General features: G+C 60.3%; 53 protein-coding genes, 1 tRNA gene and 1 pseudogene (2 of these 55 cut by a window edge). 28 read left to right on the top strand and 27 right to left on the bottom strand.

What is annotated here, in order from left to right; genetic code table 11:
* From N2A98_RS19740 to N2A98_RS19715, 6 genes are all read left to right on the top strand, one after another.
* On the top strand, positions 1-81 hold the end of the coding sequence (locus N2A98_RS19740; protein WP_044275142.1) for an START domain-containing protein. 525 nt of this gene lie to the left of the window's left edge; only the last 81 of its 606 coding nucleotides appear in the window; the start codon falls outside the window, past its left edge; it ends in the stop codon at positions 79-81.
* A 103-nt stretch (positions 82-184) separates the two neighbouring features.
* On the top strand, positions 185-421 hold the full coding sequence (locus N2A98_RS19735) for a hypothetical protein (protein ID WP_047711587.1): 237 nt from the start codon (positions 185-187) through the stop codon (positions 419-421).
* Positions 422-634: 213 nt separating this feature from the next.
* On the top strand, positions 635-976 hold the full coding sequence (locus tag N2A98_RS19730) for a ribonuclease E inhibitor RraB (RefSeq protein WP_003193463.1): 342 nt from the start codon (positions 635-637) through the stop codon (positions 974-976).
* Between the two features lie 444 nt (positions 977-1420).
* On the top strand, positions 1421-2830 hold the full coding sequence (locus N2A98_RS19725) for a circularly permuted type 2 ATP-grasp protein (protein ID WP_044275137.1): 1410 nt from the start codon (positions 1421-1423) through the stop codon (positions 2828-2830).
* Between the two features lie 4 nt (positions 2831-2834).
* The gene (locus N2A98_RS19720; RefSeq protein ID WP_060765933.1) at positions 2835-3785 is read left to right on the top strand and encodes an alpha-E domain-containing protein; all 951 of its coding nucleotides are present in this window, start codon (positions 2835-2837) and stop codon (positions 3783-3785) included.
* Entirely contained in the window at positions 3782-4564 is a 783-nt protein-coding gene (locus N2A98_RS19715) for a transglutaminase family protein (RefSeq protein ID WP_003193457.1), read from the top strand. The genes N2A98_RS19720 and N2A98_RS19715 overlap by 4 nt, the downstream gene beginning before the upstream one ends.
* Before the next feature lie 131 nt (positions 4565-4695).
* Here N2A98_RS19715 and N2A98_RS19710 read toward each other — a convergent pair whose 3' ends face one another.
* Positions 4696-5496, bottom strand: a complete 801-nt coding sequence (locus N2A98_RS19710) for a cytochrome c (protein ID WP_275622538.1) — start codon at positions 5494-5496, stop codon at positions 4696-4698.
* Positions 5497-6149: 653 nt separating this feature from the next.
* Here N2A98_RS19710 and N2A98_RS19705 point away from each other — a divergent pair.
* The 3 genes from N2A98_RS19705 to N2A98_RS19695 all read left to right on the top strand — a co-directional run bounded on the left by N2A98_RS19705 (position 6150) and on the right by N2A98_RS19695 (position 10447).
* Positions 6150-7355, top strand: coding sequence for an acetyl-CoA C-acetyltransferase (locus N2A98_RS19705; RefSeq protein ID WP_044275134.1), 1206 nt, complete (start codon positions 6150-6152; stop codon positions 7353-7355).
* Between the two features lie 16 nt (positions 7356-7371).
* Positions 7372-9516 (top strand): 3-hydroxyacyl-CoA dehydrogenase NAD-binding domain-containing protein, encoded by a 2145-nt coding sequence (locus tag N2A98_RS19700; RefSeq protein ID WP_275622537.1) that lies wholly within the window; start codon positions 7372-7374, stop codon positions 9514-9516.
* Positions 9517-9721: 205 nt separating this feature from the next.
* The gene (locus tag N2A98_RS19695; protein ID WP_275622536.1) at positions 9722-10447 is read left to right on the top strand and encodes an amidotransferase; all 726 of its coding nucleotides are present in this window, start codon (positions 9722-9724) and stop codon (positions 10445-10447) included.
* On the opposite strand, the gene N2A98_RS19690 is transcribed toward N2A98_RS19695, so the two are convergent.
* From N2A98_RS19690 to N2A98_RS19680, 3 genes are all read right to left on the bottom strand, one after another.
* The gene (locus tag N2A98_RS19690) at positions 10444-11415 is read right to left on the bottom strand and encodes a magnesium and cobalt transport protein CorA (protein WP_003193449.1); all 972 of its coding nucleotides are present in this window, start codon (positions 11413-11415) and stop codon (positions 10444-10446) included. The genes N2A98_RS19695 and N2A98_RS19690 overlap by 4 nt on opposite strands.
* Before the next feature lie 158 nt (positions 11416-11573).
* Positions 11574-12317: a 1-acylglycerol-3-phosphate O-acyltransferase gene (locus N2A98_RS19685; protein ID WP_069557576.1), complete on the bottom strand. Its 744-nt coding sequence runs from the start codon at positions 12315-12317 to the stop codon at positions 11574-11576.
* A 212-nt stretch (positions 12318-12529) separates the two neighbouring features.
* Complete coding sequence (locus N2A98_RS19680; RefSeq protein WP_003193445.1) at positions 12530-13222, bottom strand: crotonase/enoyl-CoA hydratase family protein; 693 nt, start codon at positions 13220-13222, stop codon at positions 12530-12532.
* A gap of 321 nt (positions 13223-13543) precedes the next feature.
* On the opposite strand from N2A98_RS19680, the gene N2A98_RS19675 reads away from it, so the two are divergent.
* Positions 13544-13633: transfer RNA gene (locus N2A98_RS19675), tRNA-Ser, on the top strand.
* Positions 13634-13780: 147 nt separating this feature from the next.
* Here N2A98_RS19675 and N2A98_RS19670 read toward each other — a convergent pair.
* From N2A98_RS19670 to N2A98_RS19650, 5 genes and pseudogenes are all read right to left on the bottom strand, one after another.
* Entirely contained in the window at positions 13781-14821 is a 1041-nt protein-coding gene (locus N2A98_RS19670) for a DMT family transporter (RefSeq protein WP_275622535.1), read from the bottom strand.
* 68 nt (positions 14822-14889) lie between these two features.
* The gene (locus tag N2A98_RS19665) at positions 14890-15225 is read right to left on the bottom strand and encodes a hypothetical protein (RefSeq protein ID WP_032895768.1); all 336 of its coding nucleotides are present in this window, start codon (positions 15223-15225) and stop codon (positions 14890-14892) included.
* 225 nt (positions 15226-15450) lie between these two features.
* Complete coding sequence (locus N2A98_RS19660) at positions 15451-15816, bottom strand: DUF2784 domain-containing protein (protein WP_044275129.1); 366 nt, start codon at positions 15814-15816, stop codon at positions 15451-15453.
* Positions 15817-15866: 50 nt separating this feature from the next.
* Complete coding sequence (locus N2A98_RS19655; protein ID WP_032895771.1) at positions 15867-16193, bottom strand: helix-turn-helix transcriptional regulator; 327 nt, start codon at positions 16191-16193, stop codon at positions 15867-15869.
* Positions 16177-16315 (bottom strand): annotated as a pseudogene (locus N2A98_RS19650) (type II toxin-antitoxin system RelE/ParE family toxin); the annotation flags it as partial. The gene N2A98_RS19655 and the pseudogene N2A98_RS19650, both read right to left, overlap by 17 nt.
* 159 nt (positions 16316-16474) lie before the next feature.
* Between N2A98_RS19650 and N2A98_RS19645 the strand changes: the two are divergent.
* Positions 16475-17161, top strand: coding sequence for an HAD-IA family hydrolase (locus tag N2A98_RS19645; protein WP_275622534.1), 687 nt, complete (start codon positions 16475-16477; stop codon positions 17159-17161).
* Positions 17162-17292: 131 nt separating this feature from the next.
* Here N2A98_RS19645 and N2A98_RS19640 read toward each other — a convergent pair whose 3' ends face one another.
* Positions 17293-18039, bottom strand: coding sequence for a 3-oxoacyl-ACP reductase family protein (locus tag N2A98_RS19640; protein WP_003193340.1), 747 nt, complete (start codon positions 18037-18039; stop codon positions 17293-17295).
* A gap of 107 nt (positions 18040-18146) precedes the next feature.
* Here N2A98_RS19640 and N2A98_RS19635 point away from each other — a divergent pair, with 107 nt between their 5' ends.
* Positions 18147-19070: a LysR family transcriptional regulator gene (locus N2A98_RS19635; protein ID WP_275622533.1), complete on the top strand. Its 924-nt coding sequence runs from the start codon at positions 18147-18149 to the stop codon at positions 19068-19070.
* A 105-nt stretch (positions 19071-19175) separates the two neighbouring features.
* Here N2A98_RS19635 and N2A98_RS19630 read toward each other — a convergent pair whose 3' ends face one another.
* From N2A98_RS19630 to N2A98_RS19620, 3 genes are all read right to left on the bottom strand, one after another.
* Positions 19176-19904: an aspartate/glutamate racemase family protein gene (locus N2A98_RS19630; RefSeq protein ID WP_044275124.1), complete on the bottom strand. Its 729-nt coding sequence runs from the start codon at positions 19902-19904 to the stop codon at positions 19176-19178.
* Between the two features lie 13 nt (positions 19905-19917).
* Positions 19918-21447 carry an NCS1 family nucleobase:cation symporter-1 gene (locus N2A98_RS19625; RefSeq protein ID WP_275622532.1) on the bottom strand — a complete coding sequence of 510 codons (1530 nt, stop codon included), beginning with the start codon at positions 21445-21447 and terminating at the stop codon, positions 19918-19920.
* Positions 21448-21940: 493 nt separating this feature from the next.
* Positions 21941-22675 (bottom strand): phosphoadenylyl-sulfate reductase, encoded by a 735-nt coding sequence (locus N2A98_RS19620; protein WP_275622531.1) that lies wholly within the window; start codon positions 22673-22675, stop codon positions 21941-21943.
* 151 nt (positions 22676-22826) lie between these two features.
* Here N2A98_RS19620 and thrH point away from each other — a divergent pair, with 151 nt between their 5' ends.
* A complete protein-coding gene (thrH, locus tag N2A98_RS19615; protein WP_069557570.1) occupies positions 22827-23444 on the top strand; it encodes a bifunctional phosphoserine phosphatase/homoserine phosphotransferase ThrH in 618 nt (205 codons plus the stop codon).
* 110 nt (positions 23445-23554) lie between these two features.
* Here the strand turns inward: thrH and pabB are convergent, their stop codons facing one another.
* The 4 genes from pabB to N2A98_RS19595 all read right to left on the bottom strand — a co-directional run bounded on the left by pabB (position 23555) and on the right by N2A98_RS19595 (position 28059).
* On the bottom strand, positions 23555-24898 hold the full coding sequence (gene pabB / locus N2A98_RS19610) for an aminodeoxychorismate synthase component I (RefSeq protein WP_275622530.1): 1344 nt from the start codon (positions 24896-24898) through the stop codon (positions 23555-23557).
* A gap of 99 nt (positions 24899-24997) precedes the next feature.
* The gene (locus N2A98_RS19605; RefSeq protein ID WP_003193326.1) at positions 24998-25984 is read right to left on the bottom strand and encodes an alpha-L-glutamate ligase-like protein; all 987 of its coding nucleotides are present in this window, start codon (positions 25982-25984) and stop codon (positions 24998-25000) included.
* On the bottom strand, positions 25984-27516 hold the full coding sequence (locus N2A98_RS19600) for an inactive transglutaminase family protein (protein WP_003193324.1): 1533 nt from the start codon (positions 27514-27516) through the stop codon (positions 25984-25986). Before N2A98_RS19600 ends, N2A98_RS19605 begins: the two co-directional genes overlap by 1 nt.
* A gap of 18 nt (positions 27517-27534) precedes the next feature.
* Entirely contained in the window at positions 27535-28059 is a 525-nt protein-coding gene (locus N2A98_RS19595) for an ATP-dependent zinc protease (RefSeq protein WP_014719501.1), read from the bottom strand.
* A 270-nt stretch (positions 28060-28329) separates the two neighbouring features.
* Here N2A98_RS19595 and N2A98_RS19590 point away from each other — a divergent pair, with 270 nt between their 5' ends.
* The 6 genes from N2A98_RS19590 to prpD all read left to right on the top strand — a co-directional run bounded on the left by N2A98_RS19590 (position 28330) and on the right by prpD (position 36773).
* On the top strand, positions 28330-29043 hold the full coding sequence (locus N2A98_RS19590) for a GntR family transcriptional regulator (RefSeq protein ID WP_003193321.1): 714 nt from the start codon (positions 28330-28332) through the stop codon (positions 29041-29043).
* Entirely contained in the window at positions 29040-29933 is an 894-nt protein-coding gene (gene prpB / locus N2A98_RS19585; protein ID WP_003193320.1) for a methylisocitrate lyase, read from the top strand. Before N2A98_RS19590 ends, prpB begins: the two co-directional genes overlap by 4 nt.
* 42 nt (positions 29934-29975) lie before the next feature.
* On the top strand, positions 29976-31103 hold the full coding sequence (gene prpC / locus N2A98_RS19580; RefSeq protein WP_003193317.1) for a 2-methylcitrate synthase: 1128 nt from the start codon (positions 29976-29978) through the stop codon (positions 31101-31103).
* A gap of 188 nt (positions 31104-31291) precedes the next feature.
* Positions 31292-33886: a Fe/S-dependent 2-methylisocitrate dehydratase AcnD gene (gene acnD, locus N2A98_RS19575; RefSeq protein ID WP_275622529.1), complete on the top strand. Its 2595-nt coding sequence runs from the start codon at positions 31292-31294 to the stop codon at positions 33884-33886.
* A gap of 11 nt (positions 33887-33897) precedes the next feature.
* A complete protein-coding gene (prpF, locus tag N2A98_RS19570) occupies positions 33898-35088 on the top strand; it encodes a 2-methylaconitate cis-trans isomerase PrpF (protein ID WP_047711575.1) in 1191 nt (396 codons plus the stop codon).
* 200 nt (positions 35089-35288) lie between these two features.
* The gene (gene prpD, locus N2A98_RS19565) at positions 35289-36773 is read left to right on the top strand and encodes a 2-methylcitrate dehydratase (protein ID WP_275622528.1); all 1485 of its coding nucleotides are present in this window, start codon (positions 35289-35291) and stop codon (positions 36771-36773) included.
* 129 nt (positions 36774-36902) lie between these two features.
* Here the strand turns inward: prpD and N2A98_RS19560 are convergent, their stop codons facing one another.
* The 5 genes from N2A98_RS19560 to N2A98_RS19540 are packed head-to-tail and all read right to left on the bottom strand — an operon-like array spanning position 36903 to position 42425.
* Complete coding sequence (locus N2A98_RS19560) at positions 36903-37631, bottom strand: alanyl-tRNA editing protein (protein WP_044275114.1); 729 nt, start codon at positions 37629-37631, stop codon at positions 36903-36905.
* A 2-nt stretch (positions 37632-37633) separates the two neighbouring features.
* Positions 37634-38626: a serine O-acetyltransferase gene (locus N2A98_RS19555; RefSeq protein WP_044275112.1), complete on the bottom strand. Its 993-nt coding sequence runs from the start codon at positions 38624-38626 to the stop codon at positions 37634-37636.
* A 37-nt stretch (positions 38627-38663) separates the two neighbouring features.
* A complete protein-coding gene (locus tag N2A98_RS19550; RefSeq protein WP_032895794.1) occupies positions 38664-39578 on the bottom strand; it encodes a cysteine synthase family protein in 915 nt (304 codons plus the stop codon).
* Between the two features lie 16 nt (positions 39579-39594).
* Complete coding sequence (moeB, locus tag N2A98_RS19545) at positions 39595-41457, bottom strand: molybdopterin-synthase adenylyltransferase MoeB (protein WP_275622527.1); 1863 nt, start codon at positions 41455-41457, stop codon at positions 39595-39597.
* Between the two features lie 23 nt (positions 41458-41480).
* The gene (locus N2A98_RS19540; protein ID WP_032897827.1) at positions 41481-42425 is read right to left on the bottom strand and encodes an EamA family transporter; all 945 of its coding nucleotides are present in this window, start codon (positions 42423-42425) and stop codon (positions 41481-41483) included.
* Positions 42426-42534: 109 nt separating this feature from the next.
* On the opposite strand from N2A98_RS19540, the gene N2A98_RS19535 reads away from it, so the two are divergent.
* Positions 42535-43959, top strand: a complete 1425-nt coding sequence (locus N2A98_RS19535) for a PLP-dependent aminotransferase family protein (RefSeq protein ID WP_003193301.1) — start codon at positions 42535-42537, stop codon at positions 43957-43959.
* 121 nt (positions 43960-44080) lie between these two features.
* Here N2A98_RS19535 and N2A98_RS19530 read toward each other — a convergent pair whose 3' ends face one another.
* Positions 44081-44899: a pyruvate, water dikinase regulatory protein gene (locus N2A98_RS19530; protein ID WP_003193298.1), complete on the bottom strand. Its 819-nt coding sequence runs from the start codon at positions 44897-44899 to the stop codon at positions 44081-44083.
* 178 nt (positions 44900-45077) lie between these two features.
* On the opposite strand from N2A98_RS19530, the gene ppsA reads away from it, so the two are divergent.
* The 8 genes from ppsA (at position 45078) to N2A98_RS19490 (ending at position 53216) form a co-directional block, all read left to right on the top strand.
* Positions 45078-47453, top strand: coding sequence for a phosphoenolpyruvate synthase (gene ppsA / locus N2A98_RS19525; protein WP_032895796.1), 2376 nt, complete (start codon positions 45078-45080; stop codon positions 47451-47453).
* Between the two features lie 106 nt (positions 47454-47559).
* Positions 47560-48549: an alpha/beta fold hydrolase gene (locus tag N2A98_RS19520; protein WP_078466670.1), complete on the top strand. Its 990-nt coding sequence runs from the start codon at positions 47560-47562 to the stop codon at positions 48547-48549.
* Between the two features lie 229 nt (positions 48550-48778).
* Positions 48779-49270 (top strand): ribonuclease E activity regulator RraA, encoded by a 492-nt coding sequence (gene rraA, locus N2A98_RS19515; protein WP_153474586.1) that lies wholly within the window; start codon positions 48779-48781, stop codon positions 49268-49270.
* Between the two features lie 25 nt (positions 49271-49295).
* A complete protein-coding gene (locus N2A98_RS19510; RefSeq protein ID WP_014719487.1) occupies positions 49296-50291 on the top strand; it encodes a zinc transporter ZntB in 996 nt (331 codons plus the stop codon).
* A gap of 86 nt (positions 50292-50377) precedes the next feature.
* Complete coding sequence (locus tag N2A98_RS19505) at positions 50378-50623, top strand: hypothetical protein (protein WP_003193290.1); 246 nt, start codon at positions 50378-50380, stop codon at positions 50621-50623.
* A gap of 2 nt (positions 50624-50625) precedes the next feature.
* On the top strand, positions 50626-51450 hold the full coding sequence (locus tag N2A98_RS19500; protein ID WP_003193288.1) for a mechanosensitive ion channel domain-containing protein: 825 nt from the start codon (positions 50626-50628) through the stop codon (positions 51448-51450).
* Positions 51451-51537: 87 nt separating this feature from the next.
* Positions 51538-52128 carry an RNA polymerase sigma factor SigX gene (gene sigX, locus N2A98_RS19495; protein ID WP_275622526.1) on the top strand — a complete coding sequence of 197 codons (591 nt, stop codon included), beginning with the start codon at positions 51538-51540 and terminating at the stop codon, positions 52126-52128.
* Positions 52129-52235: 107 nt separating this feature from the next.
* On the top strand, positions 52236-53216 hold the full coding sequence (locus N2A98_RS19490) for an OmpA family protein (protein ID WP_275622525.1): 981 nt from the start codon (positions 52236-52238) through the stop codon (positions 53214-53216).
* Between the two features lie 57 nt (positions 53217-53273).
* Here N2A98_RS19490 and cobA read toward each other — a convergent pair whose 3' ends face one another.
* The 4 genes in view from cobA to nirB are tightly spaced (at most 10 nt apart) and all read right to left on the bottom strand, a layout consistent with a single transcriptional unit that may run on beyond the window.
* Positions 53274-54017 (bottom strand): uroporphyrinogen-III C-methyltransferase, encoded by a 744-nt coding sequence (cobA, locus tag N2A98_RS19485; protein WP_047711569.1) that lies wholly within the window; start codon positions 54015-54017, stop codon positions 53274-53276.
* Positions 54018-54027: 10 nt separating this feature from the next.
* Positions 54028-56736 (bottom strand): nitrate reductase, encoded by a 2709-nt coding sequence (locus N2A98_RS19480; RefSeq protein WP_275622524.1) that lies wholly within the window; start codon positions 56734-56736, stop codon positions 54028-54030.
* Positions 56736-57053, bottom strand: a complete 318-nt coding sequence (gene nirD / locus N2A98_RS19475; protein ID WP_003193279.1) for a nitrite reductase small subunit NirD — start codon at positions 57051-57053, stop codon at positions 56736-56738. Before nirD ends, N2A98_RS19480 begins: the two co-directional genes overlap by 1 nt.
* Positions 57050-57671, bottom strand: the 3' end of a protein-coding gene (nirB, locus tag N2A98_RS19470; RefSeq protein WP_044275100.1) for a nitrite reductase large subunit NirB. The gene runs 1832 nt beyond the window's last position; the window shows 622 of its 2454 coding nt (coding positions 1833-2454); the start codon falls outside the window, past its right edge; it ends in the stop codon at positions 57050-57052. The genes nirD and nirB overlap by 4 nt, the downstream gene beginning before the upstream one ends.

Here is a 57671-nt window from a genome sequence, read left to right as displayed (position 1 = left end):
CCTTCGTGGTTGGCCAACAAGTTCGTGGTGGACGCGCCGTTCAACACCTTGAAAGCCTTGAAAGAACACGCTGAAAAATAAGTGCAGTTGATCCGGTGCCTCCGGGCTTGAGCGGAACGTTTTGCGCGCCGCCAAGGTCCAGATACTTGTAAGCCCACCTATGGGTTTTATCGAGGAGGCACCGATGCAAACGTGGCAAATTACCTTCGTTGATGATCACGGTGAAAAGTCCGTGCAGCAGTTCACCTGCGAACAAAAGCCCAGCCTCGAAGACGCTGCGCATATGATTCGTGCGAAGCTGGTGCCGATTGCTGCCGAACTCGATCTCAATGACCTGGAAGGCCGTAAACCCGAGCCGACGGTCAAGATTCTCAAAGACCAGAACAGTATCCAGATTCTCGATATTTCCCCCGCCGTCTAAACATTTTTCACACGCCACACGAGCACCTCTGGTGGAGGTGATAGCTTCGCGCTACTCTGCAATCGAGATCAGCGAATGAATCGCTAAGGTCTGGTCTTGTCAGCTACATGCTTGTTTTCCTGCGGCGTTGTTATGCCGTGGTGCCCGCGCCAGCAGGGCGCGGGGCTTCAGGAAGCACGGAAAGTCTATCCATCGGTTTGAGGAGGACGTTTCATGAGCACAGCCTATCAAGAAGACATCAGCACCAACGTACTGCGCCGCATGAAAGAAGGCGGCTTTGATTTCTCGCGTTTTCACCCCATCGAGTTCTACGCCATTTTCCCGGATGAGGAACGGGCGCGCAGGGCTGCGGGTCGATTTCGTGGGGAGTCCCTCAATGCCCAGGTCAGCGCGCGCGACGATGGCGCCTGGTACCTGGAACTGAGCAAAATCATGTTCGCAACCTACGACGGCATAGGAGATTTCGAGCAAGACTTTGAGGCAGTGGTGGAGCCCCTGGGTGGGATTATCGAGGGATGGGGCGTCAAGCAGGAGGTGCGTGGGTTACCCATGTAGTTGGTATTTATGAGCAGCACAGCGTATCGGCTGACCTTTGGGTCGGCCGATTTTGTTTGGGCGGCCGCCGCATCGTGAACGGCCGTTTTACGCGCAAAAAAAGCCACCCGGATAGGGTGGCGGAAAGGGAAGACTGAGGAGTCATCAGTACACGAATTAACACGTTACTGAATGTGCAAAGGGTTTGGCTGTAGGACGTGTCCTGTTCAACCGATGTGAGCGATTATCCGTATGTGCAGGCGGGCAGTGAAATCAACTCTGACTATGCTGTTGATAGCCAAAGACCGCATTGCAATGAAGCGCACGGTCTGCCCCAGGCAATTGCGCGCACCAGGACGGTGCAGTGCTTCCGCTGGGATTATTCAACTGATTGATTATTAAGTGTTTATGCCGCTGGCACGGGCCTTGCGAAGGTTCTTGCGTCCGGGTGACAAGGAGTACGGCATGATCCGCACTTATTACGATGAAATGTACGATGGGGCAGGGCAGGTTCGCCCCCATTACCGCGAGTTTGCCCGTTGGCTGGCCGACACCCCTGCCGAACTGCTGGCCCAGCGCCGGCGTGAAGCCGATTTGCTGTTCCACCGCGCCGGCATTACCTTCACCCTCTATGGGGACGAACAAGGCACCGAGCGCCTGATCCCCTTCGACACCATCCCCCGCAGCATTCCGGCGAGTGAATGGCGGATTGTCGAGCGCGGCTGCATCCAGCGGGTCAAGGCGCTGAACCTGTTCCTCGCCGACCTGTACCACGACCAACGCATCATCAAGGCCGGCATCATTCCTGCCGAACAGGTACTGGCCAACGAGCAATACCAACTGGCAATGCAGGGCCTGGATTTGCACCGCGATATCTATTCGCACATCTCCGGAGTAGACCTCGTACGCGATGGCGACGGCACGTACTACGTACTTGAAGACAACCTGCGCACGCCCAGCGGTGTCAGCTACATGCTTGAAGACCGCAAAATGATGATGCGTCTGTTCCCCGAGCTGTTCGCGGCCCAGCGCATCGCACCCATCGACCATTACCCCAACTTGCTGCTCGATACCCTCAAAAGCGCCAGCCCTCTGGATAACCCCAGTGTGGTGGTGCTGACGCCCGGGCGTTTCAACAGCGCGTTCTTCGAACATGCCTTTCTGGCCCGGGAAATGGGCGTGGAGTTGGTGGAGGGCGCGGATTTGTTCGTGCGCGATGACCGTGTATTCATGCGCACCACCGACGGGCCCAAGGCTGTCGATGTGATCTACCGTCGCCTCGATGATGCATTTCTCGACCCCTTGGCATTCAACCCCGACTCGATGCTCGGTGTGCCCGGCCTGCTCGCCGCCTATCGCTGCGGCAATGTGGTGCTGGCCAATGCCATTGGCACCGGGGTTGCGGACGATAAATCGGTTTACCCGTTCGTCACTGAGATGATCCGGTTCTATCTGGATGAAGAACCGATCCTGCAGAACGTTCCGACCTTCCAATGCCGTAAGCCTGACGAGTTGTCCCACGTACTGGCCAACCTGCCCGATCTGGTAGTTAAGGAAACTCAAGGCTCAGGCGGCTACGGCATGTTGGTTGGCCCGGCGTCTACAATCGCGGAAATCGAAGCGTTCCGGGCGCGTATCAAGGCCAAGCCACACGCCTATATCGCGCAGCCAACCCTGTGTTTATCCACGTGCCCGACCTTTGTCGAAAACGGCATCGCCCCACGCCACATAGACCTGCGCCCCTTCGTGTTGTCCGGCAAGGAGACCCGTGTGGTACCGGGTGGCCTGACCCGCGTGGCGCTGCGCGAAGGCTCGCTGGTGGTCAACTCGTCCCAGGGCGGCGGAACCAAAGACACCTGGGTGGTCGAGGACTGATGCCATGTTGAGTAGAACTGCCTCGGATTTGTACTGGATGTCGCGCTACCTGGAACGCGCCGAAAACCTCGCGCGCATGCTCGATGTCAGTTATTCGCTGTCGCTGATGCCCCAGGATGGGCGCGGTGATGGCCTGCACGAATTGGCCATGCCGCTGTTGATCACCGGCACCCTGGAGGATTACCACGCGCGCCATGGCCCCTTGCACGCTGAACGCTTGCTGCACTTTTTTGCCCTGGACGCGGCCAACCCGGCGAGCATCTATAGCTGCCTGGGCGCGGCGCGGGCCAGCGCCCATGCGGTGCGTGGGCGCATCACCGCCGACATGTGGGAAAACATCAACGCCACCTGGCTGGACATTCGCGATATCGCCCAGCAGGGGCTGAGCCACTACGGCATGAGCCGGTTTTGTGAGTGGGTCAAGGAGCGTTCCCACCTGTTCCGCGGGGCCACTTACGGCACCATCATGCGCAACGATGCCTTCCGCTTTATTCGCTTGGGCACCTTCATTGAGCGCGCCGATAACACCCTGCGCCTGCTGGATGCCCGCTACGAAATGGCCGGCGAACAGGCTGAGGCGGTCAGCGATGGCACGGCTCACGCGTATTACCAATGGAGTGCGTTGCTGCGCGCCCTGTCGTCATTCGAGGCGTACACCGAGATTTATCGCGATGCACCAGGGGCTCGGCAAGTGGCCGAGCTGCTGCTGTTACGCGCCGATGTGCCGCGTTCGCTGCGCGCTTGCAGTGAAGAGATCGACCAGATCCTCGCCAGCCTGCCCGGCATCAACGGCCGCCCGGCCCAGCGCCTGGCCGCCGAGATGGATGCGCGCCTGCGCTTTACCGCCATCGACGAAATCCTCGAGGAAGGCCTGCATGCCTGGCTGACCGACTTTATCCCTTTGGTCCGCCAGTTGGGCGACGCCATCTACAGTTCCTACCTGGAGGCGGCATGAGACTCTCCATCAGCCACGACACCACCTACCACTACGAAGACCAGGTGCGCGCCAGCATCCAATACCTGCGCCTGACGCCCCATGACAGCGAGCGCCAGCACGTACTGAGCTGGCAACTCGACCTGCCGCGCCCGGTGCGGGCGCAGGTGGACCCCTTCGGCAACATCTTGCATGTGCTCACGCTGGATGAACCCCACGACGCCATCATCATCGGCGCCCGGGGCGTGGTGGAGATCGATGAATTGCGCGAGGCCGAACACGAAAGCCAGTCTGCCTTTCCGTTCCTGCGCTCTACGCGCCTCACCGAGCCCGACGACGCCCTGCGCGGGTTTGCCGAGCAACACTGCCATCAGCGCCGCGACCGCACGGCGCTTATCGACTTGATGCAGGCGCTTAACCACACCATGGTTTACACCCCCGGCGCGACCGACGTCGATACCTGCGCCGCCCAGGCCTTCGCAGGTGCCGCTGGGGTGTGCCAGGACCACACTCATGCGTTCCTGGCCTGCGCACGCAGCCTGGGGATCCCGGCGCGGTATGTGTCGGGGTATCTGTACACCGAAGACAGCACGCACCTGGCCAGCCATGCCTGGGCCGAAGCCTGGCTGGATGACGCCTGGTACAGCTTTGACGTGACCAACCAACTGGCGCGGCCGGAGCGGCACTTGAAGCTGGCCGTGGGCCTGGACTACCTCGACGCCTGCCCGGTACGCGGCATGCGCCGTGGCGGTGGGCATGAGCAGATGCATGCCAAGGTATTCGTGGCGCCGCAGCAATGATCGTTCCCGCGCTCTGCGTGGGAATGATCGATAACTGTAGGAGCGAGCTTGCTCGCGAAAAACGTTAACGATAACGCAGCGCCATCAGGTGACCCGCGTCGCTTATACGTTTTTCGCGAGCAAGCTCGCTCCTACAACTTGCGGCCTGCCATGTGCCGCAGATACCCCACCAGCAAATCCAACTCATTGTCTGGCAATACACTGGCTGTAAACGCCGGCATCTTCGCCTGTGGCCAATGCCTCAGGCTTTGCGGATCGCGGATGTAACGCTTGAGGAAATCTCCGCTGAAATACTCGGTGGGGTTGTAGGGCACATTCAGGTCCGGACCCATCTGGGCATCACCGCCGCCATTGAGGCGATGGCACGCCAGGCAGTTCTTCTGGAACAACGCAAAGCCCTGGTTGATCGGGTCGTTCGCCGCCAGCTTCGGGTCGGGCAATAACGCCGGGAAACGCTCGCCAACCGTCTGCGACTGCTTGAATTTCGATACCTGGAACGGCCACTGTTCGGGGCTGATATGCCCGGCTTGAGGGTGGGTCCAGACCAGATAGAACGGCCCGGCGCTGGGCTTGCCCTGTGCCAGCGGTGGCCATGGATGGGCCGGGTCTTCCACGGCCAGCCAGGCGCGGGCGCCGTTTTTTTCCAGTAACGGCGCGGCGGCAAGTTCGGCGGCAAAACCATCAAGGGCAACGGCTTGCAGGTGGTTCGCAGCTTTAAGGCCCGGTAAGAGCACCGCGAGGGGCACCGCGCGATAGGTCATCGTGCGCTTGTAGGACACATCATCGATGATCTGCACCGTCTGAGCGTCGGGGTGCTTGAGCAACTCGGCGGTCTGCCAGGTCTTTTGGCTGTGGTCCAGCTCGATGGTCAAGGGTGCCGCCGCCGCAGGCAGGCTCAGCAGCAGGGCAAAAAGGGCGAGGATCGGTTTCAAGGCACAGGCCCGTTGCAAGAGAGTAAGGGCGCACACGATAACGGAAAACGGCAGGTAAAAAGACAGCCCCTGCAACAGGCGCGCTAAGCGCAATGTCCTGGCAGGTGCTGCCAAAAGCTGCTGGCCTGGTGCGGTGCGTTCACCACAGGTGGGAGCGCAATCGTCACCCAATAACCTTGGGTAAATTGGGCAAGATCAGAATCAGGGTGGTGGCGAACAGAATAAGTCCCGCCTGACGTACTTTCGAATGTTTGAACATGGCTGACTGCCTTTTCTTTTGTTGTTATTCCTGAGCGTCAAATGCGTGCCGTTGTATCCAGTATCGCGAGGTGACGTTGCACTTTTCTTACAGCTACTCCAGCAAAACCCGGCAGCAGCGTCTTACAGGTTCAACCTTAGAGCGCCCGTTCTTTCTGGCTTAGACCCATTTCATATCAGCTAATAAGCATTTGCGCTAAAAACGGCATGAGGCTTATTGCCATCTTGGCGCCAACCCTAGGGCTAGACCGCTAAAACGATTAATCAGGGTTTTCCCATAGGGACCTACCGTTCGTCCGAGCGAGGGGGTCAAAAGCAATGAGCGCATCCGTCATTGAAACCGTGTCAATCGGGCCTAAGGTAGGGGCACACAGCCACAGCGGTTCGAGGATGTCATGACCCAAGCTTTGATCTTTGATGCGATACGCACGCCCCGGGGTAAAGGCAAGGCCGATGGTGCCCTGCACAGCGTCAAGCCGGTAAACCTGGTGGCGGGCCTGCTTACGGCGCTGGCGCAACGCAGCGACCTCGACACCCGCCAAGTGGATGACATCGTCCTGGGCTGCGTCACACCGGTGGGCGACCAAGGCGCCGATATCGCCAAGACCGCCGCGCTGGTGGCCGACTGGGATGTCTGTGTTGCCGGTGTGCAGGTCAATCGCTTCTGCGCTTCAGGCCTGGAAGCGGTGAACCTGGGGGCAATGAAGGTGCGTTCCGGCTTCGAAGACCTGGTGGTGGTCGGCGGCGTCGAATCCATGTCCCGCGTACCCATGGGCAGCGATGGCGGCGCCTGGGTGCTCGACCCGCAAACCAATATGCACAGCCACTTCACGCCCCAAGGCATTGGCGCCGACCTGATCGCCACCCTGGAAGGCTTCACGCGCCAGGATGTCGACAGTTTTGCCCTACAGTCCCAGCAGAAAGCCGCCAGGGCGCGGGCAGACGGTTCCTTCAATAAGTCGCTGATCGCGGTGCACGACCAGAACGGCATCGTGCTGCTGGACCATGACGAATTTATCCGTGGCGACTCAACCCTCGAGGGCTTGGGTAAGCTCAAGCCCAGCTTCGAAATGATGGGCCAGATGGGCTTCGATGCCACCGCGCTGCGGGTCTACAGCCACGTGGAGCGCATCCACCATGTGCACACGCCGGGCAACAGCTCCGGGATCGTGGACGGCGCCGCGCTGATGTTGATCGGCTCCGAGGCCAAGGGCCGCGAGCTGGGCCTGCAACCACGGGCGCGCATTGTCGCCACGGCGGTGACCAGCACCGACCCGACCATCATGCTCACCGGCCCCGCGCCGGCCACTCGCAAGGCGCTGGCCAAGGCCGGCCTGCGGGTTGAAGACATCGACCTGTTCGAAGTCAACGAAGCCTTTGCTTCGGTGGTGCTCAAGTTCATCAAGGACATGGGCATCGACGCCGCACGGGTCAATGTCAACGGCGGCTCCATCGCCATGGGCCACCCCTTGGGCGCCACTGGCTGCGCGATCCTCGGCACCTTGCTCGACGAGCTGGAGGTGCGCCAGCAACGCTACGGCCTGGCCACCTTGTGTGTCGGCGGTGGCATGGGTATCGCCACCATTATCGAACGCCTCTGAGCCTAAGGAATTTGTCATGACCGATGCCATTCGTTACGAAAAAGGCCAGGACCAGATCGTGGTGCTGACCCTCGACATGCCCGGCCAGAGCGCCAACACCATGAACGCCGCCTACCGTGAAGCCATGGCGGCCACCCTCACGCGCCTGGAAGCGGAAAAGGACGAGATCGCCGGGGTAGTGATCACCTCGGCCAAGAAAACCTTTTTTGCCGGCGGCGACCTCAATGAGCTGATCAAGGTCGACAAAGCCCAGGCCAAGGCGTTCTACGACAGTGTGTTGGTGTTGAAAGCGCAGTTGCGCCGCCTGGAAACCCTCGGCAAACCGGTGGTGGCCGCGATCAATGGCGCGGCCCTGGGCGGTGGGTGGGAGATTTGCCTGGCCTGCCACCACCGGGTCGCGCTGGACGACAAGTCAGTGCAACTGGGTTTACCGGAAGTGACCCTTGGCCTGTTGCCAGGGGGCGGCGGCGTGGTGCGGATGGTGCGCATGCTTGGCCTGGAAAAAGCCTTGCCGTATTTGCTCGAAGGTAAAAAAGTCCGGCCTGCCCAGGCCCTGCAAGCGGGCTTGATTGATGAGGTGGCGGCGGATCGCGAGGCATTGCTGGCACAGGCCCGTGCCTGGGTTCTGGCTAATCCCGAAGTCAGGCAACCTTGGGACAACAAGGGTTACGCGATTCCCGGCGGCACGCCGTCCCACCCTAAAGTCGCGCAGATGCTCGCCATTGCGCCGTCGATTTTGCGCAGCAAGACCCAGGGCTGCTTCCCCGCGCCGGAGAAAATCCTCTGTGCCGCCGTTGAGGGCGCCCAAGTGGACTTCGACACCGCGCACCTGATCGAAACCCGCTACTTCACCGAACTGGTGACCGGGCAAGTGGCAAAAAACATGATCGGCACCTTCTGGTTCCAGCTCAACCAAATCAATGCCGGCAGCTCACGCCCCCAGGGCTATGCGCCCTACGTCACGCGTAAGGTCGGTGTGCTCGGCGCCGGGATGATGGGCGCGGGCATCGCCTATGTCAGTGCCTGTGCGGGTATCGAGGTGGTGCTCAAGGATATCACCCTGGCCGCCGCCGAAAAAGGCAAAGCCCATTCGGCTGCATTGCTGGACAAGAAGGTCAGCCGTGGGCAACTGACCGCCGAACAGCGCGAAACCACCCTGGCGCGCATTCATCCTACTCAGGATGACGCCGACCTGGCCGGCTGCGACCTGATCATCGAGGCCGTGTTCGAAGACCGCGCACTCAAGGCCAAGGTCTCGGCTGCGGCGCAAAACGTGGTGGGGGCCGACGCGGTGATCGCCTCCAACACCTCCACCTTGCCCATCAGCGGCCTGGCCACGGCGGTGCCCGATCAAGCCAAGTTCATCGGCCTGCACTTCTTCAGCCCCGTGGACAAGATGCCCCTGGTGGAAATCATCAAAGGTGCGCGCACCAGCGACGAAACCCTGGCCCGAGGGTTTGACTTCGTACTGCAAATCAAGAAAACCCCGATTGTGGTCAACGACAGTCGCGGCTTTTTCACCTCGCGGGTATTCGGCACCTTTACCAATGAAGGCATCGCCATGCTCGGCGAAGGCGTGGCTGCGCCGATGATCGAGACCGAAGCGCGCAAGGCCGGGATGCCAGTGGGGCCGTTGGCGGTGTCCGATGAAGTGTCCCTGAGTCTGATGAGCCGTATCCGACAGCAAACGGCCAAGGACCTGCAGGCCGAAGGCAAGGCCATGCCGAACCATCCGGCGACGGCAGTGATTGATCTGTTGGTGAACGAATACAAGCGCACGGGCAAGGCGGCCGGCGCTGGTTTTTACGATTATCCCGCTGGCGGCCAGAAGCATCTGTGGCCTGAGCTGAAAACCCGCTTTGAACAGCCCGGTAAGCAAATCTCACCCCAGGACGTGCGTGACCGCTTGCTGTTTATCCAAGCCATCGAAACCGTACGCTGCGTGGAGGAGGGCGTGTTGATGTCCACGGCGGACGCCAACGTTGGTTCCATCTTCGGCATCGGCTTTGCCGCATGGAGTGGCGGCGCGTTGCAGTTTATCAACCAGTACGGGCTGAACGACTTCATCGCCCGCGCCCGCTACCTCGCCGAGGAGTACGGGGAGCGCTTCTCGCCGCCGGCGTTGTTGCTGGAAAAAGCCGCAAAAGGCGCACTGTTTTAGATGTTCCACTGTAGGAGCGAGCTTGCTCGCGAAAAACGCACAGGCAACGCTTTTATCCAGGCTACCTGCGTTATCGTTGACGTTTTTCGCGAGCAAGCTCGCTCCTACAGTGTGTGTGGGTGCCCATTGAGGGCTTGCTTTGGGGGGGTATTTCAGGGCAGGCTCTGGGTGTGCAATATTCCCATCGCCGTGTCAGGTATTTTTTATGTCGCTACGCGTCTGCATCCTGGAAACCGATATTCTGCGTCCCGCTTTGATCGATGAGTACCAAGGCTATGGGCAGATGTTCAAGCGCCTGTTCGCCAAGCAACCGATTGCCGCCGAGTTTGTCGTCTACAACGTGGTGCAGGGCGAATACCCGCCGGATGACGAAGTGTTTGACGCGTACCTGATCACCGGCAGCAAGGCCGACTCGTTCGGTACCGACCCTTGGATCCAGACCCTCAAGACCTACCTGCTCACGCGCTATGAGCGTGGCGACAAGCTGCTGGGTGTGTGCTTCGGCCATCAATTGCTCGCGCTGCTGCTGGGCGGCAAGGCCGAGCGTGCCAGCCAGGGCTGGGGCATGGGCACCCACGCCTACAAACTGGATGCCAAGACGCCATGGATGAGCCCCGAGGTGCCGGAGCTGACGCTATTGATCAGCCACCAGGACCAAGTCACCACCTTGCCGGAAAACGCCACCGTGATCGCCTCCAGCGAATTCTGCCCGTTTGCCGCGTATCACATCGGCGACCAGGTGCTGTGCTTCCAGGGCCATCCGGAGTTTGTTCACGACTATTCCCGCGAGTTGCTGGAAATACTTCAGACAACCCTGGGTGAAAAGGTCTACAGCAACGGCGTGGCCAGCCTGGAACGCGACCACAACGGCGTGACCGTGGCGGAATGGATGATGCGCTTCGTTGCGCATCAGCCTGAAGCCAAGGCTTAAAGCCAGCCCGAACGCTTGAAGCTGGCCCATAAACCGGTACAGCCCAGGGTAATAAACCCGAGCACCGCAAAATAGCCGTAGTGCCATTGCAGCTCGGGCATGTTCTGGAAGTTCATCCCATAAATCCCCGCCACCGCCGTGGGGAACGCCAGGATCGCCGCCCACGCGGCGAACTTGCGCTGCACCACGCTCTGGCGCGAGGCTTCCAGCAGCACACCGATCTCGATGGTCTGGCTGGCGATGTCGCGCAAGGTGGTGAGGTCTTCCATCTGCCGCGTGACATGGATCTGCACGTCACGAAAATACGGGCGCATGTTCTTGTCGATAAACGGGAAGCTGAGCTTCTGCAACTCCTGGCTGATTTCCACCATGGGCGCCACATGCCGCTTGAGCCGCAACACATCGCGGCGCAGGCCGTGGAGGTGCTGGATATCACGCTCGTTGAGTGAACTGCACAGCACGTTACGTTCCAGCTCATCGATCTCGGCGTGGATCGCCTCGCTCACCGGCTGATAGTTTTCGGTGACAAAATCCAGCAGCGCATAGAGTACGAAATCTTCCCCATGCTCCAGCAACAACGGGCGCGCCTCACAACGCTGGCGCACAAAACCGTAGGACGCCGAGTGGCCGTTGCGGGCGGTGATGATGTAGCCGTTGCCGGCAAAGATATGGGTTTCGATAAACTCCAGCTTGCCGTTCTCGCGCACCGGTGAGTAGGTGACGATAAACAGCGCATCGCCGAAGGTTTCCAGCTTCGGACGGCTGTGTTTTTCCATGGCGTCTTCGATCGCCAGCTCGTGCAGGTTGAACTGGCGTTGCAGGTTGTTCAATTCCTGGGCACTGGGCTCTTCCAAGCCGATCCACACAAAATGCCCAGGTTTGGCGGCCCAGGCCGCGCCTTCATCGAGAGTAATATCCGAGACTTTCTTACCGGCGCTGTAAACGGCAGCCGCAACAACTCTACCCATGGTGCTGATCACTTCTTATCAAGAGGACAGATGTTGGGCAGCTTAGCCTGAATGGCGTTCCGTTGTTGCTCACCGACATTGCCCACTCCCCTGCAGGAGCGAGCTTGCTCGCGAAAATCGTCACCGATAACGCAGCGCCATCAGGTGACCCGCGTCGCTTATACGTTTTTCGCGAGCAAGCTCGCTCCTACAAGCTCACGGTCCATCTGCGCGATGCACTCATCCATCTGCGTTTGACACGTCAGCAGCAAATGAGGGATGTCATCCACCGTCAACCCACAGGTAGGAATCGGCGGCAACGAGCGTATCAGCACACTGCCACTGGCCCAACGATTGAGCTTCATCTGCGTCACATAGTTACTGACACACACCTGCACGATAGGCACACCGGCCGCAATCGCCATATGGAACGCGCCTTTCTTGAACGGCAACAACCCTTTGCCCAGATTGCGCGTGCCCTCCGGGAACACCCAGATCGACGTGTCCTCATGCTGCAAGGTATGCGTTGTGGTCAGCATCGCACGCCGCGCCTTGTGTGCATTGCCACGGTCAATCAGCACATTGCCCGCCAGCCAGAACAGCTGGCCGAACAGCGGTACCCATTTCAGGCTTTTCTTGGCGATGCAGACCGTGCGATGCGGCACTACATTGCCGAGCACAAACAGATCGTAGTTGGACTGATGGTTGGCGATCACCACGCAGGTACCGGGCTTGTTGCGCAGCGAGTCGACGTCGGCCTTCACGTTCAAGCCCAGGATCCGCATGGCTGGCAACGCATAGAGGCGAGCGCAGAGACGGCTGTTGTCCGGATTGAACGGCCGGCACACACCGACCAGCACACCCAGCACGCCGGCGATCATAAAATGCAGGCCCATCAACAACATACGCAACAGAAAAAGCATCGACACGGCCCATCGGGACAAAAGGTGGCGCAGTGTACGGATGTGCACTGTATTCGGCAATTGCCCCTACAGACGTAGGAGATAGCCGATGTTTAAGCGCATGTGTCCACATTGGCCGATAACGGCTAACTAGAGCGGTTATGGAGGTTTCACATTTATAGGTAAGAAAAAGCCCGACTCAAGGTCGGGCTCAGGCACGAAAGGTGTAGGACTTAGCTCAGGCTATGGCCCTGATCCTGGATGATTGCATCGTCCAGGGCTTCGAGCAGTGCGCGGCGCACTTTCAACTTGGTGTGCTTGTGCGCGTTCATATTGATCTTCTTCAACTGCCGTGCCGCTTCCAGTGCAGCCGCTTGCAGTTCTTCCGGTGCAACCACCTTGTCGAGGAAACCTGCGTGCAGGGCGCCTTGTGGATCAAACATCTCGGCATTGATCACCGAACGCTGAAACGCCGACTTACGCAGGCGATCGCGCGCCAACTCGATACCGGCGTGGTGCATGGTCATGCCAATCGCCACTTCATTCAGACCAATGCTGAACGGGCCTTCGACGCCAATCCGATAATCGGCCGACAATAACAGGAACGCGCCCTTGGCCACCGCATGGCCTGGGCAGGCCACGATCACCGGGAACGGATGCGCCAACATCCGCCGCGCCAGGGTGGAGCCTGAGGTCACCAGGCTGATTGCCTCTTTAGGGCCGGCGGTCATTACCTTCAAGTCATAACCACCCGACAAAATCCCCGGCGTGCCCGTGATGATCACCACCGCCCGATCCTTCTCGGCCTGATCCAGCGCCGCATTAAACTCACTGACCACCGCCGGAGAAATGGCATTCACCTTGCCGTTGCTCAGGGTCAGGGTCGCGATACCGTCTTCGAAGTGGTAGGCAATCAACTCACTCATGACGCGGTTCCTTGTAGGGCTTGTTATAGAGATAGATGCACAGACGTTACTCACCACGCCCCCGCGGGTAAAGCGCCGTGACTGACTACCCAGTCAGGCTTTTCCCGCGTCCCCATGGGTAGACACCCCGCAGCAGGGCGCAGCAAGCGCTCCAGACGCCTGCCGCCGATGCCCGAGAATGGCACAATCACCACCCCTCGCCGGACGGTGAATGGCATAACCGTCTAACCGCATGAAAATTCTGAAAAAAACCTTTGCCATCAGAAAGGCTTTCGACTACATTAGCGCGCCTCGACAGACTGAACTGGTTTGACGAGATACGGTGAAGTGTCCGAGTGGCTTAAGGAGCACGCCTGGAAAGTGTGTATACAAGAAATTGTATCGAGAGTTCGAATCTCTCCTTCACCGCCAAATTCGATGTAAACAAAACCCCTGGTTTCGAAAGAAACCAGGGGTTTTGTGATTTCTGGGTTTGAAAAGTACAACTTTTATCAGCTCAGTTGTCTGGCCTTTCAGTCTGCGGCCGCATGACGTCACACCCTATGCCTAAGCCCGCCCTCAATGCCTATGCCGATGATGCACATCCGGAAAATGCGCATGGCTATGCCTCATCACCCCATGTGCATGCACATGGCTATGAGGCACCTTCGAGTCCCACTCAAACCCATGCTCATGTTGATGATGCTCATCATGCACATGCCAATGCCCATGTTGCGTTGCCTCATGCAGATGCTCATGGGCATGCCGCTCCGTCAGGTGCAGCCACACGCCCACGGCCATCAGCGCCGAGGCAATCCAGAAGGCCACGGTCACCGACTCGCCAAACACCAGCAACGCCACTGCAGCACCGAGAAAGGGTGCCGTGGAGAAGTAAGCGCCGGTGCGCGCGCTGCCCAGCCCGCGGAGGGCCAGCACGAACATCACCAGGCTGATGCCATAGCCGAGGAAACCTACCAGTAGAATCGGCGCCAGTTGCGCCATGCCGGGAATCTGCGCCCCGAGGTAAAGTGCCAGGCTGCAATTGACCAGCCCCGCAATCAAGCCTTTGGCACCTGCGATAAACAATGCGTCAGACGCGGACACTTTGCGCGTGAGGTTGTTATCGATCCCCCAGCACAAACACGCCAGCGCAACGGCAAGCGGTCCGGTCCAGTCCTGGCGGCTGCCGTCAGCACCGGACCCTGACAACACCACGCCGCCCAGCACAATGGCGAGCATGCCGAGGACGATGCGTCGGTCGGCGTTTTCGCGGAACACGACCCAGGCGATCACGGCGGTCAGTACCGACTCAAGGTTGAGCATTAGCGAGGCGCTAGCGCTGGTGGTGTGGGTCAGGCCGAACATCAATGCAACGGGGCCGAGGATGCCGCCGAAGGCTATGGCGCCGAGTAGCCAGGGCCATTCCGATGGGGTTAGCCCGGTAGGTTTCCAGCCGCGATCACGGATCAAGCGCACACCGGCAAGGCCGATGCCGCTGCCGAGGTAGAACAGGCCGGCGAGCAGGATGGGAGAGAGGCCCAGGCCAAGGCTTTTGGCCAGCGGGGTGCTGGCCCCGAACAGGGCGGCGGCGGCGAGTGCGTAAGCGATACTGAGATTCATGGGCCATCCTCGAAGGTCAGGCCCATGATACGTCGCTTGCCGGGGTCAGCGCCCTGGCAGTTTCACACTTACTGCGCGGTTTTCAGCTTGATCACATCACCGGAGATCTTGGTGGTGTAGCCGTTCAATACCCAGGCCCAGAACCACTTTTCCTGCACTTGGGTGTTGATCAGCGCGTCGCCGCCCTTGGCCTTGATGGCTGCATCCTGGGCGCGCACGAAGCGGTTGTTCTGGCCAATGGGGATGACGCCCAGCAGCATGATGCCGGTGGCGCTGGCTTCGCTGTGGCCGAGCACGGTGTATTGGCTGGCGTCGTATTGCTGGGTTTTCATGGCGGTGCCGGTGCAACCTGCCAGGGTGAAACCAAGTACGGCTGCTGCTACGACTTTACTGAGGTATTTCACTTATAACTCCATAGATTCAAGCTCGAGATTCAATTCTCGGGGGCGACACTTTAAGCGCTCAGATGGCAGATTGAAATCGATCAGCGAGGCTGGGATGCAGATGGCTCAGTCTGGCGCGTGCTCTGCGGTGATCCCATCGCAGCCTCGCTGGGGCTCGACAGCTCCCACATATAGATGCAACCACGACGGATTGAGGTGCGCTGATTCTTCACCAGCGCAGCTGTCTCAAGCCTGTACGTAACGGCGGATAACCCGCCCATACACCGCGAGGTTGATCACCACCACCACGGCTCCCAACAGCAATTGGATATTGGCAGTCAGCCCGGCGGGGTAGATCAGCGTGAGGATGTAGTGCTCGATAAACCCGCCGCCATAACCGTCCTGCCCGGCCAGGTGGCGAAACAGGTTTTCCCAACGGGTGAGCGGGCAGGGCAGGTGCAGCACCTCCACCGCGATGCCCCAGGCAACGGCGGGCAAGTGCAGCCACATTACCCTGGGCCACTTCAGGGTGAGCAGGCCACCGAACAGCACGAACAGGATAAAGGCCAGGTGGAACAGCACGAGGCCGTCGGCGGCTAGGCGGTAGAGCATGTTTGAGCTCGATCTGAGTAAAGGAATACGTGAATTCTTGCCGGGTGACGTTATAGCTCCAGTTGACTGGCATTGATACCGAACGCCTTGGCTATCTTTTCCCGCGTGGTGCGGCGAGGTTTGCTGACCGCCTCCTGCTGGGCAAATGCCGATTGTGAAATACCCAGGCGTTGGGCGACTTCTTCCTGGGTCAAGCTCAGGTGCTCGCGCCACGCGCGGATAGGTGTTGCGCCATCCACCAGGCGGCTGACTACCGCATGGGGGATCAGGTTTGGATCTTTTTGCTGCGCCACATAGTGTTCATAGGGAATCACCACATAGGCTGGCTTGCCCTGCGTATTGTGGATGATCTGTACGGCAGTAGGTTCGCTCGTCACGTTTTTTAACCTCTTGGATGCTGACGACCTGGATGCTGCCGTCCCAGTCGAAAATGCTGATAGTACGAATGCAACCGAAGCAATTGTTTGACGGCTTTTCGCGTCCATTGGATTGAGTTCATGGAGGTTAATAAGTCTTTTATAAGGTTTGCAATCGGTATTTTCAGATCCGTGTCGACGGGTCATGAATCAACGGTCGTGGTCCACGAAGGTTGCTTGCAGGCAACGAGGGCCGTTATTGTGCTGAATCCTTTTAGTCCTCGCCCCAAGGTTGTGTTGTGATGAATGCACCGCGTACCGCTGTCCCGATCAAGGCCGTGATTTTCGATATGGACGGGTTGTTGCTGGATACCGAAGGCATCTACACCGAAGTGACGCAGATCATTGCCGAACGCTATGGCCGTACCTACGACTGGAGCATCAAACAGCACATCATCGGGCGGGGGGCCCAGGATTTGGCCGACTATGTGGTCAAGGCGCTGGACCTGCCGATCACGCCCGCCGAGTTTCTGGAAATTCGTGAACCGCTGATGAGCGAGCGTTTTCCCAAGGCCCTGGGCATGCCCGGCGCCGAGGCGTTGGTGCGGCATTTGAGGGCGCACAATATTCCGATTGCGGTGGGCACCAGTTCATCGCGTAATTCGTTTGGCCACAAGACCACCCTGCACCGTGAATGGTTTGGCCTGTTCGACACCATCGTCACCGCCGACGACCCGGAAGTCGGCGCCGCCAAGCCCGCGCCGGATATCTTCCTCACCGCCGCGCGCCGGTTGGGTGTAGCGCCTGAGGATTGCCTGGTGTTCGAAGACTCGCCGTTTGGCGTGACGGCGGCGAAGGCTGCCAACATGACCGCCATTGCGGTGCCCGATGAGGCGATGACGGACAGCAAGTACCAGCATGCTGACCTGATTATTCGCAAACTCGCCGACTTTGACCTGGCCGCCTACGGCTTGCCTCCCATGGCCTGACCCCGCGCGGTCAAAAATGTGGGAGCGGGCTTGCTCGCGAATGCAGGGTGTCAGTCAGTAGATTTATCAACTGACCCACCGCCTTCGCGAGCAAGCCCGCTCCCACAGTTGGGTTGCGGTTCTGCAAAGAATCAGGCGCTGAACCCACCATCGATGGTTAGGCTGGCGCCCGTGATATAGCCCGCTTCCGGCCCGGCCAGATACGCCACAAAACTGGCGATCTCCTCCACATGCCCATACCGACCTACCGCCATCAACCCGATCAGGCTTTCGGCAAAATCACTGTTCGCCGGGTTCATATCGGTGTCCACCGGGCCAGGCTGCACGTTGTTGATGGTGATGCCCCGTGGCCCCAGGTCCCGTGCCAACCCCTTGGTCAACCCCACCAGCGCCGCCTTGCTCATGGCGTAGGGCCCGCCACCGCCAAAGGGCATGCGTTCGGCGTTGGTGCTGCCGATATTGATCACCCGGCCACCTTCGCCCATATGCTTGGCGGCTTCCTGGGTGGCGATAAATACGCTGCGTACGTTGATCGCCAAGGTCTGGTCGAAGTCTTCCAGCTTGAATTCGTCCAGCGGCGCGATGGCCAGCACGCCAGCGTTATTCACCAGGATATCCAGGCGTCCAAACGCCTCGACTGTAGCGTTGACCGCCGCGCGAATCGCCGTGGCATCGGCGCTGTCGGCCTGTATCGCCAGGGCTTTGCCGCCTTCGCTGATCACTTCGTTCTGCAACGCTTGGGCCTTGGCGGCCGAACTGACGTAGGTAAAGGCAACCGCTGCGCCCTGGGCGGCGAGGCGCTTGACGATGGCGGCGCCGATGCCGCGGGAACCGCCTTGAATCAAGGCGACTTTGCCGGTGAGGTTGTGTGTGGTCATGTCGATCTCCGAGGTAGTTGATGGGGCGAGTATCGACCTCACCCGCGCAGCTCGGTAGCCCGTGGTTGCTATAGTCTGTGTAAACCAAAAGTTTAGAGTGGGGCGATATGGAAAGCTTTGGCAGTATCGAATGCTTTGTGCGCAGCGCCGAGGGTGGCAGCTTTGCCGAGGCTGCACGGCACCTGAGCCTCACTCCCGCAGCGGTGGGTAAAAGCGTCGCCAAGCTGGAGGCGCGCCTCGGTGTGCGGCTGTTTCAGCGCAGCACTCGGCGCCTGGCGCTGACCGAAGCCGGCAAGATGTTCCTGGCGGAAGTCAGCGGCAGCCTCACCACCATCCAGAATGCGGTCGCCAACCTGGCCAGTGCCGAAGGGCGGCCCGTCGGCACGCTCAAGGTCAGCATGGGGCCGGTGTTCGGCAATCGGTATGTGGTGCCTTTGTTGGGCGAATTTATGCGGCGCTTTCCGGATATCAGTCCGGACTGGCACTTCGATAACCGCCAGGTCGACCTGATCGGCCAAGGCTTCGATGCGGCCATCGGCGGCGGGTTCGAGTTGCCCCAAGGTGTGGTGGCGCGCAAGTTGACCCCGGCGCACCGGGTGCTAGTGGCGTCACCGGATTACCTGGCGCGACGCCTGCCAGTACTGGCGCCCGACGACCTGTCGCACTGCCTCGGCATCTTGATTCGCTCGCCGCAGACTGGCCGGGTGCGCTCATGGCAACTGACCCACCGTGAGCGCGAGCACAGCCCTTTAGTGCTGAAACCGGCGATGACCATGAGCGACTCCGAAGCCGCGTGCTGCGCCAGTGCCCAGGGCCTTGGCATCGCGCTGGTGAGCATGCCGATGGCGGTGCCGTTCCTGGACAGCGGTGCGTTGGTGCGAGTGTTACCCGATTGGTATGTGGACGACGGCAATATTTCCATCTACTACGCCGAGCATAAATTGCTGCCGGGCAAGACGCGGGCGTTTGTGGATTTCGTTATTGAGCAGTTTGCCGAGCAGAAACTGGCTCAACGGTTCAGTGCTATCTGAGCAGGGCGGTATATCGAGTTGTGGCCATCGCGGGCAAGCCCGGCTCCCACATTGGGTCGCGATCACTGTGGGAGCCGGGCTTGCCCGCGATGCAGGCGCATCGGTCTACCGCCCGAACTTGCCCGGCCAGCCGATGACCTTCTTTGGTCGCGGCGTGGCGTACGTCCTGACCTTCGACGTCGACAACCCCAACCGCACCAACGACTCGGCCACCATCACCGCTGCCGTCACCCCGTCTACCACTGGCACCCCGGTGCGCTGGCGAATTTGCTCATCCAGCCCGGCCATGCCGCCGCAGCCCAGGCAGATCACCTCGGCCTTGTCGTCGCGGATGGCCAGTTCGGCCTGGCGCACGATGGCCTCCATGGCGCCCTGCGGGTCTTCTTCCAGTTCCAGCACCGCCATGCCGCTGGCGCGCACCGAAGCACAACGCTGGTAGAGGCCGGCGAGTTTCAGCCGGTCTTCAATCAGCGGCACCGTGCGGTCCAGGGTGGTCACCACCGAGTAGGCGTGCCCCAGGAACATCGCGGTGCTGGCCGCCGCTTCGGTGATATCCACCACCGGCACATTGAGCAGTTCCTGCAGGCCTTCACGGCCATGTTCGCCATAGCCGGCCTGGATCACCGCATCAAAGGGCTGGTCGTAGGCCATCACCCGGTCCATCACGGCGATGGCCGCCAGGTAGCTCTCAAAATTGCCTTCCACCGATTCGGCGCCGAAGTACGGGGTGAGCCCGACAATCTCGGTGCCCGGTGAAGCCACCGCCCGTGCTTGTTGGGCGATGGTCTCGGTGATGGATTCGGTGGTGTTGACGTTGACCACGAGGATACGCATGGAAAGTCCTTGTTTAATGACTGACGTTATCGACGGCAATGCTTTCGCCGCTGACATCGGCGTAGTGCGGTTGACGCTTGGCAATCAGCAGGTACAGCAACCCGGCAATGCCTGCGCCAAACAACCAGGAAAACGGCGAGACGCTGGCAAACCCCGGCAACAGCGCCAGCAGGATGGCGATCACCGCCGCCGGTATGAACGCCGCCACCGCACGCATATTCACCCCCCGGCTGTAGTAATAAATGCCTTGGGGGTCTTCGCTGTACAGCTGCGGCACGTCCACCTGGCTTTTACGGATCAGCCAGTAATCGACCATGATCACCCCGTACAGCGGCCCCAGCAGCGCGCCCAGGCCAGAGAGGAAATACACGATCACCAGTGGGCTGTTGTAGAGGTTCCACGGCAGGATCAGCACGGCAACGAAGGCGCTGATCAACCCGGCGCGGCGGAAGTTCAGGTACTTGGGCGCCAGGTTGCTCAGTACAAAGGCCGGGGCGACGAAGTTGGCCATGATGTTCACCGCCACGGTGACGATCAGGAAAGCCAGGCAGCCGAGCACCAGAAAGAAGGTGTTGGGGATCGCCGCGATGATCTCGGTCGGGCTTTCGATCACCCGGCCATTGAGTTGGAACTGCCCGCCGCACAGCAGCACGGTGATGGCGGCGAACACCAGGATATTCACCGGCAGGCCCCAGAAGTTGCCGACCTGGATAGTCCTGCGGCAGGGTGAGGAACGGGCGAAGTCGCAGAAGTTGAGGATCAAGGTGCCGTAGATTGCCAGCCACAGCGCGCCGCCGGCAAAGATATTGCGCCACATCTCGCCGCCACTCAGGGGCTCGCGAATCGACCAGGCAATCTGCCCGTTCGCCTGGAAGTACATCCAGCCGGCCAGTGCGGCCACGGTCAGCAGAATCACCGGCCCGGCGAAGCCTTCATAGCGACGTACCATTTCCATGCCATAGGCGAGGATCACCAACTGCACCAGCCAGATCGCCACAAAGCACGCCCAACCTAAGGTCGACAGGCCGAGAACCGAGTCGTGGTCATAATCGGCAAACCCTGGATGAATGGCTGTCAGCAGTACGCGGAAAACCACCGAGGCCAGGTAGGTCTGGATCCCAAACCAGGCAATCGCAATTACCGCCCTGATCAATGCCGGAATCTGCGCCCCGTGGATGCCAAAACTGATGCGGCTGATAACCGGAAACGGCACACCGGTCTTCTGCCCCATGTAGCCCGACAAGTTCATGAAGAAGTACACCAGCGCCGCGCCGATCCCCAGGGACAGCAATATTTGCCAGCCGCCCAGGCCTAATGCATATAAGCCGATGGCGAATGAGTAGTTGGCGATGTTGTGCACGTCATTGGTCCACAACGCAAAGATGCTATAGCGCCCCCAGCGCCGACCTTCGACCTTGGTGGGCGCCAGGTCCTTGTTGTGCAGGCGTGGGCTGAGCACCAGCGGGCCGGGGCCTGTGGCTGCAGGATTTAATGGGGAGGAGGGCAGATCCAGTGCGAGGGTGTTCGAGAGACTTGTACGCATTCCGGCAGGCTCCAGCGCATCTGCAGCAAAGCGGCGGATGGCAAAGTGTATGTAGGTTCTGTATTGATTGTATACAAAGCGTACTTCTGCCTAAGCCATATGCGTGCCAATTCTCGATATATGAAAATATTGGCTAATTTCGTTTTTATATAGGTTGAGAATAACTTACTGAATTACGGGCACTATAAGTTGACCGTTTGAACAGGTATTTATTTTTTTGTTAATTGGAGGGCTATTTATAGACGGCGCCATTGGCGCAGGGAGATGTTACGTTTTGGTGCGTTGTATATTAAGTTGCACACAAAAATGGCACTTATGGTTACAGGGTTGTGTACAAGATTTGCCCGGCCACAAAGCAAATCTCGCTTTCTGTAGGAGCGAGCTTGCTCGCGAAAAACTTAACGACCCCGCGTTCATTCAGGAAGCCCGCGTTATCGTTGACGTTTATCGCGAGCAAGCTCGCTCCTACAGGGTTTTTGACCGCATCAGAGGCTCAAGCCTTGCTGATGATATTCCCCGCATGCAGCCCGCATTCCTTCTGCGTGGCTTCTTCCCACCACCAGCGGCCTTCGCGCTCATGCTGGCGGGGCAATACCGGCCGGGTGCAGGGCTCGCAGCCGATGCTGATGAAGCCGCGCTCATGCAGGCTGTTGTACGGCAGCTCCAGCATGCGGATGTAACCCCAGACCTCTTCGCTGGTCATCTGCGCCAGCGGGTTGAATTTGTACAGGGTGCGTTCCGGCGTGGAGAACGCCGTGTCGATTTCCAGCGCCGCCACCTGGCTGCGGGTGCCGGGGCTCTGGTCGCGGCGCTGGCCGGTGGCCCAGGCACTCACACCTGCGAGTTTGCGGCGCAGCGGTTCGATCTTGCGGATGCCGCAGCATTCGCCATGGCCGTCCTTATAGAAACTGAACAGGCCTTTTTCTTTGACGAAGGGCTCCAGCTTGCTCGGGTCCGGCGAGATCAGCTCGATGTCGATCTTGTAGAACTCACGCACCTGCTCGATAAACCGGTACGTCTCCGGGTGCAGGCGTCCGGTGTCGAGGCTGAACACCTTGACGTTCTTGTTCAGCTTCCAGGCCATGTCCACCAGCACCACATCCTCGGCACCGCTGAAGGAAATCCACAGGTCATCGTCGAACTGGCTGAACGCCAGCTTGAGAATGTCCTGGGCAGACTTGTTGGCATAAGTCGTGGCGAGTTCAACGACGTCGAAGGCTTGGTTCATCAGGACGGTTCCTACAGGTCAGTGGCGCTGAGCGCTCTCTAGGAGGGCGATGGTATCAAAATCTGTCCCGCGTTGCGGCGGCGGGCTTGAGTCGCTAGAGTTCGGCAGTCCTTTTGCTCGCTCAACTAACAACATCTAATAGGAGTGTCGTGTGGAAATTGCCTGCCTTGACCTGGAAGGGGTGCTGGTTCCGGAAATCTGGATCGCCTTCGCCGAAAAAACCGGTATCGAATCCCTGCGCGCCACCACCCGTGACATCCCCGACTACGACGTGCTGATGCAGCAACGCCTGCGCATCCTCGACGAGCATGGGCTCAAGCTGGCCGATATCCAGGCTGTGATCGCCACACTCAAGCCGCTGGACGGCGCCATCGAGTTCGTCAACTGGCTGCGTGAGCGTTTCCAGGTGGTGATCCTGTCCGACACCTTCTACGAATTCTCCCAACCGCTGATGCGTCAGCTGGGTTTCCCGACTTTGCTTTGCCACCGCTTGATCACCGATGAAACCGACCGGGTGGTCAGCTACCAACTGCGCCAGAAAGACCCCAAGCGCCAATCGGTGCTGGCATTCAAAACCCTCTACTACCGCGTGATCGCTGCCGGTGATTCCTACAACGACACCAGCATGCTGGGTGAAGCTGACCGCGGGATTCTGTTCCATGCGCCGGACAATGTGATTCGCGAATTCCCGCAGTTCCCGGCGGTGCATACGTTTGAAGACCTGAAGAAAGAGTTTATCAAGGCGTCGAATCGGCAGTTGAGCCTGTAAGTGTTTCTGCGAGGCTGATTGCCCCATCGCAGGCAAGCCAGCTCCCACCTTTGATCGCGGCGCGGTCGAAGGTGGGAGGGGGCTTGCCCCCGATGGGGCCGGTACAGGCCCTACAAACTTTCCAATGTCTGTAACAACACCCGCACCTTCGTCAGCGACTCCTGATACTCCGCCTGCCACTCTGAGTCCGCCACAATCCCACCGCCACCCCAGCAACACACCTGCCCGTCCTTGACCAGCAAGCTGCGGATGGCAATGGAGCTGTCCATCTCGCCGCGCACGTCCAGGTACACCAGCGAGCCGCAATAGAGCCCGCGGCGGGTGGGTTCAAGCTCGTCGATAATCTGCATCGCACGAATCTTCGGTGCGCCGGTGATGGAGCCGCCGGGGAAGCTGCCGGCGATCAGGTCGAGGGCGTCTTTGTCGTCGGCCAATACGCCGGTGACGCTGCTCACCAGGTGGTGCACGTTGGGGTAGCTTTCCAGGCTGAACAGCTCCGGCACTTTCACTGAGCCTATGCGGCAACTGCGGCCGAGGTCGTTGCGCAGCAGGTCAACGATCATCAGGTTTTCTGCACGGTCCTTGGGGCTGGCGAGCAACTCATCGGCGTTGGCAGCGTCCTCTTCCGGTGTTAAACCGCGAGGGCGGGTGCCCTTGATCGGGCGGGTTTCCACCTGACGCTCGCTGATGCGCACAAAGCGTTCCGGCGACAGGCTCAGCACCGCGCCGTCATCGGGCAAACTCTGGAACCCGGAAAACGGCGTCGGGCAGGCTTCGCGCAGCGCGCAGTAGGCTGCCCATGGATCGCCGATGCACGGCGCACGAAAGCGTTGGGCAAAGTTGACCTGGTAGCAGTCGCCGGCCTGGATGTAATCCTGGATGCGAATGATGGCCTGGTGATACGCCTCGGCGCTGAGGTCCGGGACCATGGGGCCGTGAAGCTTGAAGGTCGTCGGCGCATCGTTTTGTGCCTGACTGAACACGTTGATCAAGCGTTGCCGCTCGCTGTCGGCCAGCGCAGGGTGAAAGACCAACTGGCTGGTTTGCACCTGGTGATCGCTGACCAGCGCCCAGGCATAGAGCCCGAAACGCGCATCGGGCAGATGCAAATCGTCCACGGCCAGGTGTGAAACCTGCTCCAGGTGCCGACCAAAGTCATAGCTCAGGTAACCGATCAAACCACCGGCAAACGGTAAGTCATAGCCGTCAGGCAATGTCGCTTGACCCAACTGCGTCAGGTTCTTGCGCAAGCGTTGCAGGAAATCACCGCCACTTTCGTCCGGCCCAACCGTCAGGGTCGCTTCGGGCCAGGCACTGAGCAGGTCATACCGGCCGCGAACAGCCATCGGGCGGCCGCTGTCGAGCAGCACCGCACCAGGGGCGTGGCGAATGACCGCAAAGAACTCGGTGGGATTGGCCCGGTAGGGCAACGGGTATACGGAACAGGTCGACATGCGGGGGTGGATCAGCCAGTGGCGCGGGGGAGGGATTGTAGTCCCCTGTAGGATTTGCTCCTAGAGGGGATGTCGGGGATAGACAGTTCGAAGACCGGATCAGCCTTCCACGGGCGGTATATGGCCGAACATTTCCTGCACGAACTTCACACGCTCTTCCGGCGTTTCTGTCACGCCGGCCGCCTTGAGTTCTTCCAGTCGTGCCTCCACCGCATGGGTGCGTAAAGTCAGGCCGCAGTCGTTGGCAATCTGGATGTTCAGCCCAGGCCGTGCGTTCAGCTCAAGGATCAGCGGGCCTTTTTCCTGGTCCAGCACCATGTCCACGCCGATATAACCCAGCCCGCACAGCTCGTAGCAGCCGGCGGCGAGCTTCATGAAACCGTCCCAGTTGGGCAGTTGCACGCCATCTACCGCGTTGGTGGTGTCGGGGTGCTTGGTGATGATGTTGTTCAGCCAGGTGCCGCGCAGGGTCAGGCCGGTGGCCAGGTCTACACCCACGCCGATCGCGCCCTGGTGCAGGTTGGCCTTGCCGCCGGACTGGCGGGTGGGCAAGCGCAGCATCGCCATCACCGGGTAGCCCATCAGCACGATGATGCGGATGTCTGGCACGCCTTCGTAGCTGATGCTCTTGAAGATCTGGTCGGGCACCACGCGGTACTCGATCAATGCGCGGTCGCGGTGGCCGCCCAGGGAATACAGGCCGGTGAGGATGCTGGAAATCTGGTGCTCGATCTCCTCATGGCTGATGATTTTGCCGGACACCGTGCGATAGCGCCCTTCAAACCGGTCGGCCACCACCAGGATGCCGTCACCGCCGGCGCCCTGGGCGGGCTTGATCACGAAGTCGCTGCGCCCACCGATAATCTCGTCGAGCTTGTCGATTTCCTTTTCGGTGGAGATCACCCCGTACATTTCCGGCACGTGGATGCCGGCCGCCAGCGCCCGTTCCTTGGTGATGATCTTGTCATCCACGATAGGGTACAGGCTGCGCTTGTTGTACTTGAGCACGTAGTCGGCATTACGCCGGTTGATGCCCATGATCCCCCGCGCTTCCAGGGCCTTCCAGGTCTTCCAGAAGCCGAACATCAAGAGTCAGCCTTCAGGAACGCCTTGAAGCGCACCAGCTCGGTGAGGCGATAGCCGCGATAGCGACCCATGGCCAGCATGAAGCCCACCAGAATCAACAGGATCGCCGGGAAGGTGAACACGAAGTACACCAGCTCCGGCACGCTCATGATCAGGTGCGCCAGGGAGGCGGCGAACAGCGTGCCAATCGCGACTTTCAGCGCATGGTTGGCGCCACGCTCCTCCCAGGTGATCGACAGGCGCTCGATGGTCATGGTCAGGATCACCATCGGGAACAGCGCCACCGACAAGCCCCGTTCCAGCCCCAGCTTGTGGCTGAACAGGCTGATGGCGGCAATCAACACCACCACGAAGGTCAGCACCACCGACAGCCTCGGCAGCATTTGCAGTTTCAGGTGTTCAAGGTACGACCTGAGCGACAGGCCCAGGGCCGTGATGATCGTGAACAGCACAATCCCGAAGCCCAACTGGGTCTCGCGGAACGCCAGGGCGATCAGCACGGGGGTGAAGGTGCCCAGGGTCTGCAGGCCGATGAGGTTACGCAGGATCAGGATCACCAGCACGCCAATCGGGATCATCACCATGATCATGAAGGTCTGCTGGGTTTGCAGCGGCAGGCCGTACAGCGAGTATTCGAGGAAGTTGGCGTCGGTGTTTTCGTCGGTCAGCTTGGCCAGGCGAATCGCGTTCATTTCGCTGTTGTTGAGGCTGAAGGTCACCATGGCCTTCTTGCCGCCATCGACCGTGATCAGGTTTTCATCGCCGGTCCACCACAGCAGGCGGTCGGCGGGCAGGCCCTGTTCGCCGGTCTCCGGGTTGAAGTACAGCCAGTCGTTGCCGTTGAAACTGCGCAGCCACAGCTCCGGGGTTTGCGGCTGGTCGGCCACCAGGCGGATGGTGTGGACTTTCTCAACTGGCACGTGGGCGATGGACAGCAGCAGTTCGACGATCTTGGCTTTGTGCGGCGTCGAGGGGTCGCCGGCCAGCAGCAACTTCACATTGTCGTCGTTGAGGTTGTTGGTGCGCTTGATGGCTTCGCTGATAAAGGTCTCGACGTCGGCCGAGTGCTGGCGGATCGGCGCCAGCAGGGCTTCGGCGGCGATCTTCTCCGGGCCTTCCACGGCGATGCTGTCGCGGAAGGTCGGGCCTTTGATCTTGACCTTCTCGCCGCTGTAGCGCTTGGTCAGCACCAGGCGGTAATAGAGGGTCTGGTTGCCCTTGGCCCGGCGCGCCGACCAGGTGACCTTGCGGTTGCCGTCGATGCGGTTGACGCTCACCCCGTAGTTGTTGGAGATAAAGCTCTCATTGAGGCTGACGAAGTCGCGGCTCAGGGGCGGCACGAACATCTGGATCTTGACCGGGTCTTTCGGGTTGGCGACGAACTCGACCTTGGCGTCGATGTTCCACAAGTCGTCGGTGGCATCTTCGGTGACGGGAATCCCCAGCACGAAGATCTGATAGGCGGTGACCGAAATGCCCAGCACCACCAGCAAGGTGATCAGGATTTTCAGGTGCAGGGTCAGAGAGCGCATTCGGTTTACTCGGCGGTATTAAGCGTCGGCGGCGCAGGCGGGTTTGCCTGCTGCATATTTAAGACTGGGGTCGACCAGCGCATCAAAGCGTTTCAAGGCTTCGGAGCCAATCAGCAGCGGGTATTGGAATGCGCTGCGGTCAGTCAAGTTCACTTCGATGCTGCGTAAAGCACTGCCCATGCAGATATCCAGCGCAATCACTGGGCGGGCGGTGTAGTTCTTGTCTTCATCGGGGTCGTAGTCGCCGGCGCGGCGCTTGATCTTGCTGACACGCGCCAGGGGCAGTTCGATGGGGTGGGAATGGGCGGTGTCGATGGCCAAGTAGAAGCGGACCCAGGATTCGCCATTGCGCTTGAAGCGCTTGATATCGCGGGCACTCAACGAGGCGGTCTTGGCGCCGGTGTCGAGTTTGGCCGCCACTTCCAGGTCGATACCTGCAAGCTTGGCGTATTCATTCAGGCCGTACACGGTCTTCTCGGCGCCAGCGCCAAGGCTCGGTATGCACAGCAGGCACATCACTAGTAGGTAAGGCTTGAGTCTCATAAATCCTGAGGCAGGGCAGTGCACTGTTCATTTCAAGGCGACTGGCATTGCTGCGCAATCTCGGGTGCGCCCTTTCATCATCTGATGTCAGGCAAAAGCGGCGGGCATTCTAACATGATGCTTTTTTGGCGCCAGCGCTGGCAGGCGGCCATGCCTTGGCAAGCGAATGAGGCGGTTATTAGACGATTGTCGACAATGTGTATTTATTCTTTGACTATGCGGGGCTAATTGACTAGTTTTTGCGGCATTGCTTTTAAAGGTGTCGACAATATGTTGGAGCAACTGGAAAAACCAGCCGTGGCACCAGACGATTCCCAGACCATGTCGGAGAACGTCTTCCGGCGTATCCAGGCCGCCATCGTCAAAGGCGAAATCGCCCCCGGCAGCAAGATTTCCGAGCCGGAGCTGGCGCGCACCTACGGCATCAGCCGCGGCCCATTGCGCGAAGCGATCCATCGCCTGGAAGGCCAGCGCCTGCTGGTGCGGGTGCCTCACGTCGGCGCGCGCGTGGTGTCTTTGAGCCACGCCGAGTTGGTCGAACTGTACGAAATTCGCGAGTCCCTCGAGGGCATGGCCTGTCGCCTGGCCGCCGAGCGCATGACCGACGCGGAAATCGAAGAACTGCGCCAGGTGTTGCACACCCACGAACGGGACGCGGCGTTCCAGGCCGGTGTCGGCTATTACCAGCAGGAAGGCGACTTCGATTTTCACTACCGCATCATTCAAGGCGCCGGTAACCGCACCCTCACCCAAATGCTCTGCGGCGAGCTGTACCAATTGGTGCGCATGTATCGCATCCAGTTCTCCGCCACCCCCAATCGTCCACGCCAGGCCTTTGCCGAGCATCACCGCATTCTGGACGCGATTGCCGATCGCGACGGTGAACTGGCCGAACTGTTGATGCGCCGACATATCGGCGCCTCCAAACGCAACATTGCCCGTCACTTCCCGGACGGTGCGCCTTCATCACGAGGTGAGTCATGAGTTCCAACAACAACAGCACTCCCGGCCAGCGTTTCCGTGACGCCGTCGCCAGCGAACAGCCCTTGCAAGTGGTGGGCGCCATCAACGCCAACCACGCGCTCTTGGCCAAGCGCGCTGGTTTCAAGGCGATTTACCTGTCAGGTGGCGGTGTAGCCGCCGGCTCCCTCGGCGTGCCAGACCTGGGCATCACCGGCTTGGATGACGTGCTCACCGACGTGCGCCGCATTACCGACGTGTGCGACCTGCCGCTGCTGGTGGACGTGGACACCGGTTTCGGCTCCTCGGCGTTCAACGTGGCGCGTACCGTCAAGTCGATGATCAAGTTCGGCGCCGCCGCCATTCATATCGAAGACCAGGTCGGCGCCAAGCGCTGCGGTCACCGCCCGAACAAAGAAATCGTGTCCCAGCAGGAAATGGTCGACCGCATCAAGGCCGCCGTGGATGCGCGTACCGATGACAGCTTCGTGATCATGGCGCGCACCGATGCCCTGGCGGTCGAGGGCCTGGAGTCTGCCCTGGAACGTGCCGCCGCGTGCATCGAGGCCGGTGCCGACATGGTGTTCCCGGAAGCCATCACTGAACTGGAGATGTACAAGCTGTTCGCCTCCCGCGTGAAGGCGCCGATCCTGGCGAACATCACCGAGTTCGGCGCGACACCGCTGTACACCACCGAACAGTTGAAATCTGCGGATGTTTCCATTGTGCTGTACCCGCTCTCGGCCTTCCGTGCCATGAACAAGGCCGCCGAGAATGTCTACACCGCGATTCGTCGCGACGGTACCCAGCAGAACGTGATCGACACCATGCAAACGCGCATGGAGCTTTACGATCGCATCGACTACCACACCTTCGAGCAGAAGCTCGACGCGCTGTTCGCCGCGAAAAAATAAACCCTGTGGTTCCCTGAACAACTACAAAATTGGAGAACGAACATGGCTGAAGCTAAAGTATTGAGTGGTGCTGGCCTGCGTGGCCAGGTCGCCGGGCAGACTGCACTGTCCACCGTGGGCCAGGCCGGCGCCGGCCTGACCTACCGTGGCTACGACGTGCGCGAACTGGCCGCCGACGCCCAGTTTGAAGAAGTCGCCTACCTGCTGCTGTACGGTGAATTGCCAACCCAGGCAGAACTGGACGCCTACAGCAACAAGCTGAGCAAACTGCGTGACCTGCCCCAAGCCCTGAAAGAAGTGCTCGAACGCATCCCCGCCGACGCCCACCCGATGGACGTGATGCGCACCGGTTGCTCGTTCCTGGGCAATATCGAGCCCGAGAAAGATTTCAGCGTGCAGCGCGATGTCACCGACCGCCTGCTCGCCGCGTTCCCAGCGATCATGTGCTACTGGTATCGCTTCAGCCACGACGGCCAGCGCATCGACTGCGTGACCGACGAACCGAGCATCGGCGGCCACTTCCTGCACCTGCTGCATGGCAAGAAGCCGAGCGAGCTGCACGTCAAAGTGATGAACGTGTCACTGATCCTCTACGCCGAACACGAATTCAACGCTTCGACCTTCACCGCACGGGTGTGTGCATCGACCCTGTCCGATCTGTATTCCTGCGTCACCGCTGCCATCGGCTCCCTGCGCGGCCCGCTGCACGGCGGTGCCAACGAAGCAGCGATGGAAATGATCGAGCGTTTCTCCTCGGCCCAGGAAGCGGTTGAAGGCACCCTTGGCATGTTGGCGCGCAAAGACAAGATCATGGGCTTTGGCCACGCGATCTATAAAGACAGCGATCCGCGCAATGAGGTGATCAAGGGCTGGTCGAAAAAACTCGCTGACGAAGTGGGCGACACCGTATTGTTCCCGGTCTCCGAAGCCATCGACAAGACCATGTGGGAACAGAAAAAGCTGTTTCCCAACGCCGACTTCTACCATGCCTCGGCGTACCACTTCATGGGCATTCCGACCAAGCTGTTCACGCCGATCTTCGTGTGCTCGCGCCTGACCGGCTGGGCTGCGCACGTGTTCGAGCAGCGCGCCAACAACCGCATCATCCGTCCAAGCGCCGAGTACACCGGCGTTGAGCAGCGCAAGTTCGTGCCAATCGAACGTCGCTGAAAAACTACTATCTCGGGCTGGAAACCCGATCAAAGTGTGGGAGCGGGCTTGCTCGCGAATGCGGTGTAACAGTCGCCGAGTGTGTTGAATGACACGCCGCTTTCGCGAGCAAGCCCGCTCCCACATTTAGGTCTCATTCCAACTCTGGATCCGGCTTCTTTTGCACTTACCGTGACCGAGTCCTGACGATGAACACTGAATTTCGCAAACCGCTCCCCGGCAGCCGCCTGGATTTCTTCGACGCCCGTGCGGCTGTCGAAGCAATCACCCCCGGCGCCTACGCCACCTTGCCTTACACCTCGCGTGTCCTGGCCGAGAACTTGGTGCGCCGTTGTGACCCTGCCACCCTCGACGCGTCCCTGAGCCAACTGATCGAGCGCAAGCGCGACCTCGACTTCCCCTGGTTCCCGGCCCGCGTGGTGTGCCATGACATCCTCGGCCAGACCGCCCTGGTCGACCTCGCCGGCCTGCGCGATGCCATCGCCCTGCAAGGCGGCGACCCGGCGCAGGTCAACCCGGTGGTGCCCACCCAATTGATCGTCGACCACTCCCTGGCCGTCGAAGCGGGCGGTTTTGATCCGCAGGCATTCGAAAAGAACCGCGCCATTGAAGACCGTCGCAACGAAGACCGTTTCCACTTTATCGAGTGGACCAAAAAGGCCTTCAAGAACGTCGATGTGATCCCGCCGGGCAACGGCATCATGCACCAGATCAACCTGGAGAAAATGTCTCCGGTGATTCAGGTGCGTGACGGTGTGGCCTTCCCGGATACCTGTGTTGGCACCGACAGCCACACACCCCACGTGGATGCCCTGGGCGTGATCGCCATCGGCGTCGGTGGCCTGGAAGCCGAGAGCGTGATGCTCGGCCGCGCGTCGTGGATGCGCTTGCCGGAAAGCGTGGGCGTGGAACTGACCGGCAAGCTGCAACCGGGCATCACCGCCACTGATATGGTGCTGGCGCTCACCGAGTTCCTGCGTCAGCAGAAAGTTGTTGGCGCCTGGCTGGAGTTCTTCGGCGAAGGGGCTGCGGCACTCACCTTGGGTGACCGAGCGACCATCTCCAACATGGCCCCGGAGTACGGCGCCACCGCCGCGATGTTCTACATCGACGTGCAAACCATTGCCTACCTCAAACTCACCGGCCGTGAAGACGAACAGGTTGCCTTGGTCGAGCAATATGCACGCCACACTGGCCTGTGGGCGGACGACCTGAAAGGCGCGCAGTACGAGCGCAGCCTGAGCTTCGACCTCTCCAGCGTCGTGCGCAACATGGCCGGCCCGAGCAACCCCCATGCCCGCCTTGCCACCCGCGACCTGGCGTCGAAAGGCATTGCCGGCCAATGGGATGACGTGCCGGGGCAAATGCCCGACGGCGCGGTGATCATCGCTGCCATCACCAGTTGCACCAACACGAGCAACCCGCGCAACGTGATCGCCGCCGGCCTGTTGGCACGCAACGCCAACAAGCTGGGGCTGACCCGCAAGCCGTGGGTCAAGTCGTCCCTGGCGCCAGGCTCGAAAACCGTGGCCATGTATCTGGAAGAAGCGGGACTTGGCCATGAGCTGGAAAAACTCGGTTTTGGCGTGGTGGCGTTTGCCTGCACCACCTGCAACGGCATGTCGGGCGCGCTCGACCCGGTGATCCAGCAAGAGATCATCGACCGCGACCTGTACGCCACCGCAGTGTTGTCGGGTAACCGCAACTTTGACGGGCGCATTCACCCTTACGCCAAGCAAGCCTTCCTGGCGTCGCCGCCGCTGGTGGTGGCCTATGCGATTGCCGGTACCATCCGTTTCGACATCGAGAAGGACGTGCTCGGCCTGGACGCCGACGGCAAGGAAATCCGCCTGCAGGACATCTGGCCGAGCGATGAAGAGATCGACGCGGTGGTCAAGGCTTCGGTAAAACCCGAGCAATTCCGTGCGGTGTATATCCCGATGTTCGCCATCCACGAAGACACCGGCCCCAAGGTCACGCCGCTGTACGACTGGCGCCCACAAAGCACCTATATCCGCCGCCCGCCGTACTGGGAAGGGGCGCTGGCCGGAGCACGACCGCTCAAGGGCATGCGCCCGCTGGCGGTGCTGCCGGACAACATCACCACCGACCACTTGTCGCCGTCCAACGCGATCATGCTCGACAGCGCCGCCGGTGAATACCTGGCGAAAATGGGCTTGCCCGAGGTCGACTTCAACTCCTACGCCACCCACAGGGGCGACCATTTGACGGCGCAGCGCGCCACCTTCGCCAACCCGAAACTGTTCAACGAAATGGTGCAGGAAAACGGCAAGGTCAAGCAGGGCTCTCTTGCGCGTATCGAGCCGGAAGGCAAAGTCACGCGGATGTGGGAAGCCATCGAGACTTACATGGAGCGCAAGCAACCGCTGATCATCATCGCCGGCGCCGACTATGGCCAGGGCTCGTCCCGTGACTGGGCGGCCAAGGGCGTACGCCTGGCCGGTGTGGAAGCGATTGCCGCCGAAGGCTTCGAGCGCATCCACCGCACCAACCTGGTGGGCATGGGCGTGCTGCCCCTGGAATTCCTGCCAGGCACCGACCGCCACACCCTCAAGATCGACGGCAGTGAAACCTATGATGTGGTCGGCGAGCGCACCCCGCGTGCGCAACTGACTCTGGTGATCAACCGCAAGAATGGCGAACGTGTCGAGGTGCCGGTGACGTGTCGCCTGGACACCGCTGAAGAAGTGTCGATCTACGAGGCGGGTGGCGTGTTGCAACGTTTCGCCCAGGACTTCCTGGAATCAAAGGCGACCGCCTGAAGAGGATAACCATGGCACACGTAGCGCAAATCAGAATCCCCGCCACTTACATGCGTGGCGGCACCAGCAAGGGCGTGTTCTTCAGCCTACAGGACCTGCCCACAGCGGCGCAGGTGCCGGGCCCTGCACGTGACGCCTTGTTGCTGCGGGTGATTGGCAGCCCCGACCCCTATGACAAGCAGATCGACGGCATGGGTGGGGCCACCTCGAGCACCAGCAAGACCGTGATCCTGGCCAAAAGCAGCCGCGCCGATCACGACGTGGATTACCTGTTCGGCCAGGTCTCCATCGACAAGCCATTTGTCGATTGGAGCGGCAACTGCGGCAACCTGTCGGCGGCGGTGGGTTCGTTCGCCATCAGTGCCGGCCTGGTCGATGCGGCCCGCGTACCCCATAACGGCGTGGCCGTGGTGCGGGTGTGGCAGGCCAACATCGGCAAGACCATCATTGCCCACGTGCCGATCACTGACGGCGCGGTGCAGGAAACCGGCGACTTTGAACTGGACGGCGTGACCTTCCCGGCCGCCGAAGTGCAGCTGGAATTCATGGACCCGGCGGCGGAAGAAGAGGGCGGTGGTGGCTCGATGTTCCCCACCGGCAACCTCGTCGACGACCTGGAGGTGCCCGGCGTCGGTACCTTCAAGGCCACGTTGATCAACGCCGGTATCCCGACGATTTTCATCAATGCCCAAGACCTGGGCTACACCGGTACCGAGCTGCAAGGCGCGATCAACAGCGACCCCAAGGCCTTGGCGATGTTCGAGACTGTGCGGGCGTATGGCGCGTTGCGCATGGGCTTGATCAAACACCTGGACGAAGCCGCCCAGCGCCAGCACACGCCCAAGGTGGCGTTCGTGGCCAAGCCTGCCGATTACGTGGCCTCCAGTGGCAAGGCGATCAAGGCCGGCGATGTGGATCTGCTGGTGCGCGCCTTGTCCATGGGCAAACTGCACCACGCGATGATGGGCACCGCGGCGGTGGCGATTGGCACCGCCGCGGCGATTTCCGGCACCTTGGTCAACCTCGCGGCAGGCGGCGTGGAACGCAATGCCGTGCGCTTCGGGCACCCGTCCGGCACCTTGCGCGTCGGCGCCGAGGCCAGCCAGGTGGACGGTGAATGGGTGGTGAAAAAAGCCATCATGAGCCGCAGTGCGCGGGTGTTGATGGAAGGCTACGTGCGCATCCCCGGCGACGCCTTCTAAAGGTCTACGCAGCGCCCCTGTGGGAGCGGGCTTGCCCGCGAAGGCGGTGTATCAGGCACTGAAATGCTACTGAACCACCGCATTCGCGAGCAAGCCCGCTCCCACAGAGGGGCGCTATTTCAAGGCTGGCAATCAGACCGGCCATCACACCATTAATCGTAAGCCCGAGGATTATCACCCACCTATTTTGGAGAACTGCCATGAGCGCCAACGTCGACCAGAACAACCGCCCCGACTACGACCCGGTGTTGCAGGACATCGCCGACTACGTCCTCAACTACCGCATCGACTCCCAGGACGCCCTGGATACCGCCCGCAACTGCCTGATGGACACCCTCGGCTGTGGCCTGCTGGCCCTGCGCTTCCCCGAATGCACCAAGCACCTGGGGCCGATGGTGGAGGGCACCGTGGTGCCGTTCGGTGCACGGGTGCCGGGCACTTCGTTTCGCCTTGACCCGGTCAAGGCCGCTTGGGACATCGGTTGCATCGTGCGCTGGCTCGACTACAACGACACCTGGCTCGCCGCTGAATGGGGCCACCCTTCGGACAACCTTGGCGGCATCCTCGCCGTGGCCGATCACCTGTCGCAAAAGCGCCTGGCCAATGGCGACGCGCCGCTCACTGTGCGTGCGGTGCTGGAAGCGATGATCATGGCCCACGAAATCCAAGGTGTGATTGCCCTGGAAAACTCCTTCAACCGGGTAGGCCTCGACCATGTGTTGCTGGTGAAAGTCGCTACCACGGCGGTCACCGCCAAGCTGATGGGGGCCAACCGCGAGCAACTGCTATCGGCGTTGTCCCACGCGTTTGTCGATGGCCAGGCGCTGCGCACCTATCGCCATGCGCCGAATGCCGGCTCGCGCAAATCCTGGGCGGCAGGCGATGCATCGAGCCGCGGCGTGCGCCTGGCAGACATCGCCTTGCGTGGCGAAATGGGCATCCCCGGCGTGCTGAGTGCGCCGCAATGGGGCTTCTACGACGTGCTGTTCAGCCACACCAACAAGGACCTGGCGCTCAAGCCCGAGGACAAGCGCGCCTTCAGCCTGCCCCAACCCTACGGCACCTACGTGATGGAAAACGTGCTGTTCAAGATCAGCTTCCCGGCTGAGTTCCACGCGCAAACCGCCTGTGAAGCGGCAGTCGCCCTGCACCCGCAGGTCAAGCATCGCCTGCATGAAATCGAGCGCATCGTGATCACTACCCACGAGTCGGCGATTCGCATTATTTCCAAGGTCGGCCCATTGGCCAACGCCGCTGATCGCGACCACTGTCTGCAGTACATGACCGCCGTGCCCTTGGCGTTCGGCAACCTGGTGGCCGAGCAGTATGAAGACGATTTCCACGCGGCCCACCCGATCATCGATGAGCTGCGCGACAAGATGGTCATCGTCGAAGACCCGCGCTACAGCCGCGAATACCTGGAGGCCGACAAACGCTCGATTGCCAACGCGGTGCAGGTGTTTTTCACGGACGGCACCTGCACCGAGCAGGTAGCGGTGGAGTATCCGATTGGCCATCGTCGCCGTCGGGTGGATGGCATTCCACTGCTGGAAGACAAGTTCAAGGCCAACCTGGCCACGCGGTTTACCGCGCAACGCAGCGCGCAGATTTTTGCGTTGTGCAAGGATCAGGCACGGCTTGAGGCGACGCCTGTGAACCGTTTCATGGACCTGTTAGTGATCTGAAAAACTACACGGTCAATGTGGGAGCTGGCTTGCCTGCGATAGCGGTGTGTCAGCCCCACATGAATTAACTGGATGTCAGCTATCGCAGGCAAGCCAGCTCCCACAGTTGACCGAGCCCAGCTTCAGAATCTATTCAAACCGCAGTATCACCCTGCGATTGTGCTTGCTCTTCTTCTCGATCTTCTCGCAGAACACCCGGCCGATTTCCTCGGTGTTGAGCACGTGGGTACCGCCGCAGGGCTGGATATCGATGCCGGGGATTTCTATCACTCGCACCGAGCCCGAGACCACCGGCGGCGCAACCGCCTGGGTGCGGGTGATCTGCAGCAAGGTCGCGTACTCGGTGGCGGGCATCGACAGGGTCTTGACCGCGTGGGCCTGCTCGATCAGGGCGTTGAGGTCGTGGGTGAGGCGGTCTTTGTCCAGGGTCATTTCCGGCAGGTCGAAATCCAGGCGGCCTTTATCCGCGCTGATGCTGCAACCGGTCACGGGCGCGTCGATAAGAGAGCACAGCAAGTGCAGGCAGGTGTGCATCTTCATGTGCTGGTAGCGCCGTTCCCAATCCAGCCCGGCGTCAACCTGGACGCCAGCGGCCAACTGTTCGGGGCAGTGGTCCACCTGATGCCAGATGATCGAGCGCAACACCGGGTCGCGCACGGTGCCGGTCACTTGCACCCGTGTGCCATCGGCCAGGGTGAGGTGGCCGGTATCGCCCGGTTGCCCGCCGCCGGTGGGGTAGAACAGGGTGTGCTCCAGGGCGATACCCTGTTCGCTGACGGCAATCACCCGGGCGCTGAAGGCGTTCTGGTAGGGCGCGCTGTCGAACAGCGCCAGGGTTTCCATGGTATGCACGGACATGTTCAACCTCCGACGATCAATGGGGTGGCTTGCAAGAGGTGGCGCACCAGTGCGCTCAAGCCAGGGGGAGAGAGCAGGGTGATTTCAAATTCCGGCCCGCATACCTTCAGGTTCAGCGGCAGGCGAGGCAGTTGTTCATCGTTGTCGAGGCGACGCAGACGAAACTGCAGGTGGTGGCGCTCTTTCACCGTGGGTTCGAGCATCAGCCCTTGCAGCGGATGAAAGTCGGCGTCCAGCACGGTGACCTTGTGGCCGACACTCACTTCGCCCACCACGTGCAAGCGCTCATCCAGGGCAAAGGCGCCGAGGTAGTTGCTGTGGTCCGATTCATCGTTTTTTTGCAGTTGGATCTGGTTGACCACCTTGACCTTGGTGCCTGCCGGCACGTCCTGGGTAATCACGCAGGAGGGGCTGATAAACACGTTGTCGCCGATCGAAACATAGCCCAGCACCCGGGCGCCGGCGCCGACTTCGACGTTGTTGCCCAGGCGCGGGTGGCGCTTGCCGTCCGGGTTGTTGGCGATACCCCGCGCGCCCAGGGTTACGCCGCAGAGGATGTAGCAGTCGTTGCCGATCACGCAGGTTTCGCCGATGACCGTGCCGTAGCCATGGTCCAGCACAAAGCGCCGGCCAATGCGCGCTGCCGGGTGAATCTCGGCGCCGGAGAGGATTTTGCCCTGGTTGCTCAGCTTGAGGGCGATGCGCGAAAAATCGCCGTTGTCAGCGGCCTGGAAATGCCACACCAGGTGCGCAAGGCGGTAGAACAGTACGGCCTTGAACGAGGCGTAGGACTCCAGGATCAACTCACCGCGCCCACGGGACGCCGGGTCGCGATAGGCATAGGCGATCAGGTCTTCGGCCACTGCCTGGGCGGCGTTCTGGATCAACGGCGCCAGGTGCGGTTCCAGCTGCTTCATCTGCCCGGGCGTCAGGGTGGTGATGAGGTGGGTCAGCAACTCATCGTGCAGCTGTTGCATGTCGATAAAGCCCCCCATGGAGACACCCCCGTATGTTGAATGGTTAAAAGCCCGGTTATTCGAAGCTGGGCAGGTAGCTGTCGGCATTGTCGTAGACCATGGTCAACACCACCGTTTCGGGCGGCAGTTCGGGGGCAAGTTGGGCGATGGCGACCATGTTGGCGGCCGAAGACAGCCCCAGGCTGATGGCATCGGTGCGCATGATGCGTTTGATCATGTCCAGGCAATCGGCGTGCGACACCTTGAGCATGCCGTCGATCACATCCAGGTTGAGGATGCTGGGGATCAGGCCAATCGACAGGCCCTGAATCGCGTGCGCGGCATGCTGGTCTTTCAGCAAGTCGCATTCCTCCGGTTCTACGCCCATCACCCGCAGCGCCGGCCAGGCGGCCTTGAGGGTTTCGCCGATACCGGTGATATGGCCCCCGGTGCCTATGCCGCTGACGAAGTAGTCCACGCGCTGTTCACCGAAGGCGCGCAGGATTTCCGGGGCGGTGGTGTCACGGTGGGTTTGGGGGTTGGCGCCGTTGCGTTGCTGGTTGAGCATCACGTAGTTGGGGTTCTCCAACTGCAGCTCCATGCACTTTTCACCGTGGGAGTTATTGCCCAGGCGACTGTCGGACAGCACGACCCGGGCGCCGTACAGGCGCAGCAGCTTCTGTTTTTCCGGGCTGTAGTTGTCGGGGATCACCAGCACCACTTTGTAGCCCAGCACATTGCCGGCCATCACCAGGCCAATGCCGGTGTTGCCGCCACTGGGTTCGATGATGGTCTGCCCGGAATCACGGATCAGCACACCGCGGCGCTCGGCATCCAGGATCATGCCCAAGGCGATGCGCGCCTTGTGGCTGCCGCCGGGGTTGAGGGACTCCAGCTTGGCGTAGACCTCGATGCCGAGGTCTTCGGAAAACTGGGCCAGACGCACGATCGGCGTTTGGCCGATCACGTCGAGGATGGAGTTATGCAGCATCAGTACGTCCCCACCTTCAGTACAACGGCATGTCAGGTTCGACGTCGCGAACCCAATGTTTCATGCCGCCCTGCAAGACTTTGGTGTTGGCAAAGCCGGCTGCCAACAGGGTGCTGGCGGCTTGCTCGGCGCGAGTGCCTGCGTAGCAGATCAGGTAGTGGGTGTTGTCGCGGCTCAGGCTGGCGAGTTGCCCATCCAGTTCTGCCAGCGGGATATGCACCACGCCGGGTAATTTGCACACTTCCAGTTCGCTGGCGTCACGCACGTCCAGCAATACATCGGCGCTGCTGGGGTGTTCGAGCACTTGCTTGAGCACCTGGGGCTTGATGTAGCGTTCTGCGGCCAGGGAGGGCTGGCTCGGTACGGCATCGGCGCAGGTGGCTGGCGCGACGGTTTCGCTGTGGCGCAGGTCTGAACAGCAGGGGCAGTCGGTGCGGCGCTTGAAGCGGATCTCGCTGAACTTCATCGCCAGTGCGTCGAAGCGCATCAAGCGGCCGGACAAGGGTTCGCCAATGCCGATCAGCAATTTGATCGCCTCGGTGGCCTGGATCATGCCGACCACGCCAGGTAGCACGCCGATCACACCGCCCGCGCTGCAATTGGGCGCCAGCTCAGCGGGCGGGGCCTTGGGGAACAGGCAGCGATAGCACGGCCCACCTTTATAGTTGAGCACGCTGATCTGCCCGTCGAAACGGTAGATGGCGCCGTACACCAAAGGTTTGCCCAACTGCACACAGGCGTCGTTGACCAGGTAGCGGGTGTCGAAATTGTCGGTGCCGTCGATCACCAGGTCATAGGCGCCCACCAGTTCCAGGGCGTTGTCAGTGTCAAGCGCGGTGTTGTGCGCGTTGATCTGGATATAGGGGTTGAGGTCCAGCAGGCGTTGCTTGGCGGACTCGACCTTGGGCATGCCCAGGGTGCTGTTGCCATGCACAATCTGGCGTTGCAGGTTGCTGCTTTCCACCACGTCAAAGTCCACCAGGCCCAGGGTGCCGATGCCGGCCGCCGCCAGGTACAGGCTGATGGGCGAGCCCAGGCCGCCGGTACCGATGACCAGCACCTTGGCTTTCTTCAGGTTCAATTGGCCCTCGCGGCCGACGCCCGGCAGGGTGATGTGGCGCACGTAGCGCTGCACTTCTTCGTTGCTCAGTGTGTCGATGTCCATGCCGCCGGAGGTGGCGAGCAATACTTCGATCCGGGCTTTTGCTGGCAGGGCTTCATCGGCGTCGATCAGCGCCTCCTCGGCGGTAAACAGGAAATGTTCCTTGAGCTGGTCGTTATTTTCATGGAACAGGTGCTGACGCAATTGGGGGTGATGGGTGCAGAGATTTTCAATGACTTCGCGCAATGTCGATCCGGCGCCCTCAAGGGTCGATTCCGGCAGCTTGGCCACGCGAACCAGAATGTCGGGGAAAGAGACAGCGTTCATGGACAACTCCGTGTGCAGGTCGTTGAAAGGTTGAAGGGAGAAATGCTTGCCATCCCAGGCAAACAGCTTGGAGCCCAGGGCCTGGCCCTGACGAACATCCACCACCAGGTAACTGACGGGGAAGATCGGCTCGCCCAGGAACAGCGCCTTGTCCTGGTCTTCGTCACTGAAATAGGCGCCCACATCCGGGTGTGAGTGGTAGATCACCACCACCGGGTTGTCGCTGCGAAACGCCTTGTTCATCAGCAGGGTGTCGGCCACCGAAAAGGTGTAGCCGTTGGCCGCGCTGCGTGGGTACATCTGGGGATTCTTGCGGTGCAGCTCATTCTGGATATTGCTGCCCAGGTACACGCTGCCGTCGGCGAAGACAAAACCACAGCACTCCTCGGGGTAGCTGCGGCTGGCGTGGGCGTAGATCTGTTCCAGGGCGGTGGGGCGGAGGACGTCCATGTTTCTCTCGCGTTGGTTGAGGGTCACTTTTTCTTGGCCATGAGTTTTTCAATCGGCAATTTGGTGATCGCAAAGCCGGCCAGCAGGATTGCCGAGTACAGCATCAGGTCGCGGGAAATTTCCACGCCTTCGTACCAGGCACCGATGATGACCGCGAACACCGGGAAGATGATGAAGACGAACGACAGGATGATCGGGCTCAGGCGCTTGAGCAGCATGAAATACACAATGAACCCGCCCACCGAGGCCACCAGGCCCAGGTAGAACAGCGCGCTCCAGGAACGCAGGGTGATGGCGTCGAACGTCGGCGTTTCAAACCACAGGCCGGCCAGGAACAGCATCAGCCCGGCAATGCCGATGGGCAGGGTGTTGTAAGTGATGACGCTGATGGCGCTGCCTTTTTGCTTGGTAATGACATAGCACAAGGCGTGCATGATCGCGGCGCTCAGAATGGCCAGCACCCCGAGGAACTCGGCGTGGTCCAGGTGCAGGCCCTGGCTCTTGATGATCATGTAGAGGCTGCCGAAACCGATGCCGATGCCGACCACCTGAGAAAAATAGATGCGCTCGCGCAGGAACAGCGCGGAGAAGATCAGGATGAACACCGGCATGCAGCTGAACAGCAGGGCGGTGAGGCCCGACGACACATGCATTTCGCCGTAGTTGAGCAAATAGTAGGGAACGCTGAAGTAGGACAGGGTCACGAATACGAAGAACCAGCGGCTTTCCCGGGGAAACAGGATCGGCTCACGGCGCACCATGGCAAAACACAGGAACAGCGGAAACGCGATGAGAAAGCGCAGGCCGGCGGATGTCAGCGGCGGCACGCTCTCGACGGCGATCTTGATGCCCAGCCAGGTGGTGCCCCAACTCAGGCACACGATCAGGAACATCACGCTGGTCACCAGCCCGGCGAGCCACTGTTTTTGTGTTTTTGTTTTTGCAGTGTTTTCGAGAACGGCGGACATTGGCATCGTTTATTGCTTCCCTGAGCCGGAATTGAACTCTATATTGAACTTGTAATGAGTTATGTTTATCGGCGATTGAACCCGTAAAAGCACACTATTAGGGCGAAAGATGGCTGTCAAAACAAATATTGACATGGTGTCAATTATGCGTGAGGGCTTGTCCAACGGGCAGGGCGTGAAGTACAAGCGCCTGTCCGATGTGATGGAACGGGGCATCCTCGAAGGCTTGATTGAACCGGGACGAAAACTGCCGCCCCATCGGGTGCTTTCCGACAATTTAGGCGTGACCATCGGCACCATCAGCCGGGCCTACGGTGAGCTGGAACGCCTGGGCCTGGTGGTTGCACGAGTCGGTGACGGCACTTTCGTGCGCAAGCGTGGGATGGAGCGCCAGCGTGATGAGGGCTTTCGCAATTTCAGCGAGGAGCCGCGCCAGTACTTCGACATGAGCCGCAACATGCACATTCCCGGGCAAGAGACGGTATTTCTCGCCCAGAGCTTCCAAACCCTGTCGACCAACGCCAAGTTCCTCCAGGACATCAGCGCCTACACCCCCGACGCCGGCCTGCCGCGTTACCGTGAAGCGGGCGCGCAATGGCTGGTGCAGCGCGAGTTTCATCCGATTCCCGAGCAGGTCATCTGCGTAAACGGCGGCCAGCACGGCTTGCTGTGCGCCATGATGGCGTTGCTGCGCGCTGGCGATACGGTGGTCACCGAGCAGTTGACTTACCCTGGGCTGATTACCGCTGCGCGTATGCTGGGGGTGCGGCTGATCGGCCTGGAGATGGACGAGGAGGGTGTGCTGCCCACGGCGCTGGATGAGGTCTGTCGTAATCACCGGATTTCGGCGTTGTATTGCACGCCGACTATCCAGAATCCGACGACCGCCGTGTTATCGGTTGCGCGCCGAGAAGCCTTGGCCAGGGTGTGTCGCGAACATAACCTGCTGATTCTGGAGGACGAAGCCCACGGTGTGCTGGTGGAGGACCGTCCGCCGCCCCTCAGCTATTTCGCGCCTGAACGTACGATTTTGATCAGCAGCCTGAGCAAGGCGGTGTCGGCCGGTTTGCGGGTGGGCTACGTGCATGCGCCACCGGCGCTGGTCAGCCGCATCTCGGCGGCGATCCGTTCGACCTGCTGGATGGCCACACCTGTAACCCTGGAACTGGCGACCCAGTGGATCGAAAACGGCACGGCGGAATATTTGTTGCGTCAGCAGATCAACGAGATCAGTCGGCGCAAGACGCTGGTCGAAGATTTATTGACCGGCCTGGCCTATCGCACCCACCTCAACAGCCCGCACTTCTGGATCGAAGTGCCCGAGCCCTGGCGGGCGTCGGAAATCGAGGCAGAGCTCAAGCAGAACAATTACCTGATCGCCACCGCCGAGGCGTTTGCCGTGGGGCAGACGGCGGTGCCGCAGTTTATTCGGGCGAGTATCTGCAACACGTCGGGCGATGATCAATTATTGCGCGAGGGTTTTGATGCGCTGGCGACGGCGCTGGGGCAGGGGGGCGGGCGGTTTCATCTGTGAGACCGCGTTATCGTTCTTCGCGAGCAAGCCCGCTCCCACATTAGACCGAGATCCTGCTTTGGAATACGGTCAAAATGTGGGAGCGGGCTTGCTCGCGAAAGCGCCAGTTCAGGCAATACAACTATTTGAATCTGCGCTCCACACCCTTCTCCACCAAAATCTTCGCCGAAATCTCTTCCACCGAAAAATGCGTGGAATTGATGTGCGCAATATTCTCGCGGCGGAACAGATTTTCTACTTCACGCACTTCAAATTCACACTGGGCATAGCTGGAGTAGCGGCTGTTGGGCTTGCGCTCGTTGCGGATGGCGGTCAGCCGGTCCGGGTCGATGGTCAGGCCGAACAGCTTGTGTGAATGCGCGCGCAAAGCGGCGGGCAGGGTCAGGTGTTCCATGTCGTCTTCGGTCAGCGGGTAGTTGGCCGCACGGATACCGAATTGCATGGCCATGTACAGGCAGGTCGGGGTCTTGCCGCAACGCGATACGCCCACCAGGATCAGGTCGGCCTTGTCGTAGTAGTGGGTGCGGGCGCCGTCGTCGTTGTCGAGGGCGAAGTTCACCGCCTCGATACGCTCCATATAGTTGGAGTTATGCCCGATGGAGTGGGACTTTCCGACGGAATAGGACGAATGTTCACTCAACTCCTGTTCCAGCGGCGCCAGGAAGGTAGAGAAAATGTCGATCATGAAACCATTCGACGTTGCGAGAATCTCACGAATGTCTTGATTGACGATGGTGTCGAAAATGATCGGGCGAAAACCGTCTTTTTCAGCCGCCAGATTGATTTGTTGTACCATGGCCCGCGCTTTATCCACGCTGTCTATATAAGGCCGGGTGAATTTGGCGAAGGTAATGTTTTCGAACTGCGCGAGCAGGCTCTGACCCAATGTTTCGGCTGTAATGCCGGTGCCGTCGGAAATAAAGAAAGCAGATCGTTTCATTTGAGCCCTGGGCCTTAAGCTGATGGCGAATCTTGGATATGATAGGCGCGATTTTGCCGTCCCGCAGTGGGCTGCATTCTCACTTATTTTCCAGGTCCAGGCCACAAGCGCTGGCGTTAGCTCCTACTGAGCAACCCGCGTCCTGAGCTTTTCCAACACAGAAAGTGGAGAGATCACCTTGGTAGAGTACGTAGTTTCCCTCGATAAGCTCGGCGTCCATGATGTAGAGCATGTGGGGGGCAAGAACGCATCCCTCGGCGAGATGATCAGTAATCTTGCAGGCGCTGGTGTCTCGGTGCCCGGTGGTTTCGCCACCACGGCCCAGGCTTACCGCGACTTCCTCGAGCTGAGCGGCCTCAACGCCCAGATCCACGCCGCGCTGGACGCCCTGGACGTCGATGACGTCAACGCCCTGGCCAAGACCGGCGCCCAGATCCGCCAGTGGATCATGGAAGCCGAGTTCCCCGAGAAGCTCAACGAAGAAATTCGCACCGCCTTCGCCACCCTGTCCGCCGGTAACCCGGACATGGCCGTTGCCGTGCGCTCCTCGGCCACCGCCGAAGACTTGCCGGACGCCTCCTTTGCCGGCCAGCAGGAAACCTTCCTCAACATTCGCGGCGTCGAAAACGTGATCCGCGCGGCCAAGGAAGTGTTTGCCTCCCTCTTTAACGACCGTGCGATTTCCTACCGCGTACACCAGGGTTTCGACCACAAGCTGGTGGCCCTGTCTGCCGGCGTGCAGCGCATGGTGCGTTCGGAAACCGGCACGGCCGGCGTGATGTTCACCCTCGATACCGAATCCGGTTTCCGTGACGTGGTGTTTATCACCGGCGCCTACGGCCTGGGCGAAACAGTGGTACAAGGCGCGGTCAACCCGGACGAATTCTACGTACACAAGGGTACCCTCGAAGCGGGTCGCCCGGCCATCCTGCGCCGTAACCTGGGCAGCAAGGCCATCAAGATGATCTACGGCGACGAGGCCAAGGCCGGTCGCTCGGTTAAAACCGTTGACGTCGACAAGGCCGAGCGCGCGCGTTTCTGCCTCACCGACGCTGAAGTCAGCGAGTTGGCCAAACAAGCGATGATCATCGAAAAGCACTACAAGTGCCCGATGGACATCGAGTGGGCCAAGGACGGTGACGACGGCAAGCTGTACATCGTGCAGGCGCGCCCGGAAACCGTGAAGAGCCGCACCTCGGCCAACGTCATGGAACGCTACCTGCTCAAGGAAACCGGCACCGTGCTGGTGGAAGGCCGTGCCATTGGCCAGCGCATCGGCGCAGGCAAGGTGCGGATCATCAAGGACGTGTCCGAGATGGACAAGGTCCAGCCGGGTGACGTACTGGTTTCCGACATGACCGACCCGGACTGGGAACCGGTGATGAAGCGCGCCAGTGCCATTGTCACCAACCGTGGCGGGCGTACCTGCCACGCGGCGATCATCGCTCGTGAACTGGGGATTCCGGCCGTCGTGGGTTGCGGCAACGCCACCCAACTGCTCAAGGATGGCCAGGGCGTGACCGTGTCCTGCGCCGAAGGCGATACCGGCTTTATCTTCGAAGGTGAGCTGGGCTTCGATATCAAGCAAAACTCCATCGACGCCATGCCCGACCTGCCGTTCAAGATCATGATGAACGTCGGCAACCCGGACCGCGCCTTCGATTTCGCGCAATTGCCGAACGCCGGTGTGGGCCTGGCCCGCCTGGAGTTCATCATCAACCGCATGATCGGTGTGCACCCCAAGGCACTGCTGAACTATGACGGTCTGCCGCTGGACATCAAGGAAAGCGTCGACAAGCGCATCGCCGGCTACAACGACCCGGTAGGGTTCTACGTCGAGAAGCTGGTCGAAGGCATCAGCACCCTGGCTGCGGCGTTCTACCCGAAAAAGGTCATCGTGCGTCTGTCGGACTTCAAGTCCAATGAATACGCGAACCTGATCGGCGGCAAGCTCTACGAGCCAGAAGAAGAAAACCCGATGCTGGGCTTCCGCGGTGCCTCGCGTTACATCAGCGAAGCCTTCCGTGACTGCTTCGAGCTCGAATGCCGTGCGCTCAAGCGCGTGCGCAACGAGATGGGCCTGACCAACGTCGAGATCATGGTGCCGTTCGTGCGCACCCTGGGCGAAGCGAGCCAAGTGGTGGACCTGCTGGCCGAAAACGGCCTGACCCGTGGCGAGAACGGCCTGCGCGTGATCATGATGTGCGAATTGCCGTCCAACGCCATCCTGGCTGAAGAGTTCCTGGAGTTCTTCGACGGTTTCTCCATCGGCTCCAACGACCTGACCCAGTTGACCCTGGGCCTGGACCGCGACTCGGGGATCATCGCCCACCTGTTCGATGAGCGTAACCCGGCGGTCAAGAAGCTATTGGCCAACGCCATCCAGGCCTGTAACAAGGCTGGCAAGTACATCGGTATCTGCGGCCAAGGCCCTTCGGACCACCCTGACCTGGCCAAATGGCTGATGGAACAGGGAATCGAGAGCGTTTCGCTGAACCCCGATTCCGTGCTGGAAACCTGGTTCTTCCTGGCTGAAGGCCAAGCGTCCGCCTAAGATCGCCTGGTCAAAAGTGCCGGTCACTCGTTGCGGGTGACCGGCATTCTTATCTGTACAGGGCGGGAATCCTTGCGGACGCCGCCCTTTTTTGTGCAAGAGCATTATGCAAAGCAGCAGCAATCTATTTCCTGTCGCCCTGATCAGCGCTGAACGTCGTGGCGACCTGAGTGAAGATGTCTATCGGCTCAAACCCGGTAACAGCCCGGACGGCACCGTCGAGCTGGCGGTGACCCGTTTGGGCCTGGCCGATGTCCCGGAAAACCGGGGCACGCCGATTATTTTATTGCATGGCAGTTTTTCCAATCGGCGTTTCTGGTATTCGCCCAAGGGCATCGGCCTGGGGGCCTACCTGGCGCGTCGCGGATTTGATGTGTGGATCCCGGAAATGCGCGGCCATGGCTTGTCCAAGCGCAATCACGACTACGCCAGAAACCGTGTCGCCGATTACGCGCGCTACGATTTGCCGGCTGTGGGGGCGTTTGTGTCTGAGCAAAGCGGGCAGGTTCCGCACTGGCTCGGGCATTCCCTCGGCGCCACCACCTTGGCTGCGGCCTTGGGCGGGCAGCACTTGGATGCATCTGCGGTGGCATCGGTGGCGTTGTTCGGCTGCCAGGTCAGTCGTAACCATTGGCCGTTGAAAATCCCACCGGTGCAGTGGGGTGGGCGCTTTATTCTCAAGCGCCTTGGCCACCTGTCGGGCCCGCGCTTCAAGCGTGGGCCCGAGGACGAACCGGCCGGGGTGATGATCGAGGCGATGCGTTGGAACGGCCTGTTCGGCCGGTTTGGCGATGCCGAGCATGACTGGTGGAAAGGCTTGGCGCAGGTCGATGTGCCACTGTTGGCAGTGAGCGCAGCGGGCGACCGGCAAGACCCGGACTGGGCCTGCCGCAAGCTCTTCGAGCAAGTGGGCAGCGAGCATCGCCAGTACCTGTGCCTGGGGCGTCAGCAAGGTTTCAGCGAGGATTTCGGGCATGTGCAGATGCTGGTCAGCAAAGCCGCCCAGGCCCAAGTGTGGCCTTTGGTCGAGCGTTGGTTGAACGACCCGCTGACACCTTTATTCGGCCCGCAGCCCGAGGTGGCTGCAACGGTTTGACGAAACGCTCTGCCAGGGGCGTTTCACTCTTGAAGGGTTGCGGCTAAGATATGACGCGCCAGGCGCTTCTGGTCATATTCAGTCGCGTAACGTGTATTGCGTTGCGCTGATCGTGGTTTGATCATGGCCGCCGCCAAGGCGCAGGCACTTAAAGAATGCCTGTCGCGGGGCGTTTTCTTGATGTACACCGTGGATGTTCGACCTCTTCTTTGATGACAGGAGTTTCTCGATGAACCATTACGTGACCCCCGACCTGTGTGACGCCTACCCGGAGCTGGTGCAGGTAGTGGAGCCGATGTTCAGCAACTTCGGCGGACGAGACTCCTTTGGCGGCGAAATTGTCACCCTCAAATGCTTCGAGGATAACTCCCTGGTCAAGGCGCAGGCTGACCTGCCGGGCGCTGGCAAAGTGCTGGTGGTCGACGGTGGCGGTTCCCTGCGCTGCGCGCTGCTGGGTGACATGATTGCCGAGAAAGCCGCGAAAAACGGTTGGGAAGGGCTGGTGATCTACGGGTGTATCCGTGACGTCGACGTCATTGCCCAGACCGACCTGGGTGTGCAGGCCCTGGCCTCGCATCCGAAAAAAACCGACAAGCGCGGCCTTGGCGACCTGAACGTGGCGGTGACATTCGGGGGCGTGACGTTCCGCCCCGGTGAGTACATTTACGCCGACAACAACGGGGTGATCGTGTCGCCCAGCCCACTGAAAATGTCTGAATAAACTGCCGTAACCGATTGGGGTGAGGATGTTCGAAGAAGAAAACGCGCAATGGGGGCTGGTGCATGCCCTGGTGCTGGACGGTAAAGGTGGTGCGCGTTCGATTGCCCGGACTGAGCTCGACGATCTGCAGTTGCAGCCCCAGGAAAGCCTGTGGCTGCACTGGGATCGCAGCCATCCTCAAACCCAGACCTGGCTGCGTAAATCCAGCGGCCTGAGCGAGTTTGCCTGTGACCTGCTGCTGGAGGAGAACACTCGCCCACGCCTGTTGCCGCTGCCGGACGCCGAATTGCTGTTGTTTCTGCGCGGGATCAACCTCAACCCAGGCGCCGAGCCCGAAGACATGGTGTCGGTGCGCATCTTCGCCGCTGCCAACCGAGTGATCTCGTTGCGTTTGCGCCCCTTGCGCGCCACCGATGAGTTGCTGGTGCAACTGGCAGACGGTAAAGGCCCCAAGACCGCATCCGAGCTCATCCTTTATATGGCTCAGTACCTGACCAATAAAGTGCAGGATCTGGTCGCTGGCTTGTCTGAAATCGTCGATTCCGAGGAAGAAAAACTCGATGCCGACGAACGGTATACCCCGGAGCATGGCAGCGTTCTGCAGATCCGTCGAAGAGCCGCCGGACTCAAGCGCTTCCTGGCCCCCCAGCGGGATATCTTTGCCCAGCTGACGCGGATCAAATTGGCGTGGTTCTGCGACGACGATGCCGACTATTGGAATGAATTGCACAACAGTCTGACCCGTTACCTGGAAGAGCTGGAATTGGCCAGAGAGCGCGTGGGGCTTGTGCTTGAGGCCGAAGACCGGCGTTTGAGCCTGCGCATGAACCGCACCATGTACCGCTTCGGGATCATCACCGGGATCTTCTTGCCGATGAGTTTTCTCACCGGTCTGCTCGGTATAAATGTGGGTGGTATTCCGTTCTCTGCCAGCCCTTATGGATTCATGATTGCGTGCCTGTTGATGGTGTCTGTGGCATTGGGGCAATGGTGGTTATTTCGACGATTGCGCTGGGTTTGACCTGAATATGACCTGAACGTAAGAAAGGGCCGATGTGACCCGATGAATTTTACCCTCGTCTTTTAAATCACTTGCGAGAGGTCTCTATGCACGATCCGTTCGAACAGTCTTTGCGTGACATGCTCAATGCTTCGCCATCCAACCGTGATGACGATGCTTGCCTGGGCCGCGTACTGAAAACCGCCAACCGTCAGGTAGGGGCGGGTGACCTGTTCGGTCTGCTCGGGCGTTGGGTGCCGGCATTGATGATGGCCCTGAACAACGGTTCGGCCCATGTGTCACCGGTTTCCCGTCGTAAACCTCTTGCTAGCACTGCTGATAAGGCTGATTGAATATGGAACTTGATCTCTGGACCCAGAGCCTGGTCACCGCGATGACCGCATTGTGGACCAAGGTGGCGAATTTCATTCCCAACCTGTTTGGTGCCCTGGTCCTGGTATTGCTGGGTTTTGTCGTCGCCAAGCTGCTCGATACCCTGCTGTCCAAATTGCTCGCCAAACTGGGCCTCGATCGCCTGATGGCCGGCACTGGCCTGACCAAATTGCTCGGCCGCGCGGGGTTGCAAGTACCGATTTCCACCCTGATCGGCAAGATCGTCTATTGGTTCGTTCTACTTATTTTTCTGGTTTCTGCGGCGCAGTCCCTTGGACTTGAGCGAGTTTCAGCTACGCTCGACATGCTGGCACTGTATTTGCCGAAAGTGTTCGGCGGCGCGCTGGTGCTGCTGGTGGGGGTTTTACTCGCGCAATTGGCCAACGGGCTGGTGCGCGGGGCCGCCGAAGGCGTGGGCTTGGACTACGCGGCGGGCCTTGGGCGAATCGCCCAGGGGCTGGTGATCATCATCAGTATTTCTGTCGCGATCAGCCAGTTGGAGGTCAAAACTGACCTGCTCAACCACGTGATTGTGATTGTTTTGATTACCGTTGGTCTGGCAGTTGCGCTGGCCATGGGGTTGGGAAGCCGGGAAATTGCCGGTCAGATTCTTGCGGGAATCTATGTGCGTGAGCTGTACCAAGTTGGGCAACAGGTGCGTGTGGGCGAGGTCGAAGGGCAAATCGAGGAGATCGGCACAGTCAAGACGACCGTGCTGACCGATGACGGGGAACTGGTGTCGCTGTCTAACCGGATTCTCCTGGAGCAGCAGGTCAGTAGCCGCTAATCCGGCAAATCCTGCTAATGTACGCCGCCGCAAACCCGGGTGACCGGGTTGCAGCGGACATTGACCTGACTGTCGGCACGACTTGTTTTGAATAAAGCCCAAACGCTGTCCACGCGCTATGACCCCCGTGAGCTCTCTGATGAGGAGTTGGTCGCGCGCTCGCACACGGAGCTGTTTCACGTAACACGCGCGTACGAAGAATTGATGCGCAGGTATCAACGCACTCTGTTCAACGTTTGTTCAAGGTATTTGGGGAACGATAGAGACGCGGATGATGTCTGTCAGGAAGTGATGCTCAAGGTGCTATACGGCCTGAAGAACTTCGAGGGCAAATCGAAGTTCAAGACCTGGCTGTACAGCATCACGTACAACGAGTGCATCACGCAGTATCGTAAGGAACGGCGAAAGCGTCGCTTGATGGACGCTTTGAGTCTGGACTCCCTTGAGGAGGCGTCTGAAGAGAAGGCGCCGGCACCCGAGGAGAAGGGCGGACTTGATCGCTGGTTGGTGCATGTGAACCCGATTGACCGGGAAATTCTGGTGCTTCGCTTTGTCGCAGAGCTGGAATTCCAGGAAATCGCTGACATCATGCATATGGGCTTGAGTGCTACAAAAATGCGGTACAAACGTGCTCTTGATAAATTACGTGAGAAATTTGCGGGCGAGACTGAAACTTAGTGCGTAGCAAATATCTCTTACGTGTAGGCAAGTTCTGTTAGACTTGTCGCCGAGTTGTCCCCCGGTTTGTGGGACTGCTTTACAATCACCAGATGGGGATTTAACGGATGAAACTGAAAAACACCTTGGGCTTGGCCATTGGTTCTCTTATTGCCGCTACTTCTTTCGGCGTTCTGGCACAAGGCCAAGGCGCAGTTGAAGGCGAGCTGTTCTACAAGAAGCAGTACAACGATAGCGTTAAGCACATCGAAGACGGCTTCAACCCAGGCGCTCGCATTGGTTACTTCCTGACCGACGATCTGTCGTTGAATCTGTCGTACGACAAGACCAACCACACCCGTTCGAACGACGGCACTGGCAACCAGAAGATCAAAGGTGACACTGGCAGCCTCGTTGCTCAGTACCACTTCGGTCAGGCTGGCGTTGATAGCCTGCGTCCATACGTTGAAGGCGGTTTCGGCCACCAGAGCCGTGGCAACGTGCGCGCTGACGGCCACACCGGTCGCGATCAGACCACTTTCGCTACCATCGGTACCGGCGTGAAGTACTACTTCACCAACAACCTGTACGCTCGTGCTGGTGTTGAAGCTGACTACGGTCTGGACAACGGCAAGTGGGACTACTCCGCACTGGTTGGCCTGGGCGTGAACTTCGGCGGTAACGCTGGCGCAGCTGCTCCAGCTCCTACCCCAGCACCAGCTCCAGAGCCAGTTCCAGAGCCAGAAGCTCCGGTTGCTCAGGTTGTTCGTGTTGAGCTGGACGTTAAGTTCGACTTCGACAAGGCCGTTGTTAAGCCTAACAGCTACGGCGACGTTAAAAACCTGGCCGACTTCATGGCTCAGTACCCAGCTACCAACGTAGAAGTTGCTGGTCACACTGACTCCGTAGGTCCAGACGCTTACAACCAGAAGCTGTCCCAGCGTCGTGCTGACGCTGTTAAGCAAGTTCTGGTTAAAGACGGCGTTGCTCCTAGCCGTGTAACTGCTGTTGGTTACGGCGAATCCCGCCCAGTTGCTGACAACGCAACTGAAGCTGGTCGCGCTGTTAACCGTCGCGTAGAAGCGTCGGTTGAAGCTCAAGCTCAGTAATTACTGAGTAAAGAAAAGCCCGGCTCAGGCCGGGCTTTTTTTCGCCTGCGATTTGCCTCAGGCGCTTGCCGCAGCGGCGATGCTAGCCATCTGTGCGGCGCCGGCAACCTGGCCAATCACCAGGATGGCCGGGCTTTTGAGTGCAAAGGCTTTTGCAGCTTCATGCATGGCCGCCAGCGAGCTGCGGCATTCGCGTTGTTGGGGCAATGAAGCGTTTTCGATCATTGCCACCGGCATATCCGCAGCCATGCCGCCGTTGAGCAGCTGTTCGCGGATTTCGTCCAGCTTGGCCACGCCCATATACACCACCAGCGTGGTGCCTCCCTCCGCCAGCGCACGCCAGTTCAGGCTGCTGTCATCCTGGGTATGCGCGGTGACCAAGGTCACTCCACGGCTCACGCCACGCAAGGTCAACGGGATATCGCACTGGGTCGCTCCCGCCAGCCCCGAGGTGATGCCATTGACCAATTCCACCTCGACGCCACGCTCGCGCAGCCAGGTTGCCTCTTCGCCACCGCGGCCAAAAATACACGGGTCGCCACCTTTGAGGCGTACCACGCACTTGCCCTGGCGCGCATAACGCAGCATCAGGCGGTGAATAAACTCCTGCGGGGTGGAGCGACAGCCCCCACGCTTGCCAACGGTAATCACCCGGGCGCTGGCGCAGTGTTCCAGTACTGCCGGGTTGACCAAGTCATCAATCAGCACCACGTGCGCTGCCTGCAGAGCCCGGACCGCTTTGAGGGTCAGCAACTCCGGATCACCCGGCCCTGCGCCTACCAGCCATACTTTTGCGCTCATGTTGTTCCCCTTACACACTGATGGCGATTGGCTGCGGGTTGCTGGCCAAAAGACGTTTGATTTCCGGCACGCAGGAGCCGCATTGGGTGCCGCAGCCCAGTGCCTGTTTGAGGCCATCCAGGTCCAGGCCGCTGCCGATACCAGCACACACGGCGTTTTCGCTGACGTTTTTGCAGTTGCACACAATCTTGTTGCTGGCCGTGTTACCGCCCGGTGGCGCGCTCAAGGGCGCCAGCAACCAGCGCCGCAGTTGCTCGTCGGCGCGGCCTTCCAGCCACAGGCTTTGCAGCCAGTGACGGGCCAGGGTTTCGCCGGCCAGGCGCAGGGCGGTGATGCGGCCTTTCTCGATTTTCACGCGCTTGCCGATTGAGCGGCGCGGGTCGTCATAGGCCATTACCGGGCCGTCGTTGAGGCCCAGCAGGTGGTCGATGCGGGTCAACAGTTGCAGGTCGGGCGCCTCGGTATGCGCGGCGCGCACCAGCAGCGCGGGGCGTTCACGGCCGGCCAGGCTCAGGCTGACGTAGGCAAAGGTTTCACACAGTGGGCGCAACGCTTCGAAGTGCTGCTGCACATCGCCTTCGATCAGCGCAAACAGCTGCCATGGCAGTTGCACTGCTTCCAGGCGCACGCCGCTGTGCTTGAGCTCCGGCTGCTTGGACAAAGGGTCGAACGCCGGTTGCGTGAGGGTATTGACGCCGCCCTTGAGAAAACGGTCGCCCCAGTGCATGGGCAGGAACGCTTGGCCGGGGCGCACACTGTCATCGCTGCCCACCGCGACGATCACGCTGCCGCGACGGCTTTTCAGGCTGACCAGGTCACCCTCTTTGAAACGGTGACGGCGCAGCTCGTCCGGGTGCAGGCTCAGCAGCGCCTCACTGACGTGCCCGAACAGCTGGGCGGCGGTGCCGGTGCGGCTCATGCCGTGCCATTGATCACGCAGGCGACCAGTGATCAGGGTCAACGGGAATCGCGCATCGCGCTGTTCCTTGGCGGCGCGATAAGGCTCGGCGACAAACCGCGCCCGCCCACTGTCAGTGGGGAAAATACCGTCGGTGTACAAGCGCGACGTACCCGCCTGCGCACCCTCGGGAAACGGCCACTGCTGCGGGCCGAGCCGGTCGAGCAGGGCATGGCTGATGCCGGACATATCCAGGTCACGGCCTTGAGTCAGTGGCTTGAATTCATCAAACAGCTGCGCCGCTTGTTCAAAGGCGAACAGGCTCGGCAACCCCGGACGCAGACGGCGCTCCAGGCGCTGGGCGAAATCCACCGTGATCGCCCAGTCCGCGCGTGCTTCACCCGGTGGGTTGATGGCGCGGCGCACGTGGGAAATACGCCGCTCGGAGTTGGTCACCGAGCCGTCTTTTTCACCCCAACTGGCGGCGGGCAGTAGCAGGTCGGCATAGGCGGCGGTTTCGGTGGTACGAAACGCTTCCTGCAACACCACGAACGGGCAAGCGGCCAAGGCGGCGCGCACCGCGTTCTGGTCGGGCAGCGATTGGGCTGGGTTGGTACAGGCGATCCACAACGCCTTGATCTTGCCAGCCTGCACCTGTTCAAACAGTTCGATGGCGGTAAGGCCGGTGGTCGCGGGCAGTTGTTCCACGCCCCAATAGGCCGCCACTTCAGCGCGGTGTGCAGGGTTGGTCGCGTCGCGGTGGCCCGGTAGCAAGTTGGACAGGCTGCCGGTTTCGCGCCCACCCATGGCGTTCGGTTGGCCGGTCAGGGAAAACGGCCCGCAGCCCGGCCGGCCAATGGTCCCCGTGGCTAAATGCAGGTTGATCAGTGCACTGTTTTTGGCGCTGCCAGCGGTGGATTGGTTAAGCCCCATGCACCACAGCGACAAAAAGCTGCTGGAGGTGCCGACCCACTGCGCACACAGGCGCAACTGTTCGACGCTGATGCCGCACAACTGCGTGACCATCTGCGGCGTGTAGTCATGCACCAGGCGCTTGAGTTCGGCCAGGCCGTCGGTGTGGGCCTGGATAAACGCGCGGTCGACCCAGTCTTCCCACAGCAACAGATGCAAAATCCCGTGGAACAACGCCACATCCGTGCCCGGCAAGATCGCCAGGTGCAGGTCGGCCAAGTCGCAGGTGTCGGTACGCCGAGGGTCAATCACCAGCACTTTCATCTGCGGACGCTGCGCCTTGGCTTGCTCCAGGCGTCGGAACAATACCGGGTGGGCGTAGGCCATATTGCTGCCGACGATCATCACGCAGTCGCTGTTTTCCAGGTCTTCATAACTGCACGGCGGTGCATCGGCGCCCAGGCTGCGCTTGTAGCCGACCACCGCCGAAGACATGCACAGCCGGGAGTTGCTGTCGATATTGTTGGTGCCCACCAACGCCCGCGCCAACTTGTTGAAGCTGTAGTAGTCCTCGGTCAGCAGTTGCCCGGAGATATAGAACGCCACGCTGTCGGGCCCGTGTTCGGCAATGGTATCGGCGAACACGTTGGCCGCATGTTCCAGGGCGGTGTCCCAGTCGGTGCGAGTGCGTGCCAGTGCTTTGCCCAAACGCAATTGCGGGTAAAGCGCACGGGCGCTCAAGTCGCCGGTCAGGTGCAGGCTCGCGCCTTTGCTGCACAACTTGCCGAAGTTGGCCGGATGGCTGGGGTCGCCTTGCACCCCCAGGATCTGTTCGCCGTCATGCTCGATCAGCACGCCGCAGCCCACCCCGCAATAACAGCAGGTGGACGCGGTGGTCTGACGGTTCATCAACCCGCGTCCCGCAGGGCCAGCATCACCCGGCCGTTTTCGACCCGGGCCTGATGATGGTGGGCACAGCCGATATCCGGGGCCTGGGCTTGGCCGGATTCAAGGTCGATCTGCCAATTGTGCAATGGGCAGGCCACACGCTTGCCATAGATCAAGCCTTGGGACAGCGGCCCGCCCTTGTGCGGGCAGCGGTCGTCGAGGGCAAAGACTTCGTCGTCACTGGTGCGAAAAATCGCGATGTCACCTTTGGGCCCGCTGATGATGCGCGAGCCCAAGGCGTTGATTTCGTCGAGGGCGCAGATATCCAGCCAGTTCATAGCGAGACCTCCAGGTGTTTGACAGGGATCACGTCGAATTCCTTTTTCAGCAGCGGCTGTTCCAGGCGTTCCTTCCACGGGTCCTGCTCGAATGACAACGAGAACTGCAAACGCTCATTCAGGGCCTGGCGGCGCGCCGGGTCTTCCAATACGGCCTTCTTGATATGCTCCATGCCCACCCGCTGCAGGTAGTGCACGGTGCGCTCCAGGTAGAAGGCTTCTTCGCGGTACAACTGCAGGAACGCGCCGTTGTATTCGCGCACTTCTTCGGCGGTTTTCACCTTGACGAAGAACTCCGCAACTTCGGTCTTGATCCCGCCGTTGCCGCCGATGTACATCTCCCAGCCCGAGTCGACACCGATAATGCCCACATCCTTGATGCCCGCTTCCGAGCAGTTGCGTGGGCAACCGGAGACCGCCAACTTGACCTTGTGGGGCGACCACATATTGAACAGGTCATGCTCCAGCTCAATGCCCAGTTGCGTCGAGTTCTGCGTGCCAAACCGGCAGAACTCGCTGCCCACACAGGTTTTGACGGTGCGGATGGATTTGCCATAGGCATGCCCGGACGGCATATCCAGGTCCTTCCATACCCCTGGCAAGTCCTGCTTCTTGATA

It is taken from the genome of Pseudomonas sp. FJ2-5-13, from assembly GCF_029201605.1.
In the GTDB taxonomy this organism is placed as follows: domain Bacteria; phylum Pseudomonadota; class Gammaproteobacteria; order Pseudomonadales; family Pseudomonadaceae; genus Aquipseudomonas; species Aquipseudomonas lactis.
This window is presented reverse-complemented; position numbering and strand designations above follow the sequence as displayed.

Coding starts and splice junctions, on each gene's coding strand:
- N2A98_RS19510 (WP_014719487.1), top strand. CDS start 49,296: ATGTTCGAAGAAGAAAACGCGCAATGGGGGCTGGTGCATGCCCTGGTG.
- N2A98_RS19630 (WP_044275124.1), bottom strand. CDS start 19,904: ATGCGTATCCTCGTGGTCAACGTCAACACCACCGAATCCATCACCGAG.
- N2A98_RS19490 (WP_275622525.1), top strand. CDS start 52,236: ATGAAACTGAAAAACACCTTGGGCTTGGCCATTGGTTCTCTTATTGCC.
- prpF (WP_047711575.1), top strand. CDS start 33,898: ATGGCACACGTAGCGCAAATCAGAATCCCCGCCACTTACATGCGTGGC.
- N2A98_RS19645 (WP_275622534.1), top strand. CDS start 16,475: ATGAATGCACCGCGTACCGCTGTCCCGATCAAGGCCGTGATTTTCGAT.
- N2A98_RS19520 (WP_078466670.1), top strand. CDS start 47,560: ATGCAAAGCAGCAGCAATCTATTTCCTGTCGCCCTGATCAGCGCTGAA.
- moeB (WP_275622527.1), bottom strand. CDS start 41,457: ATGGACGTCCTCCGCCCCACCGCCCTGGAACAGATCTACGCCCACGCC.
- N2A98_RS19680 (WP_003193445.1), bottom strand. CDS start 13,222: ATGAGTGAGTTGATTGCCTACCACTTCGAAGACGGTATCGCGACCCTG.
- acnD (WP_275622529.1), top strand. CDS start 31,292: ATGAACACTGAATTTCGCAAACCGCTCCCCGGCAGCCGCCTGGATTTC.
- N2A98_RS19625 (WP_275622532.1), bottom strand. CDS start 21,447: ATGCGTACAAGTCTCTCGAACACCCTCGCACTGGATCTGCCCTCCTCC.
- N2A98_RS19725 (WP_044275137.1), top strand. CDS start 1,421: ATGATCCGCACTTATTACGATGAAATGTACGATGGGGCAGGGCAGGTT.
- N2A98_RS19540 (WP_032897827.1), bottom strand. CDS start 42,425: ATGTCCGCCGTTCTCGAAAACACTGCAAAAACAAAAACACAAAAACAG.
- pabB (WP_275622530.1), bottom strand. CDS start 24,898: ATGTCGACCTGTTCCGTATACCCGTTGCCCTACCGGGCCAATCCCACC.
- N2A98_RS19595 (WP_014719501.1), bottom strand. CDS start 28,059: ATGAGACTCAAGCCTTACCTACTAGTGATGTGCCTGCTGTGCATACCG.
- prpC (WP_003193317.1), top strand. CDS start 29,976: ATGGCTGAAGCTAAAGTATTGAGTGGTGCTGGCCTGCGTGGCCAGGTC.
- N2A98_RS19720 (WP_060765933.1), top strand. CDS start 2,835: ATGTTGAGTAGAACTGCCTCGGATTTGTACTGGATGTCGCGCTACCTG.
- N2A98_RS19700 (WP_275622537.1), top strand. CDS start 7,372: ATGACCGATGCCATTCGTTACGAAAAAGGCCAGGACCAGATCGTGGTG.
- N2A98_RS19695 (WP_275622536.1), top strand. CDS start 9,722: ATGTCGCTACGCGTCTGCATCCTGGAAACCGATATTCTGCGTCCCGCT.
- N2A98_RS19590 (WP_003193321.1), top strand. CDS start 28,330: ATGTTGGAGCAACTGGAAAAACCAGCCGTGGCACCAGACGATTCCCAG.
- N2A98_RS19535 (WP_003193301.1), top strand. CDS start 42,535: ATGGCTGTCAAAACAAATATTGACATGGTGTCAATTATGCGTGAGGGC.
- N2A98_RS19670 (WP_275622535.1), bottom strand. CDS start 14,821: ATGAATCTCAGTATCGCTTACGCACTCGCCGCCGCCGCCCTGTTCGGG.
- N2A98_RS19505 (WP_003193290.1), top strand. CDS start 50,378: ATGCACGATCCGTTCGAACAGTCTTTGCGTGACATGCTCAATGCTTCG.
- N2A98_RS19550 (WP_032895794.1), bottom strand. CDS start 39,578: ATGCTGCATAACTCCATCCTCGACGTGATCGGCCAAACGCCGATCGTG.
- N2A98_RS19660 (WP_044275129.1), bottom strand. CDS start 15,816: ATGCTCTACCGCCTAGCCGCCGACGGCCTCGTGCTGTTCCACCTGGCC.
- N2A98_RS19685 (WP_069557576.1), bottom strand. CDS start 12,317: ATGCTTTTTCTGTTGCGTATGTTGTTGATGGGCCTGCATTTTATGATC.
- cobA (WP_047711569.1), bottom strand. CDS start 54,017: ATGAGCGCAAAAGTATGGCTGGTAGGCGCAGGGCCGGGTGATCCGGAG.
- prpB (WP_003193320.1), top strand. CDS start 29,040: ATGAGTTCCAACAACAACAGCACTCCCGGCCAGCGTTTCCGTGACGCC.
- N2A98_RS19640 (WP_003193340.1), bottom strand. CDS start 18,039: ATGACCACACACAACCTCACCGGCAAAGTCGCCTTGATTCAAGGCGGT.
- N2A98_RS19705 (WP_044275134.1), top strand. CDS start 6,150: ATGACCCAAGCTTTGATCTTTGATGCGATACGCACGCCCCGGGGTAAA.
- N2A98_RS19600 (WP_003193324.1), bottom strand. CDS start 27,516: ATGCGCTCTCTGACCCTGCACCTGAAAATCCTGATCACCTTGCTGGTG.
- N2A98_RS19635 (WP_275622533.1), top strand. CDS start 18,147: ATGGAAAGCTTTGGCAGTATCGAATGCTTTGTGCGCAGCGCCGAGGGT.
- N2A98_RS19605 (WP_003193326.1), bottom strand. CDS start 25,984: ATGTTCGGCTTCTGGAAGACCTGGAAGGCCCTGGAAGCGCGGGGGATC.
- rraA (WP_153474586.1), top strand. CDS start 48,779: ATGAACCATTACGTGACCCCCGACCTGTGTGACGCCTACCCGGAGCTG.
- N2A98_RS19715 (WP_003193457.1), top strand. CDS start 3,782: ATGAGACTCTCCATCAGCCACGACACCACCTACCACTACGAAGACCAG.
- N2A98_RS19500 (WP_003193288.1), top strand. CDS start 50,626: ATGGAACTTGATCTCTGGACCCAGAGCCTGGTCACCGCGATGACCGCA.
- N2A98_RS19555 (WP_044275112.1), bottom strand. CDS start 38,626: ATGGGGGGCTTTATCGACATGCAACAGCTGCACGATGAGTTGCTGACC.
- N2A98_RS19735 (WP_047711587.1), top strand. CDS start 185: ATGCAAACGTGGCAAATTACCTTCGTTGATGATCACGGTGAAAAGTCC.
- N2A98_RS19730 (WP_003193463.1), top strand. CDS start 635: ATGAGCACAGCCTATCAAGAAGACATCAGCACCAACGTACTGCGCCGC.
- nirD (WP_003193279.1), bottom strand. CDS start 57,053: ATGAACTGGCTGGATATCTGCGCCCTCGACGAAATCAACGCCTTGGGC.
- N2A98_RS19530 (WP_003193298.1), bottom strand. CDS start 44,899: ATGAAACGATCTGCTTTCTTTATTTCCGACGGCACCGGCATTACAGCC.
- N2A98_RS19480 (WP_275622524.1), bottom strand. CDS start 56,736: ATGAACCGTCAGACCACCGCGTCCACCTGCTGTTATTGCGGGGTGGGC.
- N2A98_RS19560 (WP_044275114.1), bottom strand. CDS start 37,631: ATGTCCGTGCATACCATGGAAACCCTGGCGCTGTTCGACAGCGCGCCC.
- N2A98_RS19690 (WP_003193449.1), bottom strand. CDS start 11,415: ATGGGTAGAGTTGTTGCGGCTGCCGTTTACAGCGCCGGTAAGAAAGTC.
- N2A98_RS19620 (WP_275622531.1), bottom strand. CDS start 22,675: ATGAACCAAGCCTTCGACGTCGTTGAACTCGCCACGACTTATGCCAAC.
- prpD (WP_275622528.1), top strand. CDS start 35,289: ATGAGCGCCAACGTCGACCAGAACAACCGCCCCGACTACGACCCGGTG.